Source organism: Flavobacterium sp. N2270, assembly GCF_025947225.1.
Classification (GTDB): Bacteria; Bacteroidota; Bacteroidia; order Flavobacteriales; family Flavobacteriaceae; genus Flavobacterium.
The window spans coordinates 1,095,758-1,153,428 of sequence record NZ_CP110005.1 but is presented as its reverse complement, the minus strand read 5'-3'; the positions used below and the strand labels follow the sequence as shown (position 1 = coordinate 1,153,428).

Annotated in this window: 52 protein-coding genes and 3 tRNA genes (2 of these 55 running past the window's edge); 33 read left to right on the top strand and 22 right to left on the bottom strand. The window is 30.6% G+C overall.

The window, feature by feature from the left end; all coding sequences use genetic code 11:
• The 5 genes from OLM55_RS05300 to OLM55_RS05280 all read left to right on the top strand — a co-directional run.
• Nucleotides 1-603, top strand: the 3' portion of a protein-coding gene (locus OLM55_RS05300; protein ID WP_264560372.1) for a DUF5103 domain-containing protein. The gene continues 645 nt to the left of window position 1, outside the view; the window shows 603 of its 1,248 coding nt (coding positions 646-1,248); its start codon lies beyond the left edge, outside the window; it ends in the stop codon at nucleotides 601-603.
• A 2-nt stretch (nucleotides 604-605) separates the two neighbouring features.
• Complete coding sequence (locus OLM55_RS05295; RefSeq protein ID WP_264560371.1) at nucleotides 606-1,616, top strand: DUF3667 domain-containing protein; 1,011 nt, start codon at nucleotides 606-608, stop codon at nucleotides 1,614-1,616.
• Nucleotides 1,617-2,003, top strand: a complete 387-nt coding sequence (apaG, locus tag OLM55_RS05290; protein ID WP_264560370.1) for a Co2+/Mg2+ efflux protein ApaG — start codon at nucleotides 1,617-1,619, stop codon at nucleotides 2,001-2,003.
• Between the two features lie 101 nt (nucleotides 2,004-2,104).
• A complete protein-coding gene (gene pruA / locus OLM55_RS05285) occupies nucleotides 2,105-3,730 on the top strand; it encodes an L-glutamate gamma-semialdehyde dehydrogenase (protein WP_264560369.1) in 1,626 nt (541 codons plus the stop codon).
• Between the two features lie 175 nt (nucleotides 3,731-3,905).
• Nucleotides 3,906-7,589 (top strand): hypothetical protein, encoded by a 3,684-nt coding sequence (locus tag OLM55_RS05280; RefSeq protein WP_264560368.1) that lies wholly within the window; start codon nucleotides 3,906-3,908, stop codon nucleotides 7,587-7,589.
• A 35-nt stretch (nucleotides 7,590-7,624) separates the two neighbouring features.
• Here OLM55_RS05280 and rsmG read toward each other — a convergent pair whose 3' ends face one another.
• A complete protein-coding gene (gene rsmG / locus OLM55_RS05275) occupies nucleotides 7,625-8,254 on the bottom strand; it encodes a 16S rRNA (guanine(527)-N(7))-methyltransferase RsmG (RefSeq protein ID WP_264560367.1) in 630 nt (209 codons plus the stop codon).
• Nucleotides 8,255-8,365: 111 nt separating this feature from the next.
• Here rsmG and OLM55_RS05270 point away from each other — a divergent pair, with 111 nt between their 5' ends.
• From OLM55_RS05270 to OLM55_RS05255, 4 genes are all read left to right on the top strand, one after another.
• Nucleotides 8,366-9,463 (top strand): fatty acid desaturase family protein, encoded by a 1,098-nt coding sequence (locus tag OLM55_RS05270; RefSeq protein ID WP_264560366.1) that lies wholly within the window; start codon nucleotides 8,366-8,368, stop codon nucleotides 9,461-9,463.
• A 21-nt stretch (nucleotides 9,464-9,484) separates the two neighbouring features.
• A complete protein-coding gene (locus tag OLM55_RS05265; protein WP_264560365.1) occupies nucleotides 9,485-10,669 on the top strand; it encodes a pyridoxal phosphate-dependent aminotransferase in 1,185 nt (394 codons plus the stop codon).
• 91 nt (nucleotides 10,670-10,760) lie between these two features.
• Nucleotides 10,761-11,927, top strand: a complete 1,167-nt coding sequence (purT, locus tag OLM55_RS05260) for a formate-dependent phosphoribosylglycinamide formyltransferase (protein WP_264560364.1) — start codon at nucleotides 10,761-10,763, stop codon at nucleotides 11,925-11,927.
• Nucleotides 11,928-12,503, top strand: coding sequence for a Crp/Fnr family transcriptional regulator (locus OLM55_RS05255; RefSeq protein WP_264560363.1), 576 nt, complete (start codon nucleotides 11,928-11,930; stop codon nucleotides 12,501-12,503). It begins immediately after the preceding gene.
• 2 nt (nucleotides 12,504-12,505) lie between these two features.
• Here OLM55_RS05255 and OLM55_RS05250 read toward each other — a convergent pair whose 3' ends face one another.
• A complete protein-coding gene (locus tag OLM55_RS05250) occupies nucleotides 12,506-13,390 on the bottom strand; it encodes a phospholipase A (RefSeq protein WP_264560362.1) in 885 nt (294 codons plus the stop codon).
• Between the two features lie 156 nt (nucleotides 13,391-13,546).
• Between OLM55_RS05250 and OLM55_RS05245 the strand changes: the two genes are divergently transcribed.
• The 4 genes from OLM55_RS05245 to OLM55_RS05230 all read left to right on the top strand — a co-directional run bounded on the left by OLM55_RS05245 (nucleotide 13,547) and on the right by OLM55_RS05230 (nucleotide 16,500).
• Nucleotides 13,547-14,263 carry a pirin family protein gene (locus OLM55_RS05245; RefSeq protein WP_264560361.1) on the top strand — a complete coding sequence of 239 codons (717 nt, stop codon included), beginning with the start codon at nucleotides 13,547-13,549 and terminating at the stop codon, nucleotides 14,261-14,263.
• A 10-nt stretch (nucleotides 14,264-14,273) separates the two neighbouring features.
• On the top strand, nucleotides 14,274-14,804 hold the full coding sequence (locus OLM55_RS05240; protein ID WP_264560360.1) for an NADPH-dependent FMN reductase: 531 nt from the start codon (nucleotides 14,274-14,276) through the stop codon (nucleotides 14,802-14,804).
• 75 nt (nucleotides 14,805-14,879) lie between these two features.
• Nucleotides 14,880-15,755, top strand: coding sequence for an ACP S-malonyltransferase (fabD, locus tag OLM55_RS05235; RefSeq protein WP_264560359.1), 876 nt, complete (start codon nucleotides 14,880-14,882; stop codon nucleotides 15,753-15,755).
• 67 nt (nucleotides 15,756-15,822) lie between these two features.
• A complete protein-coding gene (locus tag OLM55_RS05230) occupies nucleotides 15,823-16,500 on the top strand; it encodes a peptidoglycan DD-metalloendopeptidase family protein (protein WP_264560358.1) in 678 nt (225 codons plus the stop codon).
• A gap of 34 nt (nucleotides 16,501-16,534) precedes the next feature.
• Here the strand turns inward: OLM55_RS05230 and galE are convergent, their stop codons facing one another.
• Entirely contained in the window at nucleotides 16,535-17,548 is a 1,014-nt protein-coding gene (gene galE, locus OLM55_RS05225) for a UDP-glucose 4-epimerase GalE (RefSeq protein ID WP_264560357.1), read from the bottom strand.
• 49 nt (nucleotides 17,549-17,597) lie between these two features.
• Nucleotides 17,598-18,725, bottom strand: a complete 1,128-nt coding sequence (locus OLM55_RS05220; protein ID WP_264560356.1) for a DegT/DnrJ/EryC1/StrS family aminotransferase — start codon at nucleotides 18,723-18,725, stop codon at nucleotides 17,598-17,600.
• A gap of 96 nt (nucleotides 18,726-18,821) precedes the next feature.
• Here OLM55_RS05220 and OLM55_RS05215 point away from each other — a divergent pair, with 96 nt between their 5' ends.
• The 3 genes from OLM55_RS05215 (at nucleotide 18,822) to OLM55_RS05205 (ending at nucleotide 22,639) form a co-directional block, all read left to right on the top strand.
• Complete coding sequence (locus OLM55_RS05215; RefSeq protein ID WP_264560355.1) at nucleotides 18,822-20,069, top strand: 3-deoxy-D-manno-octulosonic acid transferase; 1,248 nt, start codon at nucleotides 18,822-18,824, stop codon at nucleotides 20,067-20,069.
• 52 nt (nucleotides 20,070-20,121) lie between these two features.
• The gene (locus tag OLM55_RS05210; protein WP_264560354.1) at nucleotides 20,122-22,266 is read left to right on the top strand and encodes a S46 family peptidase; all 2,145 of its coding nucleotides are present in this window, start codon (nucleotides 20,122-20,124) and stop codon (nucleotides 22,264-22,266) included.
• A 160-nt stretch (nucleotides 22,267-22,426) separates the two neighbouring features.
• Nucleotides 22,427-22,639, top strand: a complete 213-nt coding sequence (locus OLM55_RS05205; RefSeq protein ID WP_264560353.1) for a hypothetical protein — start codon at nucleotides 22,427-22,429, stop codon at nucleotides 22,637-22,639.
• A 54-nt stretch (nucleotides 22,640-22,693) separates the two neighbouring features.
• Here the strand turns inward: OLM55_RS05205 and OLM55_RS05200 are convergent, their stop codons facing one another.
• The 5 genes from OLM55_RS05200 to mutS form a co-directional block, all read right to left on the bottom strand.
• Nucleotides 22,694-23,053 (bottom strand): DUF1508 domain-containing protein, encoded by a 360-nt coding sequence (locus OLM55_RS05200; RefSeq protein ID WP_264560352.1) that lies wholly within the window; start codon nucleotides 23,051-23,053, stop codon nucleotides 22,694-22,696.
• Nucleotides 23,054-23,151: 98 nt separating this feature from the next.
• A tRNA-Leu gene (locus OLM55_RS05195) sits at nucleotides 23,152-23,237 on the bottom strand.
• 164 nt (nucleotides 23,238-23,401) lie between these two features.
• Nucleotides 23,402-23,487 (bottom strand) — tRNA-Leu (locus OLM55_RS05190).
• A 33-nt stretch (nucleotides 23,488-23,520) separates the two neighbouring features.
• Nucleotides 23,521-23,593, bottom strand: a tRNA-Gly gene (locus OLM55_RS05185).
• 146 nt (nucleotides 23,594-23,739) lie between these two features.
• On the bottom strand, nucleotides 23,740-26,310 hold the full coding sequence (gene mutS, locus OLM55_RS05180) for a DNA mismatch repair protein MutS (protein WP_264560597.1): 2,571 nt from the start codon (nucleotides 26,308-26,310) through the stop codon (nucleotides 23,740-23,742).
• A gap of 193 nt (nucleotides 26,311-26,503) precedes the next feature.
• On the opposite strand from mutS, the gene OLM55_RS05175 reads away from it, so the two are divergent.
• On the top strand, nucleotides 26,504-27,028 hold the full coding sequence (locus OLM55_RS05175) for an RNA methyltransferase (RefSeq protein ID WP_264560351.1): 525 nt from the start codon (nucleotides 26,504-26,506) through the stop codon (nucleotides 27,026-27,028).
• A 3-nt stretch (nucleotides 27,029-27,031) separates the two neighbouring features.
• Entirely contained in the window at nucleotides 27,032-27,205 is a 174-nt protein-coding gene (locus tag OLM55_RS05170) for a hypothetical protein (protein WP_264560350.1), read from the top strand.
• Here OLM55_RS05170 and folK read toward each other — a convergent pair.
• A complete protein-coding gene (gene folK / locus OLM55_RS05165) occupies nucleotides 27,202-28,332 on the bottom strand; it encodes a 2-amino-4-hydroxy-6-hydroxymethyldihydropteridine diphosphokinase (protein WP_264560349.1) in 1,131 nt (376 codons plus the stop codon). The two genes, OLM55_RS05170 and folK, sit on opposite strands and share 4 nt — an antisense overlap.
• Before the next feature lie 122 nt (nucleotides 28,333-28,454).
• Between folK and sppA the strand changes: the two genes are divergently transcribed.
• Nucleotides 28,455-30,221, top strand: coding sequence for a signal peptide peptidase SppA (sppA, locus tag OLM55_RS05160; protein ID WP_264560348.1), 1,767 nt, complete (start codon nucleotides 28,455-28,457; stop codon nucleotides 30,219-30,221).
• A 174-nt stretch (nucleotides 30,222-30,395) separates the two neighbouring features.
• Nucleotides 30,396-33,029, top strand: a complete 2,634-nt coding sequence (locus OLM55_RS05155) for an AsmA family protein (RefSeq protein ID WP_264560347.1) — start codon at nucleotides 30,396-30,398, stop codon at nucleotides 33,027-33,029.
• Nucleotides 33,030-33,104: 75 nt separating this feature from the next.
• Here the strand turns inward: OLM55_RS05155 and OLM55_RS05150 are convergent, their stop codons facing one another.
• Nucleotides 33,105-33,896: a DUF2797 domain-containing protein gene (locus OLM55_RS05150; protein WP_264560346.1), complete on the bottom strand. Its 792-nt coding sequence runs from the start codon at nucleotides 33,894-33,896 to the stop codon at nucleotides 33,105-33,107.
• A gap of 94 nt (nucleotides 33,897-33,990) precedes the next feature.
• Between OLM55_RS05150 and OLM55_RS05145 the strand changes: the two genes are divergently transcribed.
• The 4 genes from OLM55_RS05145 (at nucleotide 33,991) to OLM55_RS05130 (ending at nucleotide 37,597) form a co-directional block, all read left to right on the top strand.
• Nucleotides 33,991-35,514, top strand: a complete 1,524-nt coding sequence (locus tag OLM55_RS05145) for a GH3 auxin-responsive promoter family protein (protein WP_264560345.1) — start codon at nucleotides 33,991-33,993, stop codon at nucleotides 35,512-35,514.
• An 11-nt stretch (nucleotides 35,515-35,525) separates the two neighbouring features.
• Nucleotides 35,526-35,693 (top strand): hypothetical protein, encoded by a 168-nt coding sequence (locus OLM55_RS05140; protein WP_264560344.1) that lies wholly within the window; start codon nucleotides 35,526-35,528, stop codon nucleotides 35,691-35,693.
• A 192-nt stretch (nucleotides 35,694-35,885) separates the two neighbouring features.
• Entirely contained in the window at nucleotides 35,886-37,460 is a 1,575-nt protein-coding gene (locus OLM55_RS05135) for an OmpA family protein (RefSeq protein ID WP_264560343.1), read from the top strand.
• Nucleotides 37,461-37,462: 2 nt separating this feature from the next.
• Complete coding sequence (locus tag OLM55_RS05130; protein ID WP_264560342.1) at nucleotides 37,463-37,597, top strand: hypothetical protein; 135 nt, start codon at nucleotides 37,463-37,465, stop codon at nucleotides 37,595-37,597.
• A gap of 55 nt (nucleotides 37,598-37,652) precedes the next feature.
• Here OLM55_RS05130 and clpX read toward each other — a convergent pair whose 3' ends face one another.
• The 8 genes from clpX to OLM55_RS05090 all read right to left on the bottom strand — a co-directional run bounded on the left by clpX (nucleotide 37,653) and on the right by OLM55_RS05090 (nucleotide 46,111).
• The gene (gene clpX, locus OLM55_RS05125; RefSeq protein WP_264560341.1) at nucleotides 37,653-38,885 is read right to left on the bottom strand and encodes an ATP-dependent Clp protease ATP-binding subunit ClpX; all 1,233 of its coding nucleotides are present in this window, start codon (nucleotides 38,883-38,885) and stop codon (nucleotides 37,653-37,655) included.
• 37 nt (nucleotides 38,886-38,922) lie between these two features.
• The gene (gene clpP, locus OLM55_RS05120) at nucleotides 38,923-39,597 is read right to left on the bottom strand and encodes an ATP-dependent Clp endopeptidase proteolytic subunit ClpP (protein WP_264560340.1); all 675 of its coding nucleotides are present in this window, start codon (nucleotides 39,595-39,597) and stop codon (nucleotides 38,923-38,925) included.
• Nucleotides 39,598-39,683: 86 nt separating this feature from the next.
• Nucleotides 39,684-41,009 (bottom strand): trigger factor, encoded by a 1,326-nt coding sequence (gene tig / locus OLM55_RS05115; RefSeq protein ID WP_264560339.1) that lies wholly within the window; start codon nucleotides 41,007-41,009, stop codon nucleotides 39,684-39,686.
• A 101-nt stretch (nucleotides 41,010-41,110) separates the two neighbouring features.
• Nucleotides 41,111-41,455 carry a phage holin family protein gene (locus OLM55_RS05110; RefSeq protein ID WP_264560338.1) on the bottom strand — a complete coding sequence of 115 codons (345 nt, stop codon included), beginning with the start codon at nucleotides 41,453-41,455 and terminating at the stop codon, nucleotides 41,111-41,113.
• A gap of 70 nt (nucleotides 41,456-41,525) precedes the next feature.
• Complete coding sequence (locus tag OLM55_RS05105; protein WP_264560337.1) at nucleotides 41,526-43,130, bottom strand: SGNH/GDSL hydrolase family protein; 1,605 nt, start codon at nucleotides 43,128-43,130, stop codon at nucleotides 41,526-41,528.
• A gap of 20 nt (nucleotides 43,131-43,150) precedes the next feature.
• Complete coding sequence (locus tag OLM55_RS05100; RefSeq protein WP_264560336.1) at nucleotides 43,151-44,386, bottom strand: OmpP1/FadL family transporter; 1,236 nt, start codon at nucleotides 44,384-44,386, stop codon at nucleotides 43,151-43,153.
• Nucleotides 44,387-44,514: 128 nt separating this feature from the next.
• Nucleotides 44,515-45,279 (bottom strand): alpha/beta fold hydrolase, encoded by a 765-nt coding sequence (locus OLM55_RS05095; protein WP_264560335.1) that lies wholly within the window; start codon nucleotides 45,277-45,279, stop codon nucleotides 44,515-44,517.
• Between the two features lie 118 nt (nucleotides 45,280-45,397).
• Nucleotides 45,398-46,111, bottom strand: coding sequence for a pyridoxine 5'-phosphate synthase (locus OLM55_RS05090; protein ID WP_264560334.1), 714 nt, complete (start codon nucleotides 46,109-46,111; stop codon nucleotides 45,398-45,400).
• Nucleotides 46,112-46,203: 92 nt separating this feature from the next.
• Here OLM55_RS05090 and OLM55_RS05085 point away from each other — a divergent pair, with 92 nt between their 5' ends.
• From OLM55_RS05085 to murI, 8 genes are all read left to right on the top strand, one after another.
• Nucleotides 46,204-46,863, top strand: coding sequence for a CBS domain-containing protein (locus OLM55_RS05085; RefSeq protein ID WP_264560333.1), 660 nt, complete (start codon nucleotides 46,204-46,206; stop codon nucleotides 46,861-46,863).
• A gap of 9 nt (nucleotides 46,864-46,872) precedes the next feature.
• Nucleotides 46,873-47,748 carry an NAD kinase gene (locus tag OLM55_RS05080; RefSeq protein ID WP_264560332.1) on the top strand — a complete coding sequence of 292 codons (876 nt, stop codon included), beginning with the start codon at nucleotides 46,873-46,875 and terminating at the stop codon, nucleotides 47,746-47,748.
• A gap of 109 nt (nucleotides 47,749-47,857) precedes the next feature.
• Nucleotides 47,858-48,541: a DUF6089 family protein gene (locus OLM55_RS05075; protein WP_264560331.1), complete on the top strand. Its 684-nt coding sequence runs from the start codon at nucleotides 47,858-47,860 to the stop codon at nucleotides 48,539-48,541.
• 3 nt (nucleotides 48,542-48,544) lie between these two features.
• Nucleotides 48,545-49,288 carry an isoprenyl transferase gene (locus tag OLM55_RS05070; RefSeq protein ID WP_264560330.1) on the top strand — a complete coding sequence of 248 codons (744 nt, stop codon included), beginning with the start codon at nucleotides 48,545-48,547 and terminating at the stop codon, nucleotides 49,286-49,288.
• Nucleotides 49,218-51,932 carry an outer membrane protein assembly factor BamA gene (bamA, locus tag OLM55_RS05065; RefSeq protein ID WP_264560329.1) on the top strand — a complete coding sequence of 905 codons (2,715 nt, stop codon included), beginning with the start codon at nucleotides 49,218-49,220 and terminating at the stop codon, nucleotides 51,930-51,932. Before OLM55_RS05070 ends, bamA begins: the two co-directional genes overlap by 71 nt.
• A gap of 113 nt (nucleotides 51,933-52,045) precedes the next feature.
• Nucleotides 52,046-53,032, top strand: a complete 987-nt coding sequence (locus OLM55_RS05060; protein WP_264560328.1) for an OmpH family outer membrane protein — start codon at nucleotides 52,046-52,048, stop codon at nucleotides 53,030-53,032.
• Nucleotides 53,033-53,067: 35 nt separating this feature from the next.
• Complete coding sequence (locus tag OLM55_RS05055; RefSeq protein ID WP_264560327.1) at nucleotides 53,068-53,571, top strand: OmpH family outer membrane protein; 504 nt, start codon at nucleotides 53,068-53,070, stop codon at nucleotides 53,569-53,571.
• 73 nt (nucleotides 53,572-53,644) lie between these two features.
• A complete protein-coding gene (gene murI, locus OLM55_RS05050; RefSeq protein ID WP_264560326.1) occupies nucleotides 53,645-54,424 on the top strand; it encodes a glutamate racemase in 780 nt (259 codons plus the stop codon).
• A 4-nt stretch (nucleotides 54,425-54,428) separates the two neighbouring features.
• On the opposite strand, the gene OLM55_RS05045 is transcribed toward murI, so the two are convergent.
• On the bottom strand, nucleotides 54,429-54,947 hold the full coding sequence (locus OLM55_RS05045) for a gamma carbonic anhydrase family protein (protein ID WP_264560325.1): 519 nt from the start codon (nucleotides 54,945-54,947) through the stop codon (nucleotides 54,429-54,431).
• A gap of 72 nt (nucleotides 54,948-55,019) precedes the next feature.
• On the bottom strand, nucleotides 55,020-56,018 hold the full coding sequence (locus OLM55_RS05040) for a type IX secretion system membrane protein PorP/SprF (protein WP_264560324.1): 999 nt from the start codon (nucleotides 56,016-56,018) through the stop codon (nucleotides 55,020-55,022).
• A gap of 201 nt (nucleotides 56,019-56,219) precedes the next feature.
• Between OLM55_RS05040 and OLM55_RS05035 the strand changes: the two genes are divergently transcribed.
• The gene (locus OLM55_RS05035) at nucleotides 56,220-57,119 is read left to right on the top strand and encodes a NifU family protein (RefSeq protein ID WP_264560323.1); all 900 of its coding nucleotides are present in this window, start codon (nucleotides 56,220-56,222) and stop codon (nucleotides 57,117-57,119) included.
• A 65-nt stretch (nucleotides 57,120-57,184) separates the two neighbouring features.
• On the opposite strand, the gene OLM55_RS05030 is transcribed toward OLM55_RS05035, so the two are convergent.
• Nucleotides 57,185-57,671: the final stretch of an inorganic phosphate transporter gene (locus OLM55_RS05030; RefSeq protein ID WP_264560322.1), read on the bottom strand. Its footprint extends 1,760 nt past the window's final position; 487 of the gene's 2,247 nt are visible here — the last part of the coding sequence; its start codon lies off the right edge, out of view; the stop codon is at nucleotides 57,185-57,187.

The following is a 57,671-nucleotide window of genomic DNA, read 5'->3' as shown; positions in this document are numbered from 1 at the left end:
TTAGGTAGCGAATTAATTTATAGGTATAATGAAGAAACTCAATTTTGGGCAGGAAATGAATTCTATACACTAGACAATTCAAACATTAGAAACAATAACAACTCAGTTTCAAAAGTAACAGCAGGAGATATTTACAACTCTCATTTATATATAAACAACGCAAGACAAAATAAACCTTACACTTATTTCCCTGATTTTAACGGAAATTTTTATAGTAAAAACATCAATTCAGAAAACCCTAAAACAGAAGCAGATTATGCATGGGTTTATTTCACATTAGAAGCCCCAAGCTATTTCTTAGAAAAGGACATTTACATAAATGGCATGTTTAACAACTATAGCCTAGGTGATGAATTTAAGTTAAAATACAACCCAAAAAATGGCTTGTTTGAAAAAGCAATACTTTTAAAACAAGGATACATAAACTACCAATATGTAATTGCTGATACACAAAAAAATATTGACTTTGAAAATGCAATTGACGGAAATTTTTACTTAACTGAAAACAACTATGTGGCTATCATTTATTACAAAGGAAATAATGACAGAACCGATCATGTTATAGGAATTACTAGAACTAACAGTGAAACCATTAGGAATTAAAAATGACCAAAAGAAAAGACCAGTCTTACAGAAGCGACAAATGCTTAAACTGCAACACACCGTTAGATGTAAGTGAGAAATATTGTCATTATTGCGGCCAATTAAATTCTACTAAAAAAATTACCGTTTCAGATTTCTTTGAAGAATTTTTTTCTAATTTTTATGCTTACGATTCAAAACTAAGAAACACATTCTACTTTTTATTTTCAAAACCAGGCTTTGTAGCTAAGCAAATTGTAGATGGAAAAAGACAAACATTTGCAAATCCATTTAGATTGTTTTTAAGCATTACAATACTGTTTTTTATTATTGATAATATTCACGAAAACTCATCTGCCAAGGCAAACAGGAATTCATCAAGTACAGAAACCAAAGCTGATGATTTTGTTTTAAGCAAAAAGTTTCATACTGATTCTATCTATACATCTAAAGAAATATTAAAAGACAGCACTTCTATTATTGATGTATATTATTACCAAATAACTTCTTTTAGAAACTACTCTTTAAAAAATTCAAATCACACTTCAAAAGAAGCATTTAAAAACCTTCAATACAAAGACAATAGACTCAATCGATTTTTATACAATAAAGCCCAAAGTTTAAAATCAAATAATTTAAAAAGAGAAATTGGAGATTATTTTATTTCTAAATTACCTTTTCTTATTTTTATCTCTTTACCATTTATTACTTTAATATTCTGGTTAGTTTTTTATACCAAAAAATACAATTTTGCAGATCATTTAGTATTTACTTACACTTTTTACACCTTTTTATTTATTATTCTTTTCATCAATACATTATTGAGTTTTATTTCAAATAACTTATATGAAATCATACTAATTGGCTCATTTTTAATCTTATTCCCAATATATCTGTACAAATCTTTAAGATATTTTTATGAAAATCAACGTTGGAAAACAATATTTAAATTTGTACTTTTGAATTTATTATTTTATCCAATTATTATAATAACCATATCATTAATCTTATTTACATCAATACTATTTTTCTAAATGGTAACACAAATAACAAAAGGTATAAAAATTTCTGTATTAACTAGTTTTGAAGGAACATACTTCAAAAACTACAAAATTCATTTTGCTTTTAGTTACCAAATAACAATAGACAACCAAAGCAAAGATTCAGTTCAACTAAACTCAAGACATTGGGAAATTTACGACGCTTTAAATAATAAAGAAATTGTAGATGGCGAAGGTGTAGTTGGCAAAAAACCCGTTATTAAACCAGGTGAGTCTCATACTTACTCTTCAGGTTGCTTATTATCATCTCCCATTGGAGCGATGAATGGGTTTTATAATATGATTAACTTTACTTCAACAAAAAGCTTTAAAGTAATAATACCTACTTTTAAATTTAGCGCTCCATTCGCTCTAAATTAATATTTTAGATTCAAAACTCTGCTACTAAAGTTACCTGAGATTCGATTATTTTTTATTAAATTTGCATTGCAAAAAATTTAATAATTCTTAAAAATAATATTATGTCAAAAGGATTTTTTAATGTTCCTAAAGCAGTTAATGAGCCTGTAAAATCTTACGCTCCTGGCACACCAGAAAGAGACCGCGTATTAACCGCTTATGATGAAATGTGGAACACAACAATTGACGTCCCATTATATATTGGTTCTGAAGAAATAAGAACTGGAAACACAAGAACAATGTCAGCTCCCCATGACCACCAACATATTGTAGGTACTTATCATTTAGCTGAAAAATCGCATGTTGAAAAAGCAATAAGCAATGCACTTGAATCTAGAACTAAATGGGCAGCAATGTCTTGGGAAAGTAGAGCTGCAATTTTCTTAAAAGCTGCCGAATTAATTGCAGGACCATATCGTGCAAAAATTAATGCGGCAACAATGATTGCGCAATCAAAAACGATTCACCAAGCTGAAATTGACGCTTCTTGTGAGTTAATTGACTTCTTACGTTTTAACGTAGAATATATGACTCAAATTTATAAAGAACAACCTGGTTCTGACTCTACAACATGGAACAGAGTTGAGCACAGACCTTTAGAAGGTTTTGTTTACGCTATTACTCCATTTAACTTTACAGCAATTGCTGCAAACTTACCAGCTAGTGCGGCTATGATGGGTAATGTTGTTGTTTGGAAACCAAGTGACAGTCAAATATTCTCTGCGAAAGTTATTATTGATATTTTTAAAGAAGCTGGAGTACCAGACGGTGTTATTAACGTAATTTACGGTGACCCTGTTATGGTGACTGAAACTGTTTTAGCTAGTCCAGATTTCGCCGGATTACATTTCACAGGATCAACTCATGTATTTAAAGACTTATGGGCAAAAATTGGAGGAAACATTCACAACTATAAAACATATCCAAGAATTGTTGGGGAAACTGGAGGGAAAGACTTTATCGTCGCTCATCCTTCTGCAAATGTAAAACAAGTTGTTACCGGGATTACAAGAGGTGCTTTTGAGTTCCAAGGACAAAAATGTAGTGCAGCTTCAAGAGTTTACATTCCACAAAGTATGTGGCCAGCTGCAAAAGAGCAATTAATTGCAGATGTAAAATCGATGAAAATGGGTTCTCCTGCAGATATGAAAAATTTCATTACAGCTGTAATTCATGAAGGTTCATTTGACAAATTAGCAAGCTATATTGACCAAGCTAAGAAAGATAGTGATGCAGAAATTATTGTTGGAGGAAACTACGATAAATCTAAAGGTTACTTTATTGAACCAACAGTTATCGTAACTACAAATCCAAAATACAAAACTATTGAAACAGAATTATTCGGACCTGTTGTTACTCTATATATATATGAAGATGCTAAATGGGCTGAAACATTAAAACTAGTAGACGAAACTTCTGAATATGCCTTAACTGGAGCTGTATTTAGCGGATGTAGATATGCAATTGAAGAAGCAACTGTTGCTTTACAAAACTGTGCAGGTAATTTTTACATTAATGACAAACCAACTGGAGCCGTTGTAGGTTGTCAGCCATTTGGCGGTGCACGTTCATCAGGAACAAATGATAAAGCAGGTTCTATTTTAAATCTTTTAAGATGGGTTTCTCCAAGAACCATCAAAGAAACTTTTGTAACACCTGAACATTATAGTTACCCTTTCTTAGGATAATTCTTAAAAAAAAACTAAAGCTTGTCATTTCTGACAAGCTTTTTTTTGACTCTTATCGACAATTCTCAACATTTTAACGTTTTTTTTCGAAAAGCATAAAAAAATCATAAAAATTTTATAAATTGTTCAAGAATTTTATATGCATGCATATAAAATTGTAAAATTTAGACTATTTATGAAAAAAATTACAACATTATTAACCATTTTTATTGTAAGTTTTGCGTACGCTCAAAAAAACTCTAACCCAGAGAACATGTTTGAGTTATTAAAAAACTATACAGATACTAAAATATTGTACAATCAAGTTGCACCAATTTCTGAAGCAACTAACATAAAAAAAGAAGGTATTGAGCATTTATACTACATGCAAGTGTATTATGAAATGCAAAGAGCTGATTATTTAAAGCGTCTCCCTGAATTAGAAGTTTTAGAAAAAGAATCTCAACTCGGTATTGCAAAAAAATACGTTCCATTATCTCTATTAATTAGCGAATTCGAGTCAATTAAACCAGAGATAAAAACAAACAATCAACTTCATCTTAATTCAAACAATCAGTACGAGATTACAGATACTTCAATTGATTATTTTGACAAGTACTCTATAGGAATTGCATCACCTTTAATTAACAAGTTCAAAGGGACTAATGTTACTTTTATTTTAGATAGTGACTTTGTTTTTAACACTACTCAAAAAAATATTTCTAAAATTGAAATTAACTTCAATAACGAACAAGGTTGGCAAAGAATAATTGAAAACAAATCTATTACTATTAATTACAACTCTATTGGTAAAAAAACTATAGATTTTAGAATAACACTTACTAATGGAGAAGTTTTTAGACATAGCAACACAATTACTGTTGAAGAAAAAGCTATTCCTTTAAATAGAAATGAAAATATTTCTCAAAGATCACCATCAACAATAACACCATTAACAAGCATAACCTCTTCATTAACATACCAAGGAGTTAATGAAACTTCTGCACATGCTGGAGTAGGTGAATTCCAGATTTACTACGACCATGAAGCAGGTTTATTAGATAAGCCAATTATAATTTTAGATGGTTTTGATCCTGCAGACGGGAGAAATGTTCCAAGCATTTATTCGCTTTTAAATTACGGCTCACCTGTTCAAAACTTAGGGGAATCTGTGAGAAATGAAGGATACGATGTTGTTGTATTAAATTTTCCCATTTACACAAGACCAGACGGCTTAACAAACGTTGACGGAGGTGTAGATTATATACAACGAAATGCGCGAGTATTAATTGAACTAATTAATTATATAAATGCTAATAAAGTTGGAGACCAAGAGTTAGTAATTATTGGACCAAGTATGGGAGGGTTAATTTCAAGAATGGCTTTACGCTATATGGAAATGAACGGAATGGATCACAAAACACGTTTGTGGTTATCTTTTGATTCTCCACATTTAGGAGCAAATGTTCCAATTGGAATGCAACACATGTTCAATTATATAGCTTATGACGGAGATATTTCTGACCTAACAGTTAGAGCAATTGTAGATTCAATGTTAAAAAGTCCAGCTGCAAGACAAATGCTTATCGATCATTTTGAAGGACATTTACAAAGCGGTAGTTTAACCGATTTTAATACTTCAAGCGCTTCATTATTACCAACAGGACATCCAACTCACAGAAACATATTTCAAAACGAATTAAACACTATCGGGTTTCCGCAAAACTGTAGAAACATAGCCATTTCAAATGGTGCAAATAACGGTTCAATGACAGGAACCCCTGGAATGACAGTATTAAACGGGCTAGATGTACCTGATAGTTCTGGTTTCACAAGAGCACTTTTAGATTTAAATTTCACACCTGCAGCTAACGGCAACAGCAGAGTAAGTAGAGTACGGAAACAACTTTGGACTTTTTTTTGGGCTACAATTGGAACTGGTCAAACAAACGCAAGATCTTTTAGCTACACTGCTGGTTTAGATTCTGCGCCGGGAGGAATGTTTGATATAGAAGGATTAGCAGATTCTGCAGGAGACAATCCAACTTTAACCCGTTTTTTAAATGCAATGACTATTAAACGATTTAATTTCATTCCTGCACAAAGTTCATTAGGAATTACGTCAACTAATAACTGGTACTCTAATATAACATCAAGTACTACAACAGCTTTTGACGCATATTATATTCCAACAGCAAACGAATTTCATGTTACATTAACTCCAAACAACGTTGTATTTGCATTTGACGAAATAACAAACCCACAATTGAAATGCACTTCTATTACTACATGGAATGGAACAACATGGAGTAATGGCTTACCAGCAAAAGATAAGCAAGTTGCTTTCTCTGGAAATTACACATCTTCTTCAGATATTGAAGCATGCTCAATCTCTGTAACAGGAACAGCTGTAGTTAATTTTCAATCTGGACACGACATAACAGTAAGAGGAAAAATAACAGTTGCAACAGGAGCAAAATTAGCAATGGCTAACAATGCAAATATTTATCAAATTGAAGAATTAGAAAATACTGGTAATGTTGAAGTAAACAAAACCATATCATTAAAAAGACAAGATTATGTTGGTTGGTCTTCACCAGTTGCAAATCAAAACTTATTATCGTTTTCTCCAGCAACCTTAAGCAATAGGTTTTACCAATATATTCCTACCGGAACAACAACACCAACAGCTTATTCAAGTATAGATCCTTCTACAAATAGTTTTTCTGCAGGTAACGGATATTTAATTCGAGCTGAAAACACAATGCCATCAACAATAACTAGTTGGAATGGAAAATTTACGGGAACGCCTTATAATGGAAGAACAAATATTAACATTATTAATGGAGGAACAGGTTTAGGTTACAATTTAATTGGAAATCCTTATCCTTCTCCTTTAAACATTCAAGAGTTTATTGTTGGAAACACTAATACTATTGATGGTACATTATATTTTTGGACAAACACTAATGCTCCAACGGGTGGAGTATACACTTTAAATAATTTTGCAACGCGAAACCTTACTGGTGGAACTGCAGCAGTAAATGGTTCATTAATTCCTGACACATATGTACAAACAGGACAAGGTTTTTACATCAATTCTTTAGCAACCGGACCAATGTACTTTACAAATAGTATGAGAAATAAAACAAGTAATAATTTATTTGTAAATAGAAATGCTTCAACCGTTAGTCTTAACAACGAAGAGAAACATAGGTTCTGGCTTAATTTATCTGAAACAGACAAATCACACAATCAAGTACTAATTGGTTATACAGAAAATGCAACTAATGATTTTGATTTAGGCTATGATGGTAAACTATTAAACAATGGTTCTAGCTCAATTTATAGTTTATTAAACGATGAAAGTTACGTTATTCAAGCAAAAGGATTACCTTTTACTGATGAAGATATTGTTCCTTTAGGTTTTAAAACAGAGAACGTTGGAACATTTATAATAAGCTTAGGAGATTTTGATGGTTTATTTGAACAAAATCAAACCATCTTCTTGAAAGATAAGAGCAACGGAATTGTTCAAAATTTAAACGAAGGCAATTATACGTTTAATTCAGCAATTGGCGAATTCAATAATAGATTTGAGATTGTATATAAAAATAGTCTTTTGTCAAATTCAGAAAACATATTCAATGATAATTCAGTTCTTGTGTTTGAGAATAACAATATTCTTAATGTAAACAGTTCAAACACAAATATCAAATTAATTAAAGTGTATGACACTTTAGGAAGGTTATTAATAACTCAAAACAACATTAACAACCAAGAACACCAAATAAAAAGCCTTAAAAAAACAAACACTGTTTTATTACTTCAAATTGAAGACATAAATGGAAAAACAGTCAAAAAGAAGGTAATCTTCTAACAAAAAAAGCCCTTTCGAACTGAAAGGGCTTTTTTTTATTTCTTAAATTTAAGTGGTAAATGCACCACTTTTTTTGTTTCGAAAAATTCTTCCTTAAAAAAATCAGAAAGATCGTATTGAGTAGCATTGGGAAAAGAAGCAAGTTCTTCTGTTAAATCGCCGCCTTTTAAATATAAGATTCCATTTTTTAATTCGTGTTTCGATTCTTTCTTTACTTTATCAGCCACCCAATCAACAAAATCAGGCATATTAGTAACGGCTCTACTTACAATAAAATCAAAATTATCTTTTACTAATTCAGCTCGCTTTTGTTCAGCTTTTACATTTTTTAAACCTAATGCAGTAGCCACCTCATTTACCACTTTTATTTTTTTTGCAATTACATCAATTAAATAAAAATCAACCTCAGGATGCATGATGGCCAATGGAATTCCAGGAAAACCACCACCTGTTCCTACATCCATAATTCTAGAACCAGGTTTAAATTCTAATATTTTTACAATTCCTAAAGAATGTAATATATGACGGGTATATAATTCATCTATATCTTTTCTAGAAATTACATTGATTTTTGCATTCCAATCTTCATACAATTTTTGTAAATCTTGAAATTGTTTTATTTGAATCTCAGTCAAATGAGGAAAATAACTTAATAAAAGTTCCATTATTTATAATTTTTAACAAAAGTACTTATTTAGATTAACATTTTATTTGAAAAATTTAGCAAAGCTCAAAAAGAATATTATTACCTTTGAAGCAAATAAATCATTTTGATTATGAATACAAACACCCCTATTTTTTCAAAAAAAGACGACACTAAGTTTTTTAGAACTTTAAATAAAAGAGTTAACGAATATTTCAAAGAGAATAATATTAAAAGAACAGGTAACTGGAAACTATATTTAAAAACAATTATACTTTTTACACTTTTCATAGCTCCATATTTTATTATAATTGCTTCCCCTAAAATTCATTTTGGTATTTTTATTTTATTATCAATCGTTTTAGGTATTGGAATGGCAGGTATTGGGATGAATGTAATGCATGATGGAAATCACGGAGCGTACTCAACAAAAAAATGGGTAAATAAATTTATGGGAGGAAGTATTTATATTCTTGCCGGAAATGTTTACAACTGGCAAGTTCAACACAATGTATTACACCATACATATACAAATATTCCCGGTCATGATGAAGATCTAGATGCAGGTCGTGTAATTCGTTTTACAAAGACAGCAAAATGGGAGAAGTTTCATAAATTTCAACATTATTATTCTATATTTTTATACGGTTTATTGACTTTCAATTGGTCGCTTACTACTGATTTTAAACAAATGGCTTGTTATTTAAAAAGAAAATTATCTTATGGAGAAGCTAAAAGCCCAAAAATCCTTTGGACAACTTTAGTAATTACAAAAATTATTTATTTTTCAGTTTGGCTGGTAATCCCAATGGTGGTAGGAGTAGTATGGTGGAAAGTTTTAATAGGCTTTTTTGTTATGCATTATGTGGCTGGGTTAATATTAAGTGTTGTATTTCAATTAGCACACATTATCGATGAAACAACGAATCCACAACCTTCTGAAAATGGTGAAATTGAAAATACTTGGGCTGTACATCAATTATTTACAACCGTAAATTTTGCTCCAAAAAACTGGCTGGTAAACTGGTACACAGGAGGGTTAAACCACCAAATTGAACACCATATATTCCCAAACATTAGTCACATTCATTATGATAAAATTGCTGAATTTGTAAAACAAACTGCAGCAGAATGTAATTTACCATATCATGAATACAAAACAATGACAAGTGCAGTAATTGCACATTTCAAACATTTAAAAGATTTAGGACAAAAACCACAATTAGCATAAATTCATAACTACAACTGCACAATGAATCCATTATCTGATAGAATTAATAATTTATCTACTTCTCAAACTTTAGCAATGGCTGCTTTAGCAAGAGAATTAAAAGCGCAAGGAAAAGATATTATCAGTCTTAGCTTAGGTGAGCCTGATTTTAATACTCCTGACTTCATTAAAGAAGCTGCAAAAAAAGCAATTGATGAAAACTATAGTACATATACACCAGTTGATGGATATGTAGAACTTAAAGAAGCTATTTGCAAAAAATTTAAAAGAGATAATGATTTAGATTATAAGCCTTCTAATATTGTTGTATCTACTGGAGCAAAACAATCTTTATATAATATTGCGCAAGTAATGCTAAATGAAGGAGACGAAGTTATTCTTCCAGCTCCTTATTGGGTTTCTTATTACGAAATTATTAAACTTTCTGGTGGAGTTCCTGTGGAAGTACCAACTTCAATTGATACCGATTTTAAAATTACAGCAGAACAATTAGAAAAAGCAATTACTCCAAAAACGAAAATGATTTGGTACAGTTCTCCTTGTAACCCAAGTGGTTCAGTTTACAGTAGAGAAGAATTAACTGCTTTAGCTAAAGTATTAGAAAAACATCCAAACATATACGTAGTTTCTGATGAAATCTATGAACATATTAACTTCACTGGAACATTTTGCAGTATTGCATCTATTCCAGGAATGTTAGAAAAAACAATTACTGTTAATGGTGTTGCCAAAGCATTTGCTATGACAGGTTGGAGAATTGGTTACATTGGTGCACCAGAATTTATTGCAAAAGCATGTACAAAAATTCAAGGACAAGTAACTAGTGGAGCAAATTCTATTGCACAACGCGCTACTATTGCCGCTGTTGAAGCAGATCCAAAGGTATTAAATTACATGGTGGAAGCATTTCATAAAAGACGTGATTTAGTCGTTGGATTAATTAAAGAAATTCCAGGATTAAAAATCAACGTTCCAGAAGGCGCATTTTATGTTTTCCCAGATGTTTCATCATTTTTTGGAAAAACCTTAAACGGAACCAAAATTGAAAATGCTACTGATTTCTCAATGTATCTTTTAGCTGAAGCTAATGTAGCTACAGTTACTGGAGAAGCTTTTGGAAATCCAGACTGCATTAGATTCTCTTATGCTACAAGCGAAGAATTATTAGTCGAGGCAATGCGCAGAATAAAACAAGCTTTAGCTTAACAAACATAATGCCTCAAGGAAACTTGGGGCTTTTTTATACAACTATTTTTAGAGTCCTTACCATTTAATTCCCAAAGTAAACAACACAACAATGAACAAAAAAATACTACTATTAGGATCAGGAGAATTAGGAAAAGAATTTGTAATTGCAGCACAACGAATCGGTCAAACGGTTATTGCAGTAGACAGTTATGAAAATGCTCCAGCAATGCAAGTTGCACACGGTTTTGAAGTAATTAACATGCTAGACGGAGCCGAATTAGACAGAATTGTAGCAAAACACAATCCTGATTTTATAGTTCCTGAAATTGAAGCTATTCGCACCGAACGTTTTTATGATTATGAAAAACAAGGAATTACTGTCGTTCCTTCTGCGAAAGCGGCTAATTTCACCATGAATCGAAAAGCTATTCGTGATTTAGCGGCGAAAGATTTAGGTCTACGCACTGCAAATTATCGTTACGCAACAACAGCCGAAGAATTGCAAAAAGCTGTTGAAGTTGTTGGAATACCATGTGTAGTAAAACCTTTGATGAGTTCTTCTGGAAAAGGGCAATCTACTATAAAAACTACTGAAGACATTACAAAAGCTTGGAATTATGCCGTTGAAGGTTCACGTGGTGACGTAGTTGAAGTAATTGTAGAAGCATTTGTGAATTTTCATTCCGAAATAACTTTATTAACCGTTACTCAAAATAATAATCCTACACTGTTTTGCGCACCAATTGGTCACAGACAAGAACGAGGAGATTATCAAGAAAGTTGGCAACCAGCTAGAGTTTCTGATAAAGATTTAGAAGAATCACAAGATATGGCAAAAAAAGTTACAGAAGCACTTGGTGGAGCCGGACTTTTTGGGGTGGAGTTTTTCTTAACTAATGAAGGCGTGTATTTTTCTGAATTATCACCAAGACCTCATGATACTGGAATGGTAACACTCGCAAATACACAAAATTTTAACGAGTTTGAATTGCATTTACGTGCCATTTTAAGTTTACCAATTTCTGAAATTACTTTAGAAAAAAATGGTGCAAGTGCGGTTATATTAGCCTCTGAAAACTCTAATAACCCCACATTTACAGGAGTTGAAAATGTAGCATGCTTACCAAAAACCGATTTTAGATTATTTGGAAAACCAACCTCAAGACCGTACAGAAGAATGGGAGTTGTCTTAACGAACGACAATTTAGAAACTTCTATCGAAGAAATTGTGGAAAGAGCAAAAGAAACTACTAAATTGGTAACTGTTAATTCATAAATGGCATTAATTCTTCAAAATATAGAAAAAATAGTTTCTCTTTCTGATTTGGAAAAGGAAACTATTTTATCTAAAATTGAAATCAAACATTATAAAGCAAAAACAGTTTTATTAAACGCCGGAGAAATTTGTAAACATTCCTATTTTGTAAACTCAGGAATTTTAAGAAGTTTTAATATCAATGATAATATAGTAGAACACGTATTGCAATTTGCTTGTGAAGGTTGGTGGATTGGAGACATGTATAGCCTAATAACCCAAAAACCTGGTAATCTTTATGTTGAAGTAAATGAAGATGCTGAAGTCGTTTTACTCTCTAAAGAAAATCAAGAAGAATTGTTTCAAGAAATTCCAAAACTAGAACGCTTTTTTAGAATTTTAACCGAAAACTCATTGGTTGCAAATCAAGAGCGATTAATGGACAACTTGAGTTTATCGGCTGAAGAACGATTTGAAAAATTCTGTACTAAATATCCAAGTTTAATTCAAAAAGTACCTCAAAAACAAATTGCTTCTTATATTGGTGTAACACCAGAATTTTTTAGCAAAATGAAGGCTAAAATACTCAAAAAATAACATTACCAATTAGCAAAAGACACACCAATTCCGACAGTAGTTTGGCTTACATTGTAATCAATTAATGTTTCTCCATAACCATGAAATGCTTGTAAATGTCCTCTTAAATGTCCATGAATAGGGAAAATATAATTTAACTGTATATTTCCATTTTTAAAAGTACTAAAAGAATGCGACATAATGGTATATACTTCATGTCGGCCAAAATTAGTTCCTATTTCTAATTCTCCGTCACCAATATATCTAGTAATTCCTGGATTTTCATCTTCCGAATCAGGCACACGATACCAAGGCCTAAAATTTACACTCCAATTTTCGTACTCATAACCTATATTTAATATAATTCTATTCCAACTTCTAGAAGTTGGAATATCCTTCCCATTAGATTGATGATTTAAAATAATTCCAAAAGTTCTTAATTTTCCTTTAAAAAAATCAATTTGCAATGGAAAATTTAAAATTATTTCAGGCTCATAATTTAACTCTCTAAATGCTCTAGAAAGCTTTTTATTATAAACTTGCCAATGCGCCTTTTGGGTAAACCCCATCCACAAATCACCAGTTCCAAAAAACATATCTTGGATTAATTTACTTTTAAAGCTAATTTGAAATTTAGCTTCAATATTATTAAAAAGATTATTTTCTTTAACAGCAAAATCTCCACTTTCAGTAAACGGCACTTGGTTACTCTTATTAGACCAACGAGCTGCTGTAAAATAAACAGGTTTATAAGAAACAAAGCGAAAAGTTCCTTTTTTATCAATACTATCTAATTCCCATTTTTGAGACATACTTTTTTTAATAATTATATTATTAAAATCAACTTGTGAAAAAGAAATGTTAGATGAAAAAAATATTATTAGAACTATTGTAGTTAAATATTTCATTTTAAAGTTTTAATACTGCAAATTTAATACTTTCTAAATGGCTTTTATTCAATATAATTAAAAACAAATTATTCATATTTCTTAATCTAGGTTAAGTGCTCTTACCTTACTCATGACGTAAATTTGCATCATAATAATTACTAAATTTATATCATTATGAAAAATTCAGTTATACATAAAGCAAACACAAGAGGAAATGCAAATCACGGTTGGTTAAATGCTTATCATAGTTTTAGCTTTGCGAGTTGGTACAATGCCGAAAGAGTTCAGTTTGGTGCTTTACGTGTTTTAAACGATGATACAATCGCTGCAGGAATGGGTTTTGGAACACATCCTCATGATAATATGGAGATTATTACAATTCCATTAGAAGGCGATTTAGCACATAAAGACAGTATGGGAAATACTGCAACTATAAAAACAGGCGATGTGCAAGTTATGAGTGCCGGAACAGGAATTCAACATTCTGAATTCAATCCAAATCATAATCAACAAACGAAGTTATTCCAAATTTGGTTGTTTCCAAAAACAAGAAATGTAGAACCGCGTTACCAACAAATAACTTTAGACAAATCATTACAAAAAAATAATTTTGCTCAAATATTATCACCAAATTCAAATGATGAAGGTGTTTGGATTCATCAAGATGCTTGGTTTTATTTAAGTGATTTTGACGCTGGTTTTTCTAAAAAACTTTCGCTTCAAAAAGAAGGGAACGGTTTTTATATTATGAATATTGAAGGAGAAATTGAAGTAAATGGTGAAGTTTTGGAAAGAAGAGATGCAATTGGAGTTTGGGAAACTTCTGAAATTGAAATTAAAGCCAACTCTGATTCTAAATTTTTAATAATGGAAATTCCTATGAATCAATAAATACAAAAAAATGACTAAAAAAATAATTGCCTTTGGTGGTTCATCAAGTAGAAACTCAATCAATAAACAACTAGCTACATATGCTGCTCATCAATTTAAAAATGTTGAAATCAAAATTTTAGATTTAAATGATTATGAAATGCCTATTTTTTCTGTAGATAAAGAAAAAGAAAACGGAATACATAATTTGGCAACTGATTTTTATACAAAAATTGGAAGTGCTGATTTATTAATTATTTCTTTGGCAGAACACAATGGTGCTTATTCTTCTGCATTTAAAAATATTTTAGATTGGACTTCAAGAATTAACGGAAAAGTTTTTCAAGGAAAAAAAATGTTATTAATGGCAACTTCTCCTGGTGCTCGTGGTGGACAATCGGTTTTAGACATTGCAAAAGATAGGTTTCCAAGACATGATGCTCATTTAGTTGGCACATTTTCTTTACCAAGTTTTTATGAAAATTTTGACGAAACAAACGGTATTATTAATTCTGATTTAAAAAATGAATTATTGGAAATCGTAAAAACTATTGATTTATAATAAAAATGCTATTTTTGCATTGGTTTCGAGCTTATCTTTTAAACTCATAACCCATTAAACTTTTAAACTTAAATCATGAAAGCATACATATTTCCAGGTCAAGGCGCTCAATTCTCAGGAATGGGTAAAGACTTATATGAAAACTCACCTTTAGCACAAGAATTATTCGAAAAAGCGAATGACATTTTAGGTTTCCGTATTACAGACATAATGTTTGAAGGAACTGCTGAACAATTAAAAGAAACGAAGGTTACACAACCTGCAGTATTTTTACATTCGGTAATTTTAGCAAAAACACTTGGTGAAGATTTTAAACCAGAAATGGTGGCTGGACATTCATTAGGCGAATTTTCTGCTTTAGTTGCTAACGGAGCTTTATCATTTGAAGACGGATTAAAATTAGTTTCTCAACGTGCTTTAGCAATGCAAAAAGCATGTGAAATTAAACCTTCAACAATGGCCGCTGTTTTAAACCTTGACGATAAAATTGTTGAAGATATTTGTGCTTCAATTGATGGTGTTGTGGTTGCTGCAAATTATAACTGTCCAGGTCAATTAGTAATTTCTGGAGAATACAAAGCAGTTGAAGAAGCTTGTGAAAAAATGAAAGAAGCTGGAGCAAAAAGAGCTTTAATTTTACCTGTTGGAGGAGCATTTCATTCACCAATGATGGAACCAGCAAGAGAGGAACTAGCAGCTGCAATTGAAGCAACAACTTTCTCTACTCCAATTTGTCCGGTTTATCAAAACGTAACGGCAACTGCTGTTTCTGATGCTGAAGAAATTAAGAAAAATTTAATCATTCAATTAACTGCTCCGGTAAAATGGACACAATCTGTTCAGCAAATGATTGCTGATGGAGCAACTAGCTTTACAGAAGTTGGACCAGGAAAAGTATTAGTTGGATTGGTTGGAAAAATCAATAAAGAAGCAGAAACATTTTCGGCTTAATCTATACAATTTACAAAAAGCCTCATACATAAAAATATGAGGTTTTTTTTATTTTTACAAATCTCACATGGAAAATATTAAAGCTTTCTTTAACCAACTCAATTGTGCTAAAGTTATCTCAAATGAAATTGACTATTCTAAATATGTTGCTTTAGATCTATCTTCAAATAATTCTGAATTAGGTAAACATAAATTAGAAACAGCTCAAGATTATGAAAAGTTTATTCAAAATCATTTAGATACCAACAATGCGCAAATAGCATATGGTGGTTATAAAGAAACCAGAAATTTATATAAGCGTAGTACTGTTTTTAAAAATGAAGTTTCAGATGAACGTAACATTCATATTGGCTTAGATTTGTGGATTAATGAATCGGCTCCTATTTATGCTGCTTTAGATGGAAAAATTCATAGTTTTCAAAACAATACAGCACTTGGTGATTATGGACCCGTAATTATTTTGGAACATACTTTTGAAAATTTTACTTTCCATACTTTATATGGACATTTAAGTGAAGAGAGCTTGTTTGAAAAAGAAATTGGACAAATTGTAAAAAAAGGAGAACAAATAGGAAATCTTGGTTTACCACCAATTAATGGTGATTACGCACCTCATTTACACTTTCAAATTATTATTGACATGGAAGACAAAAAAGGAGATTATGCAGGCGTTTGTAGTATGAACACTTTGGATTTCTATTCAAAAAATTGCCCTGATCCTAATTGGTTATTGAAAATCTATTAAACAAAAAATGCTTTCAAATTGAAAGCATTTTTAATTATCTTCTAATCTTTTGTTCCCATTTCCAAGCACTTGCTAACGCTTCTTCTAAAGAAGATTGTGCTTTCCAACCAAGAACGTCATTTGCTTTATCTGTATTGGCATAAGCTTCGGTAATATCACCTTCTCTTCTACCCACAATTTTATAGTTTAATTTTTGTTTAGATACTTTTTCAAAAGTATTAATCACTTCTAGAACAGAACTTCCCGTTCCTGTACCAAGATTAAAAGTTTCAACCTTTTCACTATTTTCTTTATTTAACAACCGTTTTAGTGCCACAACATGTGCTTTTGCTAAATCGACTACGTGAATATAATCTCGAATTGCAGTTCCATCTGAGGTAGGATAATCTTTTCCAAAAACAGATAATTCCTTTCTTAATCCCATTGCAGTTTGTGTTATAAATGGAACTAGATTTTGTGGTGTTCCAATAGGTAATTCACCAATTTCAGCAGAAGAATGTGCTCCAATAGGATTAAAATAACGTAATAAAATTGAATTTACATTGGTAACTTTAGCTACATCTGTAATAATTTCTTCCCCTATTTGCTTGGTGTTCCCATATGGAGAAATAGCGGTTTGCACAGGTGCATCTTCAGTTATTGGCATTTTTTCGGCTTGACCGTAAACTGTACAAGATGAACTGAAAATAAAATGAGCTTGAGGTAATTTTGTTAATTCTTGTAAAAGATAAACTAATGAATTAATGTTATTCTCATAGTACAACAAAGGATTTTCAACACTTTCACCAACAGCTTTTGAAGCAGCAAAATGAATCACTCCAACAACATCGTTATGTCTTGAAAAAAAATCCTGAACCATAGATTTCTCACGTAAATCTAACTTTTCAAAAATTGGTTTTTTTCCAGTAATGTTAAAAATTCCTTCTAAAACATCAATAGAAGAATTGGATAAATTGTCAATAGCTATTACTTCAAAACCTTCATTTTGTAATTCTACTACTGTGTGCGAACCTATAAAACCTAATCCTCCTGTTACTAGTATTTTCATTTTTTTAGTTTTTCGATTATTTGATTATTCGAACAATCTAAAAATCGAATTAAACAAATTCTAAAACAGAATCTGTAATAAATTTAATTTGTTCATCATCTAATTCAGTATGCATTGGTAATGCAATAACTTCTTTACATAATTGATTTGTTACTGGAAAATCTGCTTCATTATATCTTGTGTCAGCGTATGCTTTTTGACTGTGCAATGGAATTGGATAATAAATAGCGCAAGGAATTTCTTTACTTTGTAAATGAGCTAATAAACCATCACGTTTTCCATTTGTAATTCGAATTACATATTGATGAAAAACATGACAATCGCAAGCTTCACAAATTGTTGGCGCAACAATATTAGGGTTTACACCTAAAGCTGTTGAATATTTTCTAGCAGCATCTTGACGCGCTTTATTATATTCATCTAAACGAGATAATTTTGCTTTTAAAACTCCAGCTTGTATACTGTCTAAACGCGAATTTACCCCAACAACATCATGATGATATCTTTCATACATTCCGTGGTTTACAATTCCTCTTAATGTATGTGCTAATTTATCGTCATTTGTAAAGATTGCTCCACCATCTCCATAACAACCCAAGTTTTTAGACGGAAAGAATGAAGTTGCACCTACATGACCGATAGTTCCAACTTTAGTTTTTGAACCGTCTTTTGAAGTATAGTCCGCTCCAATGGCTTGTGCGTTATCTTCAATTACATATAGATTGTGCTCTTTAGCAATTTCCATAATTGCATCCATATTCGCAGCACGTCCAAACAAGTGAACAGGAACAATTGCTTTCGTTTTTGGAGTAATTGCTTTTTTAATTGCTTCAAGCGAAATGTTCATATTATTCATATCAACATCTACTAAAACAGGAGTCAATTGTAATAAAGCAATTACTTCAACAGTTGCTGCAAAAGTAAAATCGGCAGTAATTACTTCATCGCCAGGTTGTAAATCCAAACCCATCATTGCAATTTGTAAAGCATCGGTACCATTAGCACAAGGTATTACATGCTTAACCCCTAAATATTTTTCTAAATCGGCCTGAAATTGATGAACTAAAGGTCCGTTTATATATGTATTTGTATCTAAAACTTCTTGAATTGAAGCATTCACTTCGTCTTTTATTTTTTCGTATTGACTTTTTAGGTCAACCATTTGTAGTTTTCTCATTTGAATAAAATTAAGTAGAACAAAAGTAAGAAATTATGCTGTATAATTTAATAATCACCAAAAGAAACGTATTTTTAACTCCTCAAAAAAAAGGAAATGTTTTTCATCTACAATATTATATCAATTATTGCTTCTCAAATAGTAAAAATTTTGGCATTTTTTAGCCCAAAAATGAAACTTTTTGTTGACGGAAGAAAAGATGTTTTTTCGACTTTACAAAGTAAAATTAGTCCAACTGATAAAACCATTTGGTTTCATGCTGCTTCATTAGGTGAATACGAACAAGGCTTACCTGTGATTGAAAAGGTTAAAATTAAATATCCTTCTCATAAAATAATTGTCACTTTCTTTTCTCCTTCTGGATATGAAGTTCGAAAAAACAATACGGTTGCTGATGTTACCGTTTACTTGCCTTTAGACACAAAATCAAATGCAAAAGAATTCATTAAATTAGCACATCCAGAAATGGTTTTTTTTATTAAATATGAATTTTGGCCTAATTATTTGAACGAATTAAAAAAACAAGAAATAAAAACCTATTTAATTTCAGGAATTTTTAGAGAAAATCAAATGTTTTTTAAATGGTATGGTTCGTTTTACAGAAACGCTTTAAAAACTTTTGATTATTTTTTTGTTCAGAATGAAAAATCAAAAAAACTCATTCAAAGTATTGGTTTTACCAATGTGAAGATTTCTGGTGACACTCGTTTTGACAGAGTTGTTGCTATTTTAGAACGAGATAATTCATTAGACTTTATTGAAGAATTTAAAGACAATAAAACAACTATCGTTATAGGAAGTTCTTGGCCAAAAGACGAAAGTTTATTAATTGATTACATTAATAATTCTTCTGAAAATGTGAAATTTATTATTGCACCGCATAATATTAAACAGGAGCAGATTGACTCACTTTATAAACAAATTAAAATAAGTAAATTCAAATATTCTGATTATTCTATAGAAACATTAAGAAAACCAAATTTAAAAAACTATCAAGTTTTCATCATAGACACCATTGGTATTTTAACCAAAATATATTCGTATGGAGACATTGCTTATGTTGGTGGTGGATTTGGAAATCCTGGTGTTCATAATATTTTAGAACCAGCCACTTTTGGTTTACCAATTGTTATTGGGCCAAATTATTCCCATTTTGCGGAAGCTACAGCTTTAGTCAATATAGAAGGCTGTATTTCTATTCAAAATCAGACACAATTAAATGAAGCTTTTAATTTATTGCTTCAAAATGAAGACGAGCGAATTGAAAAAGGACATATTTGCAGCACTTTTGTTCAAATGAATAAAGGAGCAACTGACAAAATAATAAATCATCTTAATCATTAAATAAACATACAATTTTTAAGTAAATTGCACACTTTATAAAACCTTTAAACTTATGAGAATTTTAAAATTATTTATTATCCTATTTGTTGTTCAATTACATGCTCAGCAAGGAGGAATGTGGATTCCAAGCATGCTAAAAGGCATGAATGAAAGCGAAATGACAGCTTTAGGAATGAAAATGACAGCTCAAGATATTTATGACGCAAACAACTCTAGTCTTAAAGACGCAATAGTTCATTTTGACGGTGGTTGTACTTCAGAATTAATTTCTTCTAAAGGACTTATGCTAACTAATCATCATTGTGGTTATGGAGAAATTCAAAGTCATTCTACTGTGGAGCACGATTACTTACAAGATGGATTTTGGGCAAAAGATTTAAATTCTGAGTTAGCAAACCCAGGAATGGTTGCTACTCTAATTGTAAGTATTCATGACGTTACCAATACGGTTTTAGAAGGTGTTTCACAAATTTCATCAGAGAATGAAAAACAAAAGAAAATAGCCGATAATATCAGTAGATTACAAACTTCATTCCCTAAAGAGTCTTGGCAAGAAAACAAGATTAAAACTTTTTACGAAGGAAATCAATACATACTATTTGTTACCGAAACGTTTAAAGATATTCGTTTAGTTGGAGCTCCACCAAGTTCAATTGGTAAGTTTGGTTCTGATACAGACAATTGGGTTTGGCCAAGACATACTGGTGATTTTTCTTTATTTAGAATTTATGCTAATAAAGACAATAAACCTGCTGAGTATTCAAAAGATAACGTTCCTTATACGCCAAAACACTTTTTACCTATTTCATTAGATGGGGTTGCTGAAAATGATTTTACAATGGTTTTTGGTTTCCCTGGAAGAACACAAGAATATTTACCATCATTTGCAGTTGAACAAATTGTTAATACATTAAATCCAGCAAAAATTGAATTAAGAGATGCCGCTTTAAAAGTACAAGATGGTTTCATGAGAAAAGACCAAACTATCAAAATTCAATATGCATCAAAATTTGCAAGTGTTGCAAATTATTGGAAAAAATGGATTGGGGAAAGCCAAGGTTTAAAAAAATCTAATGCAATTCAAATCAAACAAAATTTTGAAGAAGAATTCCAAAAAAGAGTAATAAAAAACAATAAAAAAAATGAATACGGTTCTTTACTTGCTGATTTTGAAAAAAATTACAAAGCAATTAATGATTATTCATTAGCTAGAGATTATTTTATAGAAACCGTTTTAAGAAACACCGAATTATTAAGTGTTGGATTTCGTTTATACCAATTAGAGCAAGTATATTCTACTAAAGGAGAACAATCTTTTAACGATAGAAAAGACAATACTATTAAAAGTTTAGAAAGTTTCTATAAAGATTTTAATGCCAGTGTAGATGAAAAAGTTTTTGAAAAACTAATTGCTCTTTACGGACAAAAATCGCCATTAGTCCCAGCTGATTTAAAAACAATGAATTACAGTAAAACTACGGCAGACATATATACTAAATCTAAATTAACTTCATACGAAGGATTAAAAACTTTATTAAAAGGAGATTCAAAAACTATTTTGAAAAACTTAAATAAAGATTTAGGTTACCAATTGGTAAAAAAATTAGCTGATAACTATTACAAAAACATTGCCCCAAAATACGATGAGTTAAATTTAGAAACCGGAGCATTACAAAGAAACTACATGAAAGCTCAATTAGAGTTGTTTCCAGAAGGAAGATACTTTCCAGATGCAAATAGTACTTTGAGAATTACTTACGGTCAAGTAAAAGGGTATAGCCCAAATGACGCGGTTTATTATGAGCCTGTGACTCATTTAGAAGGTGTAATGGAAAAATATATTCCTGGTGATTATGAATTTGATGTTCCTGCTAAATTGATTGATTTGATAAAAAATAAAGATTATGGTCAATATGCTGAAAACGGTAAAATGCCAGTATGTTTTATAGCTACAAATCATACAACAGGAGGGAACTCTGGAAGCCCTGCAATTGATGCAAAAGGAAACTTAATTGGTCTAAATTTTGACCGTGTTTGGGAAGGAACAATGAGCGACATACATTATGATCCTTCAATTTGTAGAAACATAATGGTTGATGTAAGATATGTCTTATTTATCATTGACAAATATGCAGGTGCAAAACACTTAATTGAAGAAATGGAACTAGTGCACCCAAAAACAAAGATAAACAAGTAATATATTAAAAGCCTTCTAAAGCCACGTATCATAAAGCATTGATAATGAAATTAAAAGGCCTTAAAAAAAAAATAAAAAAAAAAGTGTAAAATTATTTTGCCGTGTCAAAAAATTTATATCTTTGCTAAGAATTAATAATTAACCTTTTATAATTTTTAAGATGAAAAAAGTTGTTTTAAGCATGGCGTTAGTAGCTATGATGTTCGTATCTTGTAAAGAAGCTGAAGCTAACACTGAAGCTGTTGAAGAAACTGCTGTTGAAGCTGTTGAAGCTGTTGAAGAAACTGCTGTTGAAGTAGTTGATTCTGCTGCTGCTGTTGCTACTGAAGCTGTTGAGGCAGTTAAAGAAGAAGCTGCTCCTGCTGCTCACTAATAGTTAACGCTATCAAAAAAAATAAAGCTCCACTTAGTGGGGCTTTTTTTTATACTATAATTCACCTGAATCATTAAAAATATCAATATCCGCTGAAAAATCTAATATTTCAGCCATAGGTGTATATTTTAAAATTTCATTTATACTTTTTTCCAACATCAACTGAGTTGAAAACTTTCTACTTACAGCTAATTCCTTCTCATCCAAAACAAGCCTAAAGAAAAACTTTCCTCTACCTGATTTAAATTTTAAAAATACTACTCTTTCTAACGATTCTTGTAAATAATTTATCTGCTCTTCACACTCAAAACGTAATTCAAAATTATTACTTGTAAAAATAGTCTTTCCTTTTCTAGAGGTAAGCTCGTACTTGTACATATCATTTAAACGTTTTGTAATTACAAATGTTGCCATATTTTATTTAAAACTATAAAGTAGTGTTAGAATTTAAATATATTTAAAACTAGAAATATATAAATAAAAAAAGCTTCAAACAAAGTTTGAAGCTTTAGTACTCAAGGCGGGACTTGAACCCGCACGGGTATTACTACCCACTGGATTTTAAGTCCAGCGTGTCTACCAATTCCACCACTCAAGCAAGTATTTTTAAAAGGTAGTTTTTTTTTCAATAATAAGAGATAAAGAAGTACCTAACCTTATCCCTGATTGCGAGTGCAAATATAATTATTTTAATTAAACCCACAAACTATTTAAACATTAATTTAAACAAAAAAAGCTCCAAATAAAATTTGAAGCTTTTAGTACTCAAGGCGGGACTTGAACCCGCACGGGTATTACTACCCACTGGATTTTAAGTCCAGCGTGTCTACCAATTCCACCACTCAAGCATTTGGTTTAAAAAAAACCTTGGTACAGTATTGAGCGAAAAACGGGGCTCGAACCCGCGACCTCGACCTTGGCAAGGTCGCGCTCTACCAGCTGAGCTATTTTCGCGTAATATATTTTTAAGAACTTTTACAATTAGATTATCTCTTATTGCGGATGCAAATATAACACCTATTTTATTTTTTACAAGTGCTTTTTACAAAAAAAATAAAAGTTTTTTTCAACCTTTTGATAACTAATCTTTTATTTAAAATTTATTTCTTTACCAACATGCGTTTTATCTCATTTAGCTTCATTAGAGCCTCTACAGGAGTCAATGTATTAATATCAATATTCATTATTTCTTCCTTAATTTCTTCTAATAAAGGATCATCTAAATTAAAAAAACTCAATTGTAATTCTTCTTCCGTTTTTATACCAGGACCACTTAAATTCTCACCAGAATGATCTTTTTCTAACTTTTTTAATATTTTTTGTGCCTTTTGAATTACTGTTTGTGGCATTCCAGCCATTTTAGCAACATGAATACCAAAACTATGAGCACTTCCGCCTTTTACCAATTTACGAATAAACAACACTGTATCTTTTAGCTCCTTTACAGAAACATTATAATTTTGAATTCGGTCAAACAAAACTTCCATTTCATTTAATTCATGGTAGTGTGTTGCAAATAAAGTTTTTGGTTTATTTGGATGTTCATGTAAATATTCGGCAATAGCCCAAGCAATTGAAATTCCGTCGTAAGTTGAAGTTCCTCTTCCAATTTCATCTAACAACACCAAACTACTTTCTGAAATATTATTCAAAATAGAAGCAGTTTCATTCATTTCGACCATAAACGTAGATTCTCCCATAGAAATATTATCGCTCGCCCCTACTCTAGTGAAAATTTTATCTACAATTCCCATTCTAACAGCGTCTGCAGGAACAAAACTTCCCATTTGAGCCAAGAGTACAATTAAAGCAGTTTGACGCAAAATAGCCGATTTACCCGACATATTTGGTCCGGTAATCATAATCATTTGTTGGGTTTCTCTATCTAAAAACACATTGTTTGAAATATAAGGAACTCCAATTGGCAGTTGTTTTTCAATTACTGGATGGCGACCTTCTGTAATTTCTAAATCAAAACCATCAACAATTTCTGGTCGTGAGTAGTTATTTTCAATTGCTAATTGTGTAAACGAATTTAAACAATCTAATTGTGCTATTAAGTTGGCATTTAATTGAACCGGTTTAATGTAAGTACCCATCCAATTGACCAATTGCTCAAACAACTGCCCTTCTAATTGTTGAATTTTTTCTTCCGCCCCTAAAATTTTAGATTCGTATTCCTTTAATTCTTCAGTAATATATCGCTCGGCATTTACCAATGTTTGCTTACGAATCCAATCTTCAGGAACTTTATCTTTATGTGTATTTCTAACTTCTATATAATAACCAAAAACATTATTGAAAGCGACTTTTAAAGATGTTATTCCCGTTTTTTCGCTCTCTCTTTGTTCTAAATCTTCTAAAAATCCTTTTCCTTTAGACGAAATAGCGCGTAAATCATCTAATTCTTCATTAACACCTGTAGCAATTGCATTTCCTTTACTAATAGCAACTGGTGCATCTTGATTTAAAGTAGTTGAGATTTTCTCTCGAAGTAAATCGCAAGCATGTAAACTATCGCCAATAACTTTTAATGATTCATTTTTACTTGCTAAAGCCAATGTTTTGATTGGAATAATCGCATCTAAAGAATCTTTTAAATAAATGATTTCTCTTGGCGAAATTTTCCCAGTTGCCACTTTTGAAATCAAACGTTCCAAATCGGAAATCTGTTTGATTTGATATTGTATTTTTTGTAAATCTTCTTTATTTTCTTTCAAATAAGAAACAACTTCATGACGGCTTTTAATTCGTGTTGCATCTTTTAAAGGTAAAGCCAACCAACGTTTCAATAAACGCGAACCCATTGGCGAAAGCGTTTTATCAATTACATCTAAAAGAGTAACAGCGTTTAGATTAGTAGAATGATACAATTCCAAATTTCGAATCGTAAATCGGTCCATCCAAACGTATGCATCTTCCGCAATACGCTGAATATTTGTAATGTGTTGAATTTTATTATGTTGAGTTTCCGATAAATAATACAAAATGGCTCCCGAAGCAATAACACCATCTTGCAAATCTTCAATTCCGAAACCTTTTAACGAAACCGTTTGAAAATGTTGGGTTAAACTTTCAAAAGCATAATCTTCTTTAAAAACCCAATCTTCTAGATAAAACGTATGGAAATCTTCTCCAAAAACTTCTTTGAACTGAACTCTATTCTGTTTTGGAATTAAAACCTCACTTGGATTGAAATTTTGTAATAATTTATCAATATATTCTTCATTTCCTTGTGCTGTTAAAAATTCGCCTGTAGAAACATCTAAAAATGAAATTCCCAGATTTTTTTTACCAAATGAAACGGAAGCTAAGAAATTATTAGATTTAGAATTTAAAACCTCATCATTCATAGAAACTCCAGGCGTAATTAATTCGGTCACACCACGTTTCACAATGGTTTTGGTCATTTTAGGATCTTCAAGTTGGTCGCAAATAGCTACTCGAAGTCCGGCTTTGACCAATTTAGGCAAATAAGTATTAATAGAATGGTGAGGAAAACCCGCCAAAGCAGTTTCACTATCCGAACCAGCGCCACGTTTGGTTAATGTAATTCCTAAAATTTTAGCTGCACGAATAGCATCTTCTCCAAAAGTTTCATAAAAATCGCCAACCCTAAACAACAAACAAGCATCAGGATATTTTGCTTTAATACCGTTGTATTGCTTCATTAATGGAGTTTCTTTTTTTTCTTTTGGTGTTGCTGCTTTTTTCGCCACAATTCTATTTTTTTAAATACTGTTTGCGAAGTTACGAAAATCAAGTGCAATTGCAATTGGAAAAATCCATGACAAATTCAAAAAGCAATTTCAATAACAAAATACAATTTCAACTTTGTATCTTTGGGACTTTGAAAAATGAAAAATGAAAAAATTAGCAAACGAAGAACTCAATAGAATTAGTAAAGAAGAATTTAAATCTGCTAAAAAAACGCCTATTATCATTATCTTAGATGATATAAGAAGTTTACACAATATTGGTTCGGTATTTAGAAGTTCAGATGCTTTTTTGGTTGAAAAAATATATTTATGTGGAATTACAGCTGTTCCTCCAAATAAAGAAATTCATAAAACTGCACTTGGTGCTACAGAAACAGTGGCCTGGGAACATGCTGAAAATGTTTTAGATGTTATTGAAAAACTAAAACAAGAAAACGTAACTGTTTTTGCTATTGAGCAAACTGAAAATTCAATTATGTTAAATGATTTTCAACCTGAACTTGCAAAAAAATACGCTTTGATTTTTGGTAATGAGGTAAAAGGTGTGAATCAAAAAGCGATAAACGCAAGTGATGGTGTAATTGAAATTCCGCAATTAGGCAGTAAGCATTCATTAAATATTTCAGTAACAGCTGGAATTGTAATTTGGGATTTATTTCAAAAAATGTAAACTATGAAAATCGGGCCATTATCTATACTTATTCTACTTGTTTCATTTACAATAATGCTTGCTACAATTTTAGATTGGATCCCGAATAATCCATTAACCAACTACAAACTAATTGCAGCATTACAGTTTATTATTATAGGAAGATTAATTGTAACCAAGCAAAGAAAAAAGAACTAAATTTTCTTATTGATTTCGTTTAATAGAAAAATATAATCTTCTTGTTTTTTTACAAAATCTAAATCAGAAACATCAATAACTAAAACATTTAAATCGGTTTGGGTTTTGATATAATCTAAATAACCTCTGTTTATCTTCTCTAAATAATCAGCAGGAATTTCTTGCTCATAACTTCTTCCGCGTTTTTTGATATTCTCCAAAAGACGTTCAGTATTCTGATACAAATACACATACAGGTCGGGTTTTGGCATTTCTTTATGTATAATATCAAACATGGTTTTATACAAACGAAATTCGTCTTCTTGCAAAGTAACTTTTGCGAAAATAAGTGATTTAAAAATATGATAATCTGCTACTACAAAATCTTTAAACAAATCAAATTGCGCTAAATCATCTGATAATTGTTGGTATCTATCGGCTAAAAACGACATTTCCAAAGGAAAAGCATAACGCGATTGATCTTTGTAAAATTTTGGTAAAAAAGGATTATCGGCAAAACGCTCTAAAACCAATTTTGCATTACAATCGCTAGCTATTTTGGTCGCTAAAGTTGTTTTTCCGGCACCAATATTTCCTTCAATTGCAATATAATTTAACTGCTGAACATTTAATTTTTCAATTGGAGAAATTAATTTTTCAACAACAACGCAATTGCTTTCGTCTGAACTAGAACTCAATAACTCTGAAACTGATTTATTCAAAATAGGATGTTCCCAATTTAAATTCAAATCGCTCATTGGATACAAAACAAAATTTCTATTTTGCATTTCAGGATGAGGCACTTTCAAAGAATCTGTCTCAATGATTTCTTCATTTACCGAAATAATATCAATATCGATAACTCTAGCTTCATAATTTTGAGAATTCTTTCGAACCCTTCCCATTTTTTTTTCTAAACTTAATAACGAAGAAAGTAACTTTTGAGGAGATTTTGAAGAATGAATTACTACTGCACAATTATAAAAGGGATCACTTTCAAAACCCCAAGAAGGAGTTTCGTAAACTTTAGAAACCTTTACTACTGTTGCAATTGAGCTATGAATAGTATCAATACAAAGCTGAATAGTTTTTAATCTATCGCCTAAATTACTTCCTAGTGATAACACTATTTTACTCTGGTTCTTCATTAAAGGCAAAATAACAAACAATTTTAATTTTATGAATTACGTTTTCTGTTTTTTTATGAACATGTAACATTTTAATAGTAATTAAGACATATAAGCACAATTTAAAAAAAGTACATTTTAAGATGAAATTTATAGGTAATGTTTTAGCTACAATAATTGGAATATTTATATTCTGTATGATATTTTTCTTCGGAATAATTTTAATTGGAGCTGTTTTTGGAGGAGATGATGATACTGTAACGGTAAAGAAAAACTCGGTAATTGAATTAGATTTATCAGAAGTTTCGCTAGATTATGCAGGAAAAATAAACTTTAAAGATTTTAACTATTTTGAAACCAATCATAACGGATTGACAGATGTTTTAAATGCAATTGATAACGCAAAAACTGACGATAAAATTCAAGGAATTTCAATTTTAAAAAATCAATCTAATTTAGGCTTAGCCCAAAGTCAAGCAATTAGAAAAAAATTAGCGGATTTTAAAAAATCGGGGAAATTTGTAGTTGCCTATTCTGACTATTTAACACAGAAAGATTATTATTTAAATTCAGTAGCAGATACTGTTTATTTAAATCCAATTGGCGAACTTGATTTTAAAGGTCTTTCTTCTGAAGTATTATTCATGAAAGAATTACAAGAAAAAACAGGAATAAAAATGGAAGTTATTCGTCATGGAAAATACAAAAGTGCAGTTGAACCTTACTTGAACCAAGAAATGAGTCCAGCAAACAGAGAACAAGTTACAGTTCTTTTAAATTCGGTTTGGAATACAATTGTAAGCGATATTTCAGAAAGCAGAAATATTTCAATAGATAGTTTAAATGCCATTGCTAATCAATTAAACGCAAGAACACCTGAGTTAGCATTAGCTCATAATTTAATTGACAAAGTATCTTATGAAGATGAATATCATAATGCTATTAAAACAAAATTAAAAGTTTCTAAAAAAGAAGACTATAATACAATTAGCATTTTAGATTATGCTAAAAACAATGCAACTTCAATATCTGATTATACTAAAAAAGATATTATTGCAGTAATCTATGCTCAAGGAGAAATTCGTGGTGGCGAAGGTGAAGTAAACATAATTGGTGAAGGTTCAATCAAACGTTCTTTAAAAGCGGCTCGCGAAGATAAAAATGTAAAATCAATTGTTCTTAGAATTGATAGTCCAGGAGGAAGCGCTTTAACATCTGAATTAATTTGGAGAGAAATAGAATTGACTAAAAAGATAAAACCAGTTGTAGTTTCTATGGGTAATGTTGCAGCTTCTGGCGGATATTACATTGCTTGTAATGCTAACACAATTTTCGCTGAAAAAAGTACAATAACAGGCTCTATTGGTGTTTTTGGAATGCTTCCAAACATGTCAACTTTTGCTAAAAACATTGGTATAAACGCTGAACAAGTTAAAACACATGAAAATGCTTCGGGATACAGTTTATTTGAACCAATTGATGAAAACTTCAAAAAAATCACATTAGAAAGTATAGAAACCATTTATGGAACATTCTTAAAACGTGTTGCCGAAGGTAGAAAAATGACAACTGCACAAGTAGATTCTATTGCACAAGGAAGAGTTTGGACAGGAACTGATGCTTTAAAACTTGGACTAGTAGATAAAATTGGCGGGCTTGAAGATGCCATAAAACATGCAGCAACTCTAGGAAAAACAAAATCATATCAGGTTGAAAATTATCCTGAATACGAGCAAAGTTTTGAAGATTTATTAAACAATCTTACAGGAATTTCAATGTTCCAAACAAAAGATGCTTTATTAAGAGAACACCTTGGAGAGGAAAGTTATTTGTTAATTCAACAAATTAAAAAAGCCAATCAATTAAAAGGAGTTCAAGCACTAATGCCTTTTGAACTAAATATTAAGTAAGAGTTAAACGTTAATTAAAAAGCTATTTCAGAAACGGAATAGCTTTTTTTTGTATATTTTATATTCAAATTGATAATTTTATCATAAAGACGAATAAAAAAGTTAAAATTGGTATTACTTTTGTGCTGATAATTAAGCTAAAACGCATCTAACTTTTAAAAACAAAAAATCGACATGTCTAAAAAAATTAACTTTAAAAAAGTATTTATTGGTTTAGGAATTTTCCTTTTTTTATCAATAACAGCTCTTGCGGCTATTCCTTTTTTATTTAAAGATAAAATTCAAGCTATGGTCCTTAAGGCCATTAATGAAAATGTAGATGCTAAAGTTGCATTTGAAAACGTAGATTTAAGTTTATTTAAAAGTTTTCCAAATGCTAATGTTACTATAGACAAGCTTAGTATTATTAACAAAGCTCCTTTTGAAGGTGACACTTTATTCTATTCTGGCGAATTGAACTTAAAAATGAGTATTAAAGAGCTTTTTAAAGATGAAAATGAGCCTATGAACTTACAGGGTTTTAGCAGTGAAAATGCAGTTGTAAATATCATTTTTAATAAAGATGGATTAGGAAATTTCGACATTGCTTTAAAAAACAAAGATGAAGAAGATAAAAAAGAAGAAAGCAAACCTTTTGCATTAAACATACAAGAATATGCAATTAAGAATATGCACTTCACTTATTTAGATGAAGGTTCAAACATGAAAATGGTTTTAGACAGCATTAATCATGATGGTACTGGAAACTTTGCTTCACAAATACTTGATTTAGACACTCAAACAACAGCAAAACTTTCTTTCGAAATGGAAAAGACAAACTACATGAACAATGTAGCCATAACTCTTGACGCTGTTTTAGGAATTGATTTAGATAAAATGAAGTTTCAATTTAAAGAAAATAAAGCATTAATAAACCAATTGCCTTTAGAGTTTGACGGTTTTGTTCAAATGGTTGACGCCGGACAAGTTTATGATTTAAAATTCAACACTCCAACATCTTCATTTACCAACTTTCTTGGTTTAATTCCTGAAGCATATTCTGGAGATATTAAGAAAGTAAAAACAACCGGAGATTTTACAGTTAACGGAAAAGTAAATGGTGAATTAACCGAAACTACAATTCCTAAATTTAATATTGAAATTGCTTCAAACAACGCTTCTTTTCAATATCCTGATTTACCAAAATCGGTAAAAAATATTATCATTGATACTCATATTGTGAATGAAACAGGTTTAATGAACGACACTTATGTTAATTTAGATAAACTTTCATTTACAATTGATCAAGATGTTTTTAATATCAAAGCGAATGTTCGAAATTTTGATAACGCTTTGGTGAATGCCGAATTAAAAGGAATTATCAATTTAGCAAATGTTACAAAAGCATATCCTGTACAATTAGACAAACCGTTAACCGGAATTTTGAAAGCAGATGTTGTGACTAAATTTGACATGAAATCAGTTGAAACTAGTCAATATCAAAATATTTCAAATGCCGGAACCATATCATTATCAGGCTTTAATTATGAAGGACCAGAAATGGCAAAACCATTCAAAATAAATCAAGCTACCATTGCTTTTAATCCTAACCAAATTAAACTAAACGAATTTGATGCAAAAACTGGAGATTCTGACATTCAAGTAACTGGAGCATTAGATAATTTCTACGGATTTATGTTTAAAAACCAAGTATTGAAAGGAAATTTCAATATGAATTCAAATAAATTAGTAGTTTCTGATTTTATGGCTCCAACAACTACTACAACTGAAGAAGGTAAAAAAACAACAGAAGCGGTAAAAATTCCATCTTTCTTAGATTGTAGTTTAACAGCAAAAGCAAACACTGTAGTTTATGATAATTTAAACTTAAAAGATGTTTCTGGAAATTTAGTTATTAAAGACGAAGCAATTGCATTAAACAATTTAAAAATGGGGCTTTTTGGAGGACAAATTGGTTTAACAGGAACTGTTTCTACAAAAGGAACTACTCCAAAATTCAACATGAATTTAGGATTAAATGCGTTAAATGTTGCTGAATCATTTACTCAAATTGATATGTTAAAATCAATTGCGCCAATTGCAAATACAATAAGTGGAAAATTAAATTCTACTATAAATTTATCAGGAGATTTAACTAATGATATGACGCCAAACCTTAAAACTCTTTCTGGAGATTTATTAGGACAATTAGTGGGGTCGAAAATAAATGCAAACGATTCAAAATTATTAACCGCTTTAGGTTCAAATGTGAAATTTGTTGATGTTTCAAAGTTAAATTTAGATGATGTAAAAGCAGTACTATCATTTAAAGATGGTAAAGTTGCAGTTAAACCATTTGATATTAAATATCAAGATATTAAAATGCAAGTTGGAGGAACTCATGGTTTTGACCAAACAATGGATTACAACATTAAATTTGATGTTCCTGCTAAATATTTAGGCACAGATGTAAACAAACTTTTAGCAAAATTAACTCCTGCAGATGCTGCAAAAATAGAAAACATACCAGTAAATGCTATCTTAGGCGGAAACTTCAACAACCCTAAAATAACTACTGATACGAAGCAAGCAACTACTAATTTAGTTACGCAATTGGTTAAAATGCAAAAAGATAAATTAATTGGCCAAGGTACTGGCGCTTTAACAAATTTATTAGGAGGGAATAGTTCCAATTTAAACAATGCTGCAGCAACTACTACAGACACAACTAAAACCACAACGCCAAAAACACCAACAAAAGATGATGTGAAAGATGGTGTAAAAAACGTACTTGGTGGTTTACTTGGAGGAAAGAAGAAAAAAGAATAAACGCAAATATCATACAACTCAAAAATCCCATTTCAAATTTAGAAATGGGATTTTTTTATTCAACATGTTAGAAAACTAAACTTCCATTTTTACTACAATACCTTCATTACTTCTAATATTAAAAACCGTCCCATCTTCAAACAATAAATATTGCCCTTTAATTCCTAACATTTTCCCGCTATATAAAGGAGTTTTTTCAAGATTTAAACTATTTACCTTAGTAGGGTAACTCTCAATTGGAAAATCTATTTTATATAAGGCTTGCTCTTTTGCAAAATAAGGCTTTATTTCTTCAGGTAACCATTGTAAAACTGAATTACGCTCTGAAATTAAATCAACATTAGGAACATTATTCTTTAGCATTTTTTGCCAACTTGTTTTATCTGTAAAATGATCTTTCAAAGCAACCTCAGTAATCCCCGCTAAATAACGATTAGGCACTTCTACAACAGGAATTGCTTCTATTGCACCTTGATCTATCCAACGTGTAGGAACTTGCGTTTTTCTTGTTACTCCTACTTTAACATCACTAGACAAAGCCAAATAAACAATATGTGGTTGTAATTGCACACGCTTTTCATAAGCTAAATCTCTGTCTTCGATATCTAAATGTGCTGTACTGAGCTCAGGTTTCATAATCCAATCTCCAACAGATGCACTACTCATAAAGCAATCATAGCAATAACCTTGTCTAAAAATTTTCTTTTGTTTACCACAATTCAAACATTGATAACCTTGAAATGAAATTTCTATTTCTTTACCTATTAGTTGATTCACATTCAAGAAACTATCTTCAAATACTAAATAATATTGAATAGGGCTTAAAAACTCAGTTTGCATTTTTTGCAAGACACCTTGATATGTCATTCTTCTTAAAATTTAAATGTTATAGTCAAAAAAATAAAAAAATTGCTATTTTTGGTAAAGTTATCATTCATAACGCATAATTCATAATTAAAAAATGGCATTACCAATAATTAATTCTATTGCTACTTGGATTTTAAAAAAACGTATTCATCAAATTGAATTGTTTATTAAATACCCAAATGAAGTACAAGAAGAATTACTTTTTAACTTATTAAAAACTGCCGAAAACACAGTTGTTGGTAAAGAACATGAATTTTCCTCAATAAAAAACTACAAAACATTTAGTGAGAGAGTTCCTGTTTCTACTTATGAAGAGCTCGCACCAATGATTAAACAAACAAGAAAAGGTGCTCAAAATGTTTTTTGGCCAACGAACATTAAATGGTTTGCAAAATCTAGTGGCACAACAAATGCAAAAAGTAAATTTATACCTGTGAGTAATGAGGCTTTAGAAGGCTGTCATTACAAAGCTAGTAAAGATTTATTGTGTTTATACTTAAATAACAATGAAAATTCTCAAATGTTTGTTGGAAAAAGTCTTCGCTTAGGTGGAAGCAAACAAATGTATGAAAACAACAATACTTTTTTTGGAGATTTATCCGCAATTTTAATAGACAACATGCCTGTGTGGGCAGAATTTAGCTCTACACCAAGCAGTAGAGTTTCATTAATGAGCGATTGGGAAACCAAACTTCCGGCAATTATTAATGAAACTATTAATGAAAATGTAACCAGTTTAGCTGGAGTTCCAAGTTGGATGCTCGTACTTTTAAATAAAGCACTAGAAGAAACAGGAAAAGAGAACATGTTAGAGATTTGGCCAAATGCTGAAGTATATTTTCATGGCGGAGTTAATTTTGAACCTTATAAAGAACAATACAAAAAATTATTTCCAAAAGATAATTTTAAATATTACGAAATTTACAATGCTTCCGAAGGATTTTTTGGTATTCAAGACTTAAACAATTCTAGTGAACTTCTCTTAATGTTAGATTATGGAATTTTCTATGAATTTATTCCAATGGATACTTTTGGAACAAAAAATCAAAAAGTAATTCCTTTAAGTGAAGTAGAACTATTTAAAAATTATGCTATTGTTATCACTACAAACTCTGGCTTATGGAGATACTTAATTGGAGACACTATTCGTTTCACTTCTTTAAGTCCTCACCGAATTATGGTAACCGGAAGAACAAAACACCACATTAATGTTTTTGGAGAAGAATTAATGGTTGAAAATACCGACAAAGCAATTGCAGTTACTTGTGCAGCATTTAATTGTGAGGTAATTGATTATACTGTAGCCCCAATTTTTATGGAAGGGAAAGAAAAAGGTGCACATGAATGGATTATAGAATTTAAGAAAAAACCAGAAGATATTGAAAAATTCAGTATATTGTTAGACAATACATTACAGGAATTAAACTCAGATTATGAAGCTAAACGGAGTAATAATATTACATTAAATCCGTTAAGAATTAATATCGCAAGTGAAGGATTATTCTACAATTGGCTTAAAAATCAAAATAAATTAGGAGGACAAAACAAAGTTCCTCGCTTATCTAATGAACGAAATTATTTAGAGTCAATATTAGCAACACAAGAACACTTAACCTAAAAAATGAAAAGATGAAAAAGAAAACAATTATTACAGGAATTTTAGGATTATTCTTTCTGATTTCATGCGGACCTAAACGATATAAATGTGGACCAGGAAGAAGATGTGAAGTTAAACAAAACACAATAAAAACAACTATTGAAAATCAATCATTTAAAAAACATGTTCAAAATAGCTAATATTTTAAATTATTCTTAAAATTATAAAAACGATTTAACTTGCTTTAAATCGTTTTTTTTTGTATTTTATCGATGAATTTAACAAAAAATAAAAAAAAAGTTAAAAAAATGTATCTTTTAAATAATTAACCTATATTTTTGCCACCGATTTAAGTAAAACTATTTAATAAACAGAAACTTAGAAAATATTTTATGCGATTAACAATCAAAATTACTGCTTTAACCATTTTAATTAATTGTTCATTATTTGCTCAAGAGCCTCAACGTTTAGACGGAAAAGACTCAATTATCAATGTAATTAACGCTTCTACGAAAGGCGTACGCTATGTTTTAAACGACACTGGCATTAATTCAGAGCTAAACGAAGTAGGAACATCATTTTTTAAAAACAAGTATATCATTTTGTCTAATAAGAAAAGAAGACATTTTGAAACAACTGTAAATGAAAAGACCAATACTCCAAACAACAACCTATATTGTGTAGATGTAAAAGAAAATGGAGATTTATCTTTCCCTCTATTGTTTTCAAGTGTTATTGACTCTAAAGACAATGAAGGTTCAATAGCTTTTTCTCCTGATGAGAAAACAATTTACTATACGCAAGAAAACCCTGAGAAAGAAGGAAAACTTGAATTATATAAAGCTACTTTAGACCTTGACTCAAAAGAATATTGGACAAATATTCAAAAAGTTACTTTAATACCAGATGGATATACTATTGAAACTCCAAGTGTTTCACCTGATGGTAAAAAAATATTTTTTGCAACTGACATTCCTGGTGGACTTGGTGGTTTCGATTTATACGAAGCTTCAATTAATACTGATGGAACTTACGGAAAACCTATAAACTTAGGTCCAAACGTAAATACTGCAGAAGACGAAAAATTCCCTAACATTACTGCTGACAACAAACATTTATATTTCTCTTCAAAAGGACATATGAATATAGGTGGATATGATGTTTTTAGATCTTCTATTGTAGATGGAAAATATTTAGAAGCATTAAATTTAGGAGTTACTTTAAACTCGAGAAGAGATGATTTAGCATTTGTTTTAGTATCTGAAGATAAAGGGTATTTATCTACTGATAAATCTCATTCAGGAAATTTTGACATTTTAAAATTTGAAGTTAAACACTTAGACAAAACTTCTCCAACTTATACAATTGTTGAACAATTATCTCAAGTGCCATTACCAAATGCGAAGATTATTATTAAAAATGAATTTGGCGAAATTGTAAATGAAACTGTTTCTGATGAAAATGGAAAAATAAAAATCCCTTTAAATCCTATTTCTTACAACTTTATTACTGTTGAAAAAGAAGGCTACGAACCATTTTCAACTAGATTTACTTCTGAAAACTTATTAAGCGACCCAATTCAACTGAAGCAGAAAAAAGCAGAAATTACTGCAGATGCAATTGTTATTGAAAATATATTATTTGCTTTCGACAAAGATCTTATCAAAGCTGAATCTGAATTGTCATTAAATAAAATCGTTGAAGTCTTGAACCAATTTCCTGAAATGACTTTAACAATAAATGCTCATACTGATGACAAAGGATCTGCTAAATATAACTTAGCGTTATCTCAAAGAAGAGCAAAATCAACTGTTCAGTATTTAATTGCTAAGGGAATTTCAAAAGAAAGATTAACATATAAAGGTTATGGAGAATCTAAACCTTTAAACGATTGCACAAATTGCACCCCAGAACAAGACCAAGCTAATAGACGTGTTGAATTTAAAATTAACAAATCAAAAAATTAGTAATGAGAAAAAGAATAATTGTACTAGCACTATCTAGTACTGCGTTATTAACATCATGTTCAAGCGGATGGAGCTGTAAAGCAAGATATGTAAAGGCTGAAAAGTCTAAAGAAATTGAAAAAACTAAAGACGCATAAAATAAAAAACCCCGCTAATAGCGGGGTTTTTTATTTTATAATAATACTTCTGAAATTAAGAAGCTGTCTTCAACCTTTGTAATAAATTTTTATTTAAACTTTGTTCAGCAAATTCTTTATCAACATTTAAGTTGGTTTCTGAAGAACTTGGTAAATCATACATTGCATCTGTTAAGATTGCTTCACATAATGAGCGTAAACCTCTTGCACCTAATTTATATTCTAAAGCTTTATCAACAATAAAGTTTAATGCCTCATCTTCAATTGTAAACTCAACATCATCCATTGCAAATAATTTTTGATATTGTTTTATTAAAGCATTCTTAGGTTCTGTTAAAATCGCTCTTAAAGTTGCTGCATCTAATGGATCCATATGCGTAAGAACAGGCAATCTTCCTATTATTTCAGGAATTAAACCAAAATCTTTCAAATCTTTTGGAATGATATACTGTAATAAATTATCCTTATCTACATTTTCAGCACTAATTGACGAACTATAGCCAACAGCTTGACGATTTAATCTTTTTGAAATCACTTTATCAATTCCGTCAAAAGCTCCACCAGCAATGAATAAAATATTCTGAGTATTTACCTCAACGAATTTTTGGTCGGGATGTTTTCTACCTCCTTTTGGCGGCACATTAACAACAGTTCCTTCTAGTAACTTCAGTAAAGCTTGTTGCACGCCTTCTCCAGAAACATCTCTTGTAATAGAAGGATTATCACTCTTGCGAGCAATTTTATCAATCTCATCAATAAAGACAATTCCTCTTTCGGCTTTAGCCACATCATAATCAGCAGCTTGCAACAAACGAGTCAAAATACTTTCAACATCTTCACCTACGTAACCTGCTTCTGTTAAAACAGTAGCATCTACAATAGCCAATGGAACATTTAACATCTTAGCAATTGTTTTTGCAACTAATGTTTTACCAGTACCTGTTTGACCAACCATTATAATGTTTGATTTTTCAATCTCCACATCATCGTCTGTTTGTTTTTGCAATAATCTTTTATAGTGATTATAAACCGCAACACTCATTACCTTTTTAGTTTGATCTTGTCCAATAACATAATCATCTAAAAAAGATTTAATTTCTTTTGGTTTAAGCAAAACTGTATCTGCAAGCAAATCAGTATTCCCTGTTTGTTTAATTTCTTCTAAAACTATTCCATGTGCTTGTTCAATACATTTATCACAAATATGTGCATCAATACCAGCTATCAACAAACTAGTTTCTGGCTTTTTCCTTCCGCAAAATGAACACTCTAAAATTTCCTTCGCCATCTTTATTTATTTTCTTTTTTAAAGAAGATTTTTATTATTAACTTCTTACTAAAACTTCATCAATCATTCCATATTCTTTTGCTTCACTAGCAATCATCCAGTAATCTCTATCACTATCATCATGAACTTTATCAATCGTTTGTCCAGAATGCTTCGCTATAATTTCATACAATTCTCCTTTTAATTTGATGATTTCACGAGCTGTAATTTCGATATCAGAAGCTTGTCCCGACGCACCACCAAGAGGTTGATGAATCATCACTCTTGAATGAGGCAACGCACTTCTCTTCCCAGCAGCACCAGCGCATAATAAAACCGCGCCCATTGAAGCTGCCATACCTGTACAAATTGTAGCAACATCTGGCTTAATAAACTGCATAGTATCGTAAATACCTAAACCGGCGTAAACACCTCCACCTGGAGAGTTTACATAAATTTGAATGTCTTTAGATGCATCTAAGCTTTCTAAAAACAATAATTGAGCCTGTACTATATTTGCAATTTGATCGTCAATCCCTGTTCCTAAAAAGATAATTCTATCCATCATTAAACGAGAAAAAACATCTAGTTGAGTAACATTCATTTGGCGCTCTTCCATAATATACGGAGTCATTCCTATTGGAGTAATTTTACTTACGATTTTATCGTAATACATATTGTTTATTCCGTGATGCTTAGTAGCGTAATTTTTAAATTCTTTTCCGAAATTCATATTGATTTTACTTTTATGTATTTTAAAACTAAGAACGTCAAACTTATTAAGCTTGACGTTCAAAGATAATTATTTTTTACGAGAATTTATTCTCCGTACATTTCTTTTACAAATTGTTCATAAGAAACATCTTTTGCTTTTGCAGAAATTTTATTTTTGAAAAGTTCAAGCATTTTAGCACTCATAACTTGCTCTGACAATCTTTTAGCTTCTTCTTGATTTGAAAGTACTCTTGCAACAATTCCTTCAACTTCTTCGTCGGTTGGATTTAATTGACCAAACTGAGCCATTTGTTGTTTGATTAAAACCGAAGTATGCGCTTTTAAATCTTCAAATTTAATTTGCAAATCATTACCTGCGATAATTTTACCTTCAATTAATTGATAACGTAAACCTTTTTCAGATTTCTCATACTCTTCGTCAGCTTGTTCTGCTGTTAAAGGATTTTCACCCGCAGACATAATCCATTTTTTTAAGAAAGTAGAAGGTAAATCAAATTTTGTGTTTTCTATTAAACTTTCAATAACATCACTTAAGAATTTCTGATCTGCTTGTTGAGCAAATTGACCTTCAGCATCTTCTTTTATCTTAGCTTTTAAATCATCTACAGAAGAAACAGTTCCTTCACCAAATAATTTATCAAATAATTCTTGATTTAATTCCGCTTTTTCTACGTTATTGATTTCTTCAATTGTAAAGTTTACTACCACATCTAAACCGTGAACATTATCATGATCTACTTTTAAATAATCCATTAATTTATGGTCATCATCAAATAAACCTTTTGTAGATAATTCAACAACATCACCTACTTTTTTACCAATGAATAATTTAGCTGTTTTCTTATCGCTAAATATATCTAAAGTAATATTCGTTGTGTTATTAATGTTTGCTTCTTCATTAGAAAAAGTTCCTCTTAATGTAAAATCTTGTTCTACTTTATCTTGAGGAATTAATTTACCATATTGTTTTTGAATACGCTCAACTTGCTCATTAAGCATTTTCTCATCTGCAATAATATTGAATTTATTTACTTTTTTTACTGAAGCTAAATCTACAGTAAATTCTGGAGCTAATCCAAGTTCAAATTCAAAAGTAAAATCTTCTTTATCCCAATTAAAATCTTCAGTAACTTTTGGTAATGGGTTTCCAAGAATATCTAATTTTTCTTTAACTAAATAGTCATTTAAAGACGACTGTAGTAATTTATTTACCTCATCTAAAAGTACAGCTTTACCATATTGCTTTTTAATCATTCCTGCAGGAACTGCCCCTTTTCTAAATCCAGGTATATTTGCATTTTTTCTGTAATCAGCTAATATTTTTTCAACTTTACTAGAATAATCTTCTTTAGAAATAGCAACTGTAACAACAGCATTTAAAGCATCTACATTTTCTCTTGTAATATTCATTTTATATTATTTTAAAGGTAATAAAATTTGGGTTGCAAAATTATACATTTTTTGCAACTCAAACAAGTTTTTAATTATTTGAATTTCAATAGTCTAAAATATTATTTTTCAGAAATAAAAATTCCATTCATGACAGATTGACTTATTGACAGTAAAATACTAAATATAAATGCATTCCAAAAACCATTCACAATAAAGCCATCCACAAAGTAATCTCCTACTAAAATCACCACTGCATTTATAACCAACAAAAACAGCCCTAAAGTAAGGATAGTTGCCGGAAGTGTAAGTAAAACGAGTATAGGCTTCAGAAAAGCATTTAAAATTCCTAAAACCAAAGCTACCCACAGTGCAGATGTATAATCTTGAACTGAAATTCCTGGCAAAAAATGCGCAATTACAACAACCAAGATTGTTGTAATAACAAGTCTAATTAATATATTCATATCTCTTTATTTTTTTTACATAAAAAAAGGCACCAAAAATGGTGCCTTTTTTAAATTTTATTAAATTTTATTAGTTTGATGGCAGAATTGTAGCTCCAGGGAAGCCAGCCGCACTTACTAAAGGAATATTAGCATGATAATATGAGTTAATAATTTTAATTATTTCATTAGAAATAACAGCATAACCTCTCGCATTAGGATGAACTCCATCTAAAGAGAACAAAACACTTGATGCTGTAGTTGAAGAAAAATAATTAGCTGTATAAATAGTTCCGTCATCAACCTTTAAACCCGTTGTCAATCTAGTCATAATAAAATTCATATCTGCAACAGCTAAATTTTTTGATGCAGCTATTGAAACAATAGCATTATTATATGCTGTTGTAGCGTTAGCAACTGCATTTTTCTCTGCTGGAGTTAAAACCCATTGATCTCCCATAGGATAAGATACCCCATTTACATTTATTAAAGTTGATGGAGACGAGGCATTTACTGTACCAATATAAGATGAGGCAGGCAAAACAATTAAATCATTAGCCGTAGCTTGACGAGCTTTTCCAAAAATAGCACCAAAAGCAGCAGCAGTTGGAGCCCCTAATGACGGTGTTAAAGCCGCAGTAATTTGAGCAGATCTATCAATTGCATTTTCGTCTGTAATTAATATAGGGTTAGCAGAAGTTGTAGACAACAACTTAACTCTATTTGGCTCTCCATAAGCAGTAAAAACACCATTTAAAGGACCATACAACTGTGAGTTTAATTGATTTATTGCAGCTGTACCTGCTGCAATTTGTGTAGCTGTATCACTTCCTTGTGGCACTAACCCTTTACCAATACTTTGTGCAGTAAGTGGTGCATAAGGAACCGTTGTAAAATATGGAATTGAAGTAACACTTGGAATAGTAGCAACTACACCTTTAGCTCCATTTTGAGTTAGTGTATTTACTAAAGTAGAATATACACTTGCGAAAACTTGTGGATCGGTAATATCATTTGAACCATAAGTTGCAGGATTCATATTACCTGTTTGATCTACACCCACACCACCTGAAGTTGCATAAGCTAAAACATCGTTAGCACCAATCCAGTTTGTGAAAAAAGTTGGATTCATGCTCATAGCATCAGCCAAAACTGTTGTCGAAGGAGAAGTAGCATGACGCACGAAATAAGGATTAGATTGTCCTAAAGAAACTCCAGCTACATTTCCGTAACCAGCAGCAACTAAGTGAAAAGATTTTGCTCCAGGAACCCCCATATTGTGAAATGCTTGAGCTTGTAAGTTTGAAACTTCAATTGTTGAAGATCCAGCAATATTTTCTGGCCCTCCAACTGATGGATCAGCATTAATAATTAATCTTGTTCCGGCAATTGGAAAACCTCCTAAAGTTAAACCCCCTAGGTTGTTAATATCATCTGCAAAAGATGGTTGGGTAAAAACTCCTCCCCCAACTACAGCAAATTGTCCTGCAAGAGTATTTGGAAAAGAGTAAGACTGACCTACTCTAGAAACTGTACCGTCCATATATCCGGCAGTTAAAGAGTTACCAATAGCAACATAAGATGAGAAGTCCGCGTCACCTGAAGTATAATTTGCATCAACTTCATTTTCAAATTCTGGCTCACAAGAAATAAAACCTGCAGCCAAAACAGCTAAGTATATAAATTTATTTTTCATTATCGTATATTTTTTTTAAATTAGAAACTATAAGTTACACCAACTCCAGGAGAGAATACACTAGATTTATATGTACCACCAAAACTACTACCATCATTATAATGGTCATAAGAATTATCAGTTTCATCAAAGTGTAAGTAAAGGAATGAGAAATCAACTCCTAATTTTTGACTAAATTGGTAAGTTAAACCTCCTGTGAATCCCATAGAATCATTTCTAGGAGTTTCTGGCGCGAAATAACCATCTTGTACTGGGCTTTCGTCGAAATACCAACCTGCTCTGAAAGTAAACTTATCTGTAGCAACATATTGAGTACCTACTCTATATGTACTTGCATTTTTGTAGTTTCTTGGGTTAACAGAAGTTGGTAAGCTGTTATGAAAATCAACATCTAAAGATTTGTATGCACTCCAAAGTGTATAGTTATAATCGAAAGCAACTAACCATTTATCAGTAACTTGATAAGACAAACCTGTAGTTAACTCACCTGGCAAAGGTAAATCAGCATCAAAAGTTGTGTTTGTTAAAGTTCCAGCAGCATAAGCAGGTACATCACTAAATTTAGCATCACCATCTCTAGCTTCCATTATGATTTCTGAACGATAGTTAACCCCTAATCTTAATTTGTCAGTTGGATTAAACATAAAACCTGCTGTATAACCCCAAGCAGTAATTCCTTTTGCATTGATCGTTAAGTCAGTTCTGTTTCCATCTTCATCAGTAGTTGTTCTATCTACGTTTCTGTTAAAATCAACAGAACCCGTAACATATATAGGACCACCACCAATACTAAATTTCTCACCTAATCTAACAGAAACAGTTGGCTGTACAAATATGGCTTGTAAATCAATATTATTTACAAGGTGAGAACCTTGCCAGTCTTGATCCCACTCTACAGCACTACCATAAGGGCTATACACTGCTAAACCTGCAGTTAACCAATCATTAAGTTTATAGGTAGCATAAATATTAAATGGAGTTCCAAAATTACTTGTAGAGTTTGTCCAATTATAAGTAGAGTTTTGAAACTTTGTTTCTGCAAAAAGTGCATTTGCACCAACAGATAAATTAAATTTATTTTCTAAAAAAGCCATACCTGCAGGGTTAAAAAATGTAACCTCCGCACTATTCACCACAGCAACACCTGTGTGCCCCATAGCTAATTGCTTTTGCCCTTGTAAAGCTACTCTATACCCTCCTGCGAAAGCAGTAGAACCAGCTAAAGCTAATAATGTTAAAGAAAGTAATTTTCTCATAATGTAAAAATGTGTTAGTTTTATTCTGAATTTATTAATATCAATTATTCAAAATTATAATAAAATATGGAATTACCAATATTTTGTTAAAAAATATTATGCATTCATAATAAATTCCTTCAAAAAAATTAGTTATTTAAAAAATCATTTACATAATTATAGAATTCTTTAGGATTCTCGGCATGTAACCAATGACCAGCTGATGAAACTGTTTGTAAAATCATATTTGGGAAATGCTTTTGAATATTCGCAACATCATCATTTAAAATATAATTTGAGTTTTCTCCTCTTAAAAAAAGAGTTTTTTTCTCAAAAATCATATTTTCTGATAATTCTTTACCAATTTCATCAATATTATTATTTAAATAATTGATATTGAATCTATAATTTAGTTGCCCTGGTTTTTCCCAATATAAACTTTTAAGCAAAAATTGTCTTGTTCCAAAATCAGTTACATATTTAGAAACTTGTTCATCAACATCAGATCGAGAAGGTTTTAAAGAAAAATCAACCGACAACAAACCTTGTAAAATAGATTGATGATGCTGTGGATAAAATTTTGGACCAATATCTGCAACAATTAGCTTTTCAACTAAATTAGGATGTGTACACGCAATTTCCATTGCAACCTTACCTCCCATTGAATGCCCTAATAAAATTATGTTTTCCAATTTGTTTTCGGCACAATACTCAATTACATCTTGAGCCAATACTTGATAATTAAAAACTGGAGACTGCAAACTTCTTCCATGATTTCTTAAATCTAACATGTGAACTTGATATGGTAATTTAGAAAACTCTAAACCTAGTGTTTTCCAATTGTCTGACATACCAAGAAAGCCATGTAATATTAAAAAAGGTTTCCCTTCTCCTTCTATTTTTGAATATAACATTGTTTACTATTTTATTTTGCGTTAGGGGTTGAAGCATTTGTTTGAGCTCTTTTTTGAGTAATGAAATGAAACAAAAAAAGCGAGTGCGAAAAACCCGACCCTTGTGGTAACGCCCAAATTATTTTAACTTTTGAAGATACATGTTTACTACATTTTCCAATCCAAGATACAGAGATTCGGAAATTAGTGCGTGACCAATTGAAACTTCTAATAAATTAGGAATGTTATCTTTAAAAAATTTGATGTTATCTAAACTTAAATCGTGACCCGCGTTTATACCAATATTTAAATCATTAGCACGTAATGCCGCTTTTACAAAAGGATCGATTCCTGCTTTATTTCCCAATCCAAATTCGTGTGCAAAACTTTCGGTATACAATTCAATTCTATCAGCACCAGATTCTTTTGCCCCTTCAACCATTTTTTCATTTGCATCTACAAAAACTGAAGTTCTAATTCCGTTGCGTTGAAATTCTTGAATTACTTCTTTTAAATAAGCTTGATGCTTAATTGTGTCCCAACCAGCATTAGATGTTAAAGCACCAATTGCATCTGGCACAAGCGTTACCTGTGTTGGTTTACATTCCAACACTAAGTCTATAAAGTTATGCTGAGGATTTCCTTCTATGTTATATTCGGTATATACAATTGACTTTAAGTCGCGCGCATCTTGATAACGAATATGGCGTTCATCTGGTCGTGGATGAATTGTTATTCCTTCGGCTCCAAAAGCCTGTATGTCTTTCGCTACTTTTAATAAATTAGGAACATCTCCACCTCTAGAATTTCTTAAGGTTGCTATTTTATTAATATTTACTGATAATTTAGTCATACTATAATTTGTTAACTTTACAAAAATACAAACTATATATAGCTTTAATAAGCAATTTTTGATTATTTTGCATTAAAATTGAACAACTATAAATGAATACCATTTTAGAATACATTAATAAGGAGAATAAACCTTTCAATAGCAACGAGACTATAAATGAAGTCCAAGACTTATTTATGGATTTTTCTTACTCACATTTTCCTGTTCTAGAAAACGAAACATACATAGGTAGTTTAAGTAGAGAAGATGCAGAAACATTAAGCCCAGATACAAAGATTGAGGCTAACAGAATTAATCTTGAGCGTTTTTTTGCCAAAAGCAGTATGAATTGGCTAGATGTTCAGGAGCTTTTTGCACGAAACCAAACCAACCTTATGCCTGTTTTAGATGGAAACAACAAGTATCTTGGTTATTTTGAAATGGAAGAGTTTATTAGAATCTTTCATGAAACTCCGTTTTTAAAGGAAGAAGGTGGAATAATCGTTATCAGAAAAAATAATACTGATTTTTCAATGAGTCAAATTACCCAAATAGTTGAAAGCAACAATGCTAAATTACTCGGTTTATTTATTTCAAATATAGAAAATGACGAAATAGAGATTACTTTAAAAATTAGCTTAGGTGGAATGAATGATATTATCCAAACTTTTAGAAGGTTTGAATATATTGTTGTATCTCAACATCAAGAAGATTCATACATTGAAAACCTAAAAGAGAGGTCTGATTATTTAGACAAGTACTTAAACATTTAATTTACTGTTATGAAATTTGCAATATTTGGTCAAAATTATCAAGGCAATACAGAAGAAATTGTTTTAGAAGTTATTAAAATTCTTAACGAGAATAATATAGAAATTATAATTGAAGAGAAATTCAAAAATAGTTTTAAAAACATTAGCAGTAATATTACATCTTTCGAATCACATGAAGAGCTTGATCATTCTGTAAACGTACTAATTAGCATTGGTGGAGACGGAACAATTCTTCGAGCAATTACATATGTAAGAGATAAAAACATCCCTATTGTAGGTATAAATACAGGTAGACTTGGTTTTTTAGCAACTGTTCAAATTGAAAACATTAATTTACTTTTAAACAAAGTAATTAATAAAGATTTTACAATTTCCAAAAGAAGTTTATTAAACTTACAATGTACCCCAAGAAATCCAGACTTAGTAGATTTAAATTTTGCACTCAACGAAGTTACTGTTTCTAGAAAAGACTCAACCTCTATGATAACAATTGAAACTTACTTAAATGGAGAGTATTTAACATCATACTGGGCTGACGGATTAATTATTTCAACTCCAACAGGATCTACTGGATATTCTTTAAGTTGTGGCGGACCTGTTTTAATGCCAGATGTTAACAGCCTAGTCATTACACCAATTGCACCACACAATCTAAACGCAAGACCATTGGTAATCCCTGACAATACAGAAATTGAATTAAAAGTTACCGGTAGAGAAGAGCAGTATTTAGTTTCATTAGATTCAAGAATTACCTCAGTAACTAACGAAACACTTCTCAAAATAAACAAAACTTCTTTTCAAGTAAATATGATTGAGTTTCAAGACGAAGGTTTTCTTAAAACTATTAGAAAAAAACTACTTTGGGGTGAAGACAGAAGAAATTAAACAGTTCATATAAGAAAATCATTTTTTTACGTTTTAATATAACTTATAAATTTTACCATAAAATGCGGTAAAGTAGTCAATATTGTTATATTTGCAAACTATTATAAAAATGAGAAGAGTATACCTTTATATATGTTTAGTGTTTTGCGCCTTAAATTCTAACGCTCAAATCAACGAATTAGGAGTTTTTTTAGGAGGAAGTAATTATATTGGTGATGTTGGACCAACTGATTACATCTCTCCTAATGAGCCTGCTTTTGGTGTAATTTATAAATGGAATCGAAGCACAAGACATTCTTACAGATTTTCATATTTTCAAGGAAACATAAGCTCGAAAGATATGGATAGTGATGTTCCTAGCAGAAAATTAAGAGGAAATAGTTTTAAAAATAACATTAAGGAATTCTCAGCCGGTATAGAGTTTAATTTTTTTGAATTCGACTTACACAGTAATGAAAAAACAATAACTCCATATGTTTTTACCGGAATAAACCATTTTATTTACAATGAAATATATATTGCCGGAAACAAAAGTCATTTAGATTATAGACACAGTTCGTTTGCTATTCCAATGGTAATTGGACTAAAAACAAGATTGGTTAGAAACATTATAATTGGTGTTGAAGTTGGAGCAAGATATACTTTTTCAGATAATCTTGACGGAAGTAACCCTATTAACGAAAATTTAGAAATATATAAATTCGGAAATTTAAATAGTAATGATTGGTATGTTTTTTCAGGCTTTACGCTAACATACACATTTGGTAAGAATCCATGCTTTTGTACTGAGTAAATTATGAGTCTATTAAATAACATAAACCAGAACAACGTTCCCAACCATTTAGCAATAATTATGGATGGCAATGGTCGCTGGGCAAAACAAAGAGGATTATTACGATCTATTGGCCATGAAGGTGGAACCAAAAGTGTAAGAACAACTGTAGAGACTTGCGCAAAACTAGGAATTAAAAACCTAACTCTTTACGCTTTTTCTACAGAAAATTGGAATAGACCAAAACTTGAAGTTGACACACTAATGAAGTTGTTAGTTTCTTCATTAAAAAAAGAAATCAAAACACTTCAGGAAAATAACATTAAATTAAATGCAATAGGAAATTTAACAAATTTACCTAACAAAGTACAGAAAGAACTAAAAGAAGTAATTTCAAAAACTTCAACAAATACTAGAATGACACTAACTTTAGCCCTAAGTTATGGTTCCAGAGAAGAGATCATTCAAGCTGTTAAAAAAATAAGTGAGAAAGTTAAAAATAATATAATTTCTATCGAAGCTATTGATGAATCAATTATTAATCAGCATCTTTACACGCAAGATATACCCGATGTTGACTTAGTAATTAGAACTAGCGGTGAACACAGGATAAGTAATTTTTTATTATGGCAAATTGCATACGCTGAATTTTATTTCACAGATGTACTTTGGCCAGATTTTAGTGAAGAAAACTTATATGAAGCAATCGTTAGTTATCAGCAAAGGGAAAGAAGATTTGGAAAAACAAGTGAACAAATTTCAAAGTAAAAAAATGTTAAAAAAAGGAATACAAGTGCTATTTACCCTATTATTAGTAGGTACATACAATACAACAGTTGCTCAAGAGACTAAATTTGAAGACGGAAAAGAATATATCTTAGCTGATGTTGAAGTAACCGGAAAAGTAAGCTATAATCAACAAACTGTTGTAACTTTTTCAGGTTTAGAAAATGGTCAAAAAATTATGGTTCCTGGAGAAGAAATAAGCACAGCTATTAAAAAATTATGGAAACTTGGTTTATTTAGCGATGTAAATTTTTATATCACAAAAATTGAAGGAGACAGTATTTTTCTTGAGTTAAACTTAAACGAATCTCCAAAATTAGCAGACGTAAAACTAGTAGGAATTAAGAAAGGTAAAGCTGATGAAATCATCAAACAAACCGATCTTAAAAAAGGAAAAATTGTTAATGAAAACCTAATTACTACTACTAAAAACTATATCGAAAATAAATACAAAAAAGACGGTTACTATAACGCTAAAGTTTTTATTAATACATCACCTGACACCACAGACAACAGTGTTAAAATGTTAGTAAACATTAATAAAGGAAATAAAGTAAAAGTAAAAAAAATTGATTTTGTTGGAAATAACGAAATTAAAGACAGTAAACTAAAAAACGCATTTAAGAACACAAAACAAAAAAGTGTATTTCATATTTTTAAAAGGTCAAAGTATATCAAAGAAAAATATAAAGAAGACTTAGTTTCTGTTATTAATAAATATAAAGAAAATGGTTTTAGAGATGCTCGAGTAACATCCGATTCTATTTCTTATGACAAAAAATCAAACACCGTTTCTATAAAAGTAAATCTAGAAGAAGGTAAAAAGTATTATTTTGGAGACATCAGATATTTAGGAAATACAGTTTATACTGACCAACAATTAAGCAGAATGCTTGGAATAAAAAAAGGAGATGTCTATAATGGAGTAATGCTTCAAAAAAGAATCGCAGATCAATCAAAACCTGATGGAGAAGACATCACAAACCTATATCAAAATAACGGCTATTTATTTTCAAGTATCAACCCTGTTGAAGTTAGAACATATAATGACACAATTGATTTTGAAATCAGAATAACCGAAGGACCAATCGCTTATTTCAACAAAATATCTGTTGTTGGAAACGACAAAACTAACGATCATGTTATTTATAGAGAATTAAGAACTAAACCTGGTCAAAAATATAGTAAAGAGGAATTAATTCGTTCAATCAGAGAATTAGGACAACTTGGTTTTTTTGACCCAGAGGCAATTAAACCAGAATTTAAAAACGTAGATCCTCAAGCTGGAACCGTTGATATTGAATATAGCGTTGTTGAGAAAGGATCAAGTCAAATTGAACTTCAAGGAGGTTATGGAGGTGGAGGATTCATTGGAACATTAGGTCTTTCATTTAATAATTTTTCTGCAAGAAATATATTTAAAAAAGACTCATATAAACCCCTTCCAATGGGTGATGGTCAGAAAATGTCTTTAAGACTACAAGGAAGTACTTATTTTCAAACATATAGTCTATCCTTTTCTGAACCATGGTTAGGTGGTAAAAAACCAATAAATTTTTCGACCACTTTATCTCATAGTAAACAATTTTTATACGATTATAGTTCAAGAGCAGTTACAAGAAGTAAAAGTTTCAACATTACATCAGTATCTGTTGGACTTGCAAAAAGGTTAACAGTTCCAGATGATTATTTTGTATTATCTCAAAATGTTTCTTTTCAATATTATGAATTGAACAACTACAACACGGGTTTATTTACTTTTGGTAATGGGTCTTCTAAAAATCTATCTTACACAATTGCCCTAACAAGAAATAGCAAAGGTGTAAACCCTGTTTTTCCAACTTATGGTTCAGAATTTAGTGTTTCAGGTAAGTTTACTCCACCATACTCTTTATTCAATGGTATAGATTATGCAGATTTAGAAAACCAAGCTAAATACAAAGTTAGAGCTGCTGAAGCTGGCACTGATCCTGATGGAGCAAATTATCCTGCTGGAGCATACTTAGACGAAGATGGATATCAAGTCTCTCAATATAGTGATGCCGCAACAGACCAAGGGAAAGTGGATCAAAAAAGATTTAATTGGTTAGAATTTTATAAAATTAAATTTAAAGGTGATTGGTATACAAGATTATTTGACAAATTAGTATTGCGTTCACTTGGAGAGTTTGGATATATGGGTGCATATAATCAAGATAGAGGTCTAGTTCCATTCGAAAGATTTTATTTAGGAGGAGATGGACTAGCTAATTATTCATTAGACGGAAGAGAAACAATTCAATTAAGAGGTTACCCGAACCAATCTTTATCACCTGTAAATGATGATGGAGAACAAGTTGGAGCAACCATTTACAATAAATTTTCATTAGAACTTCGTTACCCTATAACATTAAAACAAGCAGCGTCAATATATGCTTTAACATTTTTGGAAGCAGGTTCAGCATATAATGATTTTAAAGATTACAACCCTTTTAACCTTCAAAGATCAGCTGGTTTTGGCCTTAGAGTTTTTATGCCTGCTTTTGGATTAATTGGAATTGATTTTGCTCATGGATTTGATGCAATACCAGGACAAACAGCAAAGAGTGGTTGGCAAACTCATTTCATCATAGGACAACAATTCTAATTTAAATGCGTTTTAATAAAATATAAATTTTAGAATTTTAACTTAAAAAAACATTTCATATCTTTCGGAATGTTTTTTTAGGTTTTTAAAAACTGCATTTAAAACTTTAAAATATGAGAATAACTAAATACATTTCAGTTTTGCTTTTACTAGTAACTATTTCTTCTTTTGCTCAATCAAGAGGCATAAGAATTGGATATATTGACATGGAATATATCTTGGAAAAAGTACCAGATTATGCTGAAGCTAAAAACCAACTTGAGCAAAAAGCACAAAAATGGAAACAAGAAATTGAAGTTAAAAAAAACGACATAAAAACACTAAAAGAGAGTTTAAATACTGAAAAGGTTCTTTTAACAAAAGAGCTAATTGAAGAAAGAGAAGAAGAAATATCTTTTTTAGAAAAAGAACTATTAGATTATCAGGAAAAAAGATTTGGAGCTAAAGGAGATTTAATGATCCAAAAAACGCTATTAGTAAAACCTATACAAGATCAGGTTTTCACAGCTATTCAAGATATCGCTGAAGCAAAAAAATATGATTTTATTTTTGACAAATCATCTGATTTAACAATGTTGTTTGCAGCTCAACGTTTTGATATAAGCGATCAAGTTGTTCGTGTTTTAACACGAATTCAAAAAAGAGAGCAGCTTACCAAAAAACAACTTAAAGAACAGGAAGCAAAGGATGCCGAAGAAGATATGATTGATGAAAATCCAGCAATGGCAGAAAGACAAAGAATTTTAGATGAAAGAAAAGCAGCAAGAGAAAAACTAATTGAAGAGAAAAAACAAGCTGCTGAAGAAAGAAAAAGAATAGCTGCGGAAAAAAGACAAAAATTAATCGATGAAAGAGAAGCTAAAAAAAATGGCACAGTAATTGAAACTAATAACGAAGATGATTCAAATAAAAACTCTAATACTGAAGAAAAAGAAATTTCTAATGAAAAAGAGTTAAGCCCTCAAGAAAAAAGAGATGCGGTAATTGAAGAAAGAAAACAGAAAGCTGAAGAGAGAAAAAAAGCTTTAGAAGAAAGAAAGAAAAAAATATTAGAAGAAAGAGAAGCAGCAAAAAAAGCCAAAGAAGAGAAATCTGAATAAATAATAATAACCTAAATTAAATTAATAAATCAAGAATGAAACAATTAAAAACATTAGCAATCGCATTAGTAATGTTTGTTGGAACTCAAGTTTCTGCACAAACTAAAATGGCACATATTGACGTAAAAGCCTTAATGACATCGATGCCAGAAATGAAAACGGCTCAAACTCAAATCCAAAAAGTTCAAGAAACTTATGATAAAGAGTACAAAACAATGGTACAAGAATACCAAACAAAATTGCAAAAATATGAGCAAGAAGCTCCTACTGTTGGAGAAGCAGTAAATGAAACTCGTTCAAAAGAAATGCAAGATATGGGGCAACGCATACAAGACTTTCAACAAAGTGCAACTAAACAATTACAACAAAAAGAATTAGACTTATTAAAGCCAATCATGGAGAAAGCTCAAGCAGCAATTGCAAAAATTGCAGCTGCTAAAGGCTATGATTATGTTTTAGATGCTACAGAAGGAAGTGGCTTACTTGTTGCTAAAGGTCCAAACCTATTAGCTGATGTTAAAAAAGAATTAGGATTCTAATTTACTTTGTAATTTTAAAATATAACTGCTCAAACTTTAAATAGATTGAGCAGTTTTTTTTTACATTTGTTATATGAGTAATAAAAATCCTATAGGTTTATTTGATTCCGGAATTGGAGGAACATCAATTTGGAAAGAGATTCATTCGCTTCTACCTTTTGAAAATACTATTTACTTAGCAGATAGTAAAAATGCCCCTTATGGTGTAAAGTCGAAAGAAGAAATAATTGAATTATCAATTAAAAATACAGAATTTTTATTAAACAAAAACTGCAAATTAATTGTTGTTGCCTGTAATACTGCAACTACAAATGCAATTAAAGAATTAAGAAACAAATACACTGTTCCATTTATTGGAATTGAACCTGCAATAAAACCTGCTGCAAATAAAACAAGTACACATACTATTGGAATATTAGCAACCAAAGGAACACTAAACAGCGAGTTATTTCATAAAAATGTTGAAAACTTCTCAGGTGTAAAAATAATTGAACAAATAGGCCATGGATTGGTACAACTAATAGAAAACGGAGACATTAACTCTGATGAAATGACTCTTCTACTAGAGAGTTATATTAAACCAATGTTAGAACAGAATATTGACCATTTAGTTTTGGGCTGTAGTCATTACCCTTATTTAATTCCTCAAATAAAAAAGATAATCCCTCCATATGTAAAAATTATTGATTCTGGAGAAGCTGTTGCAAAACAAACAGAATATATCTTAAATAAATATAATTTAAACAATAACTCCACAGAAAAAAGCTACCAACACTTTTACACTAATAGCGATTCTAAAGTTTTAAAAGGCATTTTAAACAATAATTATTCTGTTTTTGAAAAAGACTTCTAAGTATTTATTCCCCTTCTTTAAACCAACTCGAATACATTACATAGTTATTTGAAATTCTCTCAATCTCTCCTGCAAAATTACTTTGATCAATATCTTTTACTTTTTTAGCTGGAATCCCTGCATAAATAGCTCCAGACTCAACAACCGTATTTTGAGTTACTACTGAACCAGCTCCAATAATAGAATTACTATTAATTACACAATTATCCATTACAATAGCTCCCATACCAATTAAAACATTATCATGAATTTGACAACCATGAACAATTGCATTATGACCAATTGAAACATTATTACCAATAACCGTAGGATGTTTTTGATAAGTACAATGAATTACTGCACCATCTTGAATGTTTACTTTATTACCAATTTTAATAAAATTAACATCACCTCTTATAACAGCATTAAACCAAACACTGCAGCTTTCGCCAAAAGTAACTTCTCCAACGATAGTAGCATTTTCAGCAACATAGCAATCTACTGGTATTTTTGGAGATTTACCATTAACTTCTTTAATTACCATATTTTAACTTTTAAAAAAAATGTCCTGAATCTAGAATTCAGGACAAGTATAAATTTATATAATTACATTTTATTAATTTACAGCAGGACAGTTACAATCCCACTCAGCAGCTCTACAAAATATATCAAACCCAAGAGTAATTTGATGAAAACCACCATTATCAAATTTAACATCACCTAATAAGTGAGAGTAAGTATATGAGAACATGAATTTTTTATAATTAATACCTAAGATTGGAGTTATATATTGCAACTTTTGGTCTTCAACAGTTGAACCATTAAGATATTTAGCTCCATCAAAGCTTCTTCTATAAGAAAGACCAGCCCAAAGTCTACCAAAATCAAGATTTTTATATACTTTTAAGTTTAAGTCAATTGCTTTTTCAGTAGTTTCTTCTGTAAATTGAAACATCAAAGATGGTTCAAACATCAATCTATCACTATCACCAAAAACAGCTCCAGCACTCCAAAGATATTTTCTTAAATTATCAGATTCAACCTCGCTTGTATACAACTCTCTTCTATTTGCCAAAAAATTCTTTACAGTTACATGAGTAAAGAAATCCATATAGTGATATGAAGCACCAATATCAACATTAAAATAAGAATCTTTTTGAATTATTCCTGGAACAATTACTGGATCAAAACCAGTAAAATCAGTACCATCAATATTACTTTGAACAAAAGCAGCACTTAAACCAAAAGACAATTGATTTAAATCAGAAGTTCCTCTTGAAAACCTTAAATGGTGAGCATAAGTTAGCTTTGCTCCTTTTTGAGAATGATAACCATTTTTATCATTGAAAAGTATCATTCCAATTCCTGAAACCCCATCCTCATCTAAAGATGTATTAAAACTTAAAGTTTGTAAAGCAGGAGCATCATCTTGACCTAGCCATTGCTGACGCCCAGTTAAACGAATTTTTCCGCAATTAGCCGCACCCGCCATCGAAGGGTGAATTAAGTAGTAATTATCTGACAAATAATCTGAATATACAGCAACTCCTTCTTGTGAAAAAGTTATTTGCGACAATGTAAAAGCAAAAATTAAAAAAATCTTTTTTAAATTCATTTTCAATAATTTAATGTAAACAACTGTTAATCAGTCGAAAAATAAAACCCTCCTTATTCGCAAATATACGAACTTGCCAAAGATATAAATTTTAATTTAAGTTTTATAACTTATTTTCACCTAAAGCGACTATGAAAAGTTAAAAAAACACAAATGAAAATTATAGACAAAATATGTTTATTACCTTTGTAAAAAAAGATAATGCACAAGATTACAATAAAAGAAACTAGCAATCCGCTAATTATTAAGTTTGAATTAGAAGAATTCATAGTTAAGAATCAAAGTTTTGAGTTTAAAAACATAGATGAAACAAAAAACTCCCCTTTGGCTCAGCAGTTATTCTATTTACCGTTTGTTAAAACAGTCTATATATCAGGGAACTTTATAGCTATAGAACGTTTTTCTATTGTAGAATGGAAGGACGTACAAGAAGAAGTTGCTGAGCAAATTGAAAATTTCATAAGTTCTGGAGGAGTTATTATTAAAATTGAAGAGAACTCTACTAAAAAAATACCAGTATCCATTTACGCCGAAAACACACCAAACCCTGCTGTTTTAAAATTTGTTAGTAATAAATTATTAACAAAAACAATGGTAGAATGTAAAAACATTGATGACACCGTCGCTTCTCCATTAGCAAAAGAATTATTTAAGTTTCCATTTGTAAAAGAAATTTTTATTGATGAAAATTACATTTCGATTACAAAATTTGAAATTGCAAATTGGGACGATGTTACTTTAGAAGTTAGAACTTTCATTAAAGAATTTATTGAAAATGGCAATATTGTTGTAGATGAATCATTGATTGTTAAAACTGAGAATCACAAAAAGCAACAAGAAGATTATTTTGACAAATTAGACGTTACTTCTCAGCAAATAATCAATATACTTGAGGAATACATTAAACCAGCCGTTCAAAGTGACGGAGGAAATATTATGTTTGATTCATTTGATCCAGAAGAAAAAAGAGTAAAAGTAATTTTACAAGGTGCATGTAGCGGATGCCCATCTTCTACATTTACTTTAAAAAACGGAATTGAAAACATGTTAAAAGACATGCTTAAAGACCCTGAAATAAAAGTTGAAGCAATAAACGCTTAAATATTTTTTTATAATGAATAAAAAAGGGATCCGATTTGGTTCCCTTTTTTTCATTTATATTACAACTACTTCACCTTATTAGCAGCATATTGATTAAACTCTTTAAACAACTCTAGCAAACTCATTGTTGCCTTAATTAAATCGTTAGTCTCTAAAAGTAAAGCAAAATACAATTTACTATTTTTAGGACTATTTTCAGTTGTTCTAATTCTTGTTATTTGTTTTTGAATTAAATCAGAAATTTTATCCAAGGTAACATCTTTCTCTGCTAAAATTGTATCTATATTTTTAAAATCTTTAGTATTAAAAACAACAACGATGTTATTAAATAACTCTAAAACATTTAATTCAATACTTTTTAAATCTCTTGTTTGATTAAACTTTAGTTGTTTATGATTATTATTTACATGCGAATATCCGTTCTGAGCAATAAAACTCATCGATTGTGAAATGTCTTGTAAATAACCTAAAATTAAAATATAAAACTTACTTCCCTCAACTGAAGTTTCATCAAGATTTTTAATAAAATAATAAACGTTATTCTTAAGATCA

Excerpts from the sequence above, each read along its gene's own strand:
- OLM55_RS05295 (WP_264560371.1), top strand. The coding sequence starts at position 606 with ATGACCAAAAGAAAAGACCAGTCTTACAGAAGCGACAAATGCTTAAAC.
- apaG (WP_264560370.1), top strand. The coding sequence starts at position 1,617 with ATGGTAACACAAATAACAAAAGGTATAAAAATTTCTGTATTAACTAGT.
- pruA (WP_264560369.1), top strand. The coding sequence starts at position 2,105 with ATGTCAAAAGGATTTTTTAATGTTCCTAAAGCAGTTAATGAGCCTGTA.
- OLM55_RS05280 (WP_264560368.1), top strand. The coding sequence starts at position 3,906 with ATGAAAAAAATTACAACATTATTAACCATTTTTATTGTAAGTTTTGCG.
- rsmG (WP_264560367.1), bottom strand. The coding sequence starts at position 8,254 with ATGGAACTTTTATTAAGTTATTTTCCTCATTTGACTGAGATTCAAATA.
- OLM55_RS05270 (WP_264560366.1), top strand. The coding sequence starts at position 8,366 with ATGAATACAAACACCCCTATTTTTTCAAAAAAAGACGACACTAAGTTT.
- OLM55_RS05265 (WP_264560365.1), top strand. The coding sequence starts at position 9,485 with ATGAATCCATTATCTGATAGAATTAATAATTTATCTACTTCTCAAACT.
- purT (WP_264560364.1), top strand. The coding sequence starts at position 10,761 with ATGAACAAAAAAATACTACTATTAGGATCAGGAGAATTAGGAAAAGAA.
- OLM55_RS05255 (WP_264560363.1), top strand. The coding sequence starts at position 11,928 with ATGGCATTAATTCTTCAAAATATAGAAAAAATAGTTTCTCTTTCTGAT.
- OLM55_RS05250 (WP_264560362.1), bottom strand. The coding sequence starts at position 13,390 with ATGAAATATTTAACTACAATAGTTCTAATAATATTTTTTTCATCTAAC.
- OLM55_RS05245 (WP_264560361.1), top strand. The coding sequence starts at position 13,547 with ATGAAAAATTCAGTTATACATAAAGCAAACACAAGAGGAAATGCAAAT.
- OLM55_RS05240 (WP_264560360.1), top strand. The coding sequence starts at position 14,274 with ATGACTAAAAAAATAATTGCCTTTGGTGGTTCATCAAGTAGAAACTCA.
- fabD (WP_264560359.1), top strand. The coding sequence starts at position 14,880 with ATGAAAGCATACATATTTCCAGGTCAAGGCGCTCAATTCTCAGGAATG.
- OLM55_RS05230 (WP_264560358.1), top strand. The coding sequence starts at position 15,823 with ATGGAAAATATTAAAGCTTTCTTTAACCAACTCAATTGTGCTAAAGTT.
- galE (WP_264560357.1), bottom strand. The coding sequence starts at position 17,548 with ATGAAAATACTAGTAACAGGAGGATTAGGTTTTATAGGTTCGCACACA.
- OLM55_RS05220 (WP_264560356.1), bottom strand. The coding sequence starts at position 18,725 with ATGAGAAAACTACAAATGGTTGACCTAAAAAGTCAATACGAAAAAATA.
- OLM55_RS05215 (WP_264560355.1), top strand. The coding sequence starts at position 18,822 with ATGTTTTTCATCTACAATATTATATCAATTATTGCTTCTCAAATAGTA.
- OLM55_RS05210 (WP_264560354.1), top strand. The coding sequence starts at position 20,122 with ATGAGAATTTTAAAATTATTTATTATCCTATTTGTTGTTCAATTACAT.
- OLM55_RS05205 (WP_264560353.1), top strand. The coding sequence starts at position 22,427 with ATGAAAAAAGTTGTTTTAAGCATGGCGTTAGTAGCTATGATGTTCGTA.
- OLM55_RS05200 (WP_264560352.1), bottom strand. The coding sequence starts at position 23,053 with ATGGCAACATTTGTAATTACAAAACGTTTAAATGATATGTACAAGTAC.
- mutS (WP_264560597.1), bottom strand. The coding sequence starts at position 26,310 with ATGAAGCAATACAACGGTATTAAAGCAAAATATCCTGATGCTTGTTTG.
- OLM55_RS05175 (WP_264560351.1), top strand. The coding sequence starts at position 26,504 with ATGAAAAAATTAGCAAACGAAGAACTCAATAGAATTAGTAAAGAAGAA.
- OLM55_RS05170 (WP_264560350.1), top strand. The coding sequence starts at position 27,032 with ATGAAAATCGGGCCATTATCTATACTTATTCTACTTGTTTCATTTACA.
- folK (WP_264560349.1), bottom strand. The coding sequence starts at position 28,332 with ATGAAGAACCAGAGTAAAATAGTGTTATCACTAGGAAGTAATTTAGGC.
- sppA (WP_264560348.1), top strand. The coding sequence starts at position 28,455 with ATGAAATTTATAGGTAATGTTTTAGCTACAATAATTGGAATATTTATA.
- OLM55_RS05155 (WP_264560347.1), top strand. The coding sequence starts at position 30,396 with ATGTCTAAAAAAATTAACTTTAAAAAAGTATTTATTGGTTTAGGAATT.
- OLM55_RS05150 (WP_264560346.1), bottom strand. The coding sequence starts at position 33,896 with ATGACATATCAAGGTGTCTTGCAAAAAATGCAAACTGAGTTTTTAAGC.
- OLM55_RS05145 (WP_264560345.1), top strand. The coding sequence starts at position 33,991 with ATGGCATTACCAATAATTAATTCTATTGCTACTTGGATTTTAAAAAAA.
- OLM55_RS05140 (WP_264560344.1), top strand. The coding sequence starts at position 35,526 with ATGAAAAAGAAAACAATTATTACAGGAATTTTAGGATTATTCTTTCTG.
- OLM55_RS05135 (WP_264560343.1), top strand. The coding sequence starts at position 35,886 with ATGCGATTAACAATCAAAATTACTGCTTTAACCATTTTAATTAATTGT.
- OLM55_RS05130 (WP_264560342.1), top strand. The coding sequence starts at position 37,463 with ATGAGAAAAAGAATAATTGTACTAGCACTATCTAGTACTGCGTTATTA.
- clpX (WP_264560341.1), bottom strand. The coding sequence starts at position 38,885 with ATGGCGAAGGAAATTTTAGAGTGTTCATTTTGCGGAAGGAAAAAGCCA.
- clpP (WP_264560340.1), bottom strand. The coding sequence starts at position 39,597 with ATGAATTTCGGAAAAGAATTTAAAAATTACGCTACTAAGCATCACGGA.
- tig (WP_264560339.1), bottom strand. The coding sequence starts at position 41,009 with ATGAATATTACAAGAGAAAATGTAGATGCTTTAAATGCTGTTGTTACA.
- OLM55_RS05110 (WP_264560338.1), bottom strand. The coding sequence starts at position 41,455 with ATGAATATATTAATTAGACTTGTTATTACAACAATCTTGGTTGTTGTA.
- OLM55_RS05105 (WP_264560337.1), bottom strand. The coding sequence starts at position 43,130 with ATGAAAAATAAATTTATATACTTAGCTGTTTTGGCTGCAGGTTTTATT.
- OLM55_RS05100 (WP_264560336.1), bottom strand. The coding sequence starts at position 44,386 with ATGAGAAAATTACTTTCTTTAACATTATTAGCTTTAGCTGGTTCTACT.
- OLM55_RS05095 (WP_264560335.1), bottom strand. The coding sequence starts at position 45,279 with ATGTTATATTCAAAAATAGAAGGAGAAGGGAAACCTTTTTTAATATTA.
- OLM55_RS05090 (WP_264560334.1), bottom strand. The coding sequence starts at position 46,111 with ATGACTAAATTATCAGTAAATATTAATAAAATAGCAACCTTAAGAAAT.
- OLM55_RS05085 (WP_264560333.1), top strand. The coding sequence starts at position 46,204 with ATGAATACCATTTTAGAATACATTAATAAGGAGAATAAACCTTTCAAT.
- OLM55_RS05080 (WP_264560332.1), top strand. The coding sequence starts at position 46,873 with ATGAAATTTGCAATATTTGGTCAAAATTATCAAGGCAATACAGAAGAA.
- OLM55_RS05075 (WP_264560331.1), top strand. The coding sequence starts at position 47,858 with ATGAGAAGAGTATACCTTTATATATGTTTAGTGTTTTGCGCCTTAAAT.
- OLM55_RS05070 (WP_264560330.1), top strand. The coding sequence starts at position 48,545 with ATGAGTCTATTAAATAACATAAACCAGAACAACGTTCCCAACCATTTA.
- bamA (WP_264560329.1), top strand. The coding sequence starts at position 49,218 with ATGAAGCAATCGTTAGTTATCAGCAAAGGGAAAGAAGATTTGGAAAAA.
- OLM55_RS05060 (WP_264560328.1), top strand. The coding sequence starts at position 52,046 with ATGAGAATAACTAAATACATTTCAGTTTTGCTTTTACTAGTAACTATT.
- OLM55_RS05055 (WP_264560327.1), top strand. The coding sequence starts at position 53,068 with ATGAAACAATTAAAAACATTAGCAATCGCATTAGTAATGTTTGTTGGA.
- murI (WP_264560326.1), top strand. The coding sequence starts at position 53,645 with ATGAGTAATAAAAATCCTATAGGTTTATTTGATTCCGGAATTGGAGGA.
- OLM55_RS05045 (WP_264560325.1), bottom strand. The coding sequence starts at position 54,947 with ATGGTAATTAAAGAAGTTAATGGTAAATCTCCAAAAATACCAGTAGAT.
- OLM55_RS05040 (WP_264560324.1), bottom strand. The coding sequence starts at position 56,018 with ATGAATTTAAAAAAGATTTTTTTAATTTTTGCTTTTACATTGTCGCAA.
- OLM55_RS05035 (WP_264560323.1), top strand. The coding sequence starts at position 56,220 with ATGCACAAGATTACAATAAAAGAAACTAGCAATCCGCTAATTATTAAG.